This window comes from Paenibacillus sp. J31R120 (assembly GCF_056269225.1).
Genome location: NZ_JBWDNN010000001.1, coordinates 115,344 through 173,014, shown reverse-complemented (window position 1 = coordinate 173,014; position 57,671 = coordinate 115,344). Strand labels below are relative to the sequence as shown.

Sequence of the window (57,671 nt, the reverse complement as noted above, 5' to 3'; positions counted from 1 at the left end):
GCTCATCAGTAGCTATTCTCGAACCCAGCTTGACATGAATATGAACAAGCGGTCCGGTCAGCAACTGCTGGTGAGTCTTCTCCAGCTTATATTGCAATTCGGCTAGCAATGCATCGAATTCGCATTGATCGTCGAGAAGGAACAATAGACCTTCCTTGACGCCTTTAATCATGATATGCTGCTTCTCGGTCACAACCGTCCCTCCCCAACCTAATGAATTCTTGCTGGCTATGCCGAATTCCTGCAATTGCAAGCTGGATTATTCATCGTCATTATCAGGCAAAGCCTTGCTGCGGGATTCGAATATGCGTCTGACCGGAATATAGCAAGCAAGCGCGAACGCGAGTTGAAGAAACAAGCTTGGCAATATATGATTCAGCAGCGCCCATGCGTAGGCAGCATCGGTAATTCGGAATACTTTGTAGATATAGAACAATGCCGTGTCGTATACGATACAAGCAAAGCCGATGACCGTCAGCGCCATCATCACCGTCACGCGCTTGCGCTCCAGCAGCACGCCGGTAAAATAGCCGATCAGACCCATCATGAAGAAATGTCCGCCGATCAAATGCCCATAATAGATCAAATCCTGCAGCAAGCCAAAGCCCGCACCCAGCATTAATGCCTGGTGGCGATTGCCATAGAGAGCCGAATAAAGCACAATGACAAAAATAAAGTGCGGAATGATCCGATCCCCGAACCCGGCTGGAATAATCCACGGCATAATGGCGCCCTCAAGTAGGAATAGAAGCAGCATGAGGCCAACTATCCGATTCATGCTCATTCCTGCTCCTCCGGTGTCTCCGGCGGCTGAACGACGAATACCTCCGTCAAGTGATCGAAGCTGGCAGACAGCTTAACTGAGGCGGTATACGTCAGGCCAAAATCGCCGACCTGCTTCGTCTCCACAGTACCGACGCGGAGTCCGCGTGGATAGATGCCGCCAAGACCTGATGTAATGACGGTATCGCCGATCTCCATCTTGTCAGTCTCGGCAATCTTCGTCATGACCAGCATGCCGGTATCGCGGTTGTAGCTGCTTAAGATACCGAACGATTCATTCTCCCGTCCCTCAATCGTAGCGGCAATGGAGTTAAACGTAATGGATACTTCATTCAGCTCGGTAATCGGCGTAATAGCAGCCGTATAAGGCGTGACAGAGCTGACCAAGCCGATCAGTCCGTCGACTGTCGTCACCGCCATATTCGGCTTAATGCCGTTTTTCGAGCCCAGATTAATGTTCATCGTGCGATTGTTCGCATCGTTGTTAACCGATATAACCTGCGCGATCAAGTAATTATAGTTGTGCATCTGCTTCTGCTGCTCGGTGAAATTAAGCTCCCGTTGCAGCCGCTCATTATCCTTCTGAATGAAATTATATTTCACCTTGTCGCGGGCGTAAGCCGCCGCAGTCAGGCGAAGCTGTTCGTTCTCTTCATAGACTTGACGCAGTTTTGCGATATCCTCAAAGAAGCCCGCTATATAACCAGCGGGCTTGTAGAACCATTGCTGCACGTAACCGGTTGTATCTTTTAGAAACTTCTCCGGCCAGGTCAGCTCCTTGCGATCACTTAATGAGAAGCCGATGATCGCAATGAACAATATCAATCCGATCATAAGCATGAATACTCGCTTATTCCTCATTAGATTAAACAGCCCGATCACCTGCCCATCCCTTATCCATTCCTGTTAATTGTAAACCGGCTTAGCGCTTGGAACGTCCCGAAGAGCCTCTGTTCTTGAACAAATGGATGTTATCGAGCGAACGACCCGTTCCGATTGCCACGCAGTCCAGCGGATTCTCAGCTACGATAACCGGCATCCCCGTCTCACGCTGCAGCAGCTTGTCCATATTCCGTAGCAGAGCTCCGCCGCCTGTTAGCACAATCCCTCTATCCATAATGTCGGCGGACAGTTCCGGCGGACACTTCTCTAGCGTAATCTTGACCGCATCGACGATTGCATTAATCGTATCCGTCAGCGCATCCGTAATTTCATCCGATGTAATCGCGAGTGTTTTCGGAAGGCCCGATACCAGATCGCGGCCGCGAATCTCAAGCGTCTCCGGTTTGTCCAGCTGAAGCGCCGATCCGATCTCCATCTTGAGCTGCTCCGACGTTCTCTCGCCGATCATCAAATTATAGAGTCGCTTGATGTATTGAATAATCGCCTCATCCATCTCATCGCCCGCTACGCGGATCGAACGGCTAGTTACAATGCCGCCCAGCGAGATAACGGCAACCTCAGTCGTACCGCCGCCGATATCGACAACCATGCTGCCAGTCGGCTCCCATACCGGAAGATCGGCTCCGATAGCCGCTGCGAACGGCTCCTCGATGATAAACGCTTCGCGCGCGCCTGCTTGCTTGGCTGCATCCTCTACCGCTCTCTGCTCGACAGCTGTAATACCGGAAGGCACACAGACCATCACGTTCGGATGACGGGGGAACAACGACCGCTGCTTCTGAGCGGAACGGATGAAATACTTGATCATCGTCGCCGTTGTATCGAAGTCTGCGATAACGCCGTCCTTCATCGGTCTGATCGCGCGGATGTTGCCCGGTGTTCTGCCGATCATTTTTTTGGCTTGTTCGCCAACCGCTTCGATTGTTTTTGTATCAGTACGCAGAGCCACCACCGATGGTTCTCTTACGACAATGCCTTTTCCTTTTACATAAACAAGAGTGTTTGCCGTACCCAAATCAATACCCAAATCTTTCGAAAAGCTTCCAAACATGTTCTTGCTCCCTTCTCATTACGACAATCCCTTATATTATATTACAGATGGCCTAGCTCCTTCAAACTGACGAATCTGCCGTCTCCGATAACCAGGTGATCGAGCAGTTCAATTCCGACCAACTGCCCCGCTTCCGCCAATCTCCCCGTCAAGGAGATATCCTCCGGACTTGGCGCAGGGTCGCCGCTAGGATGATTATGTGCGCATATAATAGATGCGCTGTTATATTTGATCGCTGCCCGAAACACTTCTCTTGGATGCACAAGCGATGCGTTAAGCGTTCCTACTGACAATGTTTCCCGGGCAATAATGTGGTTTTTGGTGTTGAGAAACATACATACAAAATGCTCTTTCTTGAGGTAACGAAGCTCTTCCATAATATAGTCGGCAGCATCCTTCGGCCTTCTCACCGTCGTGACATCGCCAAGCCTGCTCCTTGTAATACGCCGCCCAAGCTCGATCCCAGCACGCAGCTGGAGCGCCTTGGCCGGACCAACTCCGGATATGGCCGTCAACTCTTCCATGCTCATGTCCATCAAATTGCGCAGACTTCCGCATTGCTTCAGAATCGTGCCTGCTACATGTACAGCAGACTGATTCCGGGTGCCTGTCCGCAATAATATTGCCAGCAGCTCCGCATGGCTTAAAGCTTCAGCCCCATATGTCATCATGCGCTCTCTTGGACGTTCTTCATGGGGGACATTCCGCAAACCTGATGTATGCGCAACCATGTCCCTAACCTGCTTTCTTGTTCAAAATAATGATACTTCATCCCTCTTCAAGACGCGGTCATACATTCCCTTAAACAGTGCGTATGCCGTAATGCTCCAGCATATCGGATAATAACGACAATGGAAGGCCGACGACGTTGAAATAACAACCTTCGATTTCTTCCACAAATGTAGATCCAAGTCCCTGAATGCCATATGAGCCTGCCTTGTCCCGAGGCTCGCCAGTCGCCACATAGCGCCTGATTCGCTCGATGCCAAGCTCCTTCATTTTCACTTTGGTTCTCCGGCTAGCGACCAGCGTCTTGCCGGAATCCGCAGCGATGCAAGCAATACCTGTAAAGACGTCATGGTGTTGTCCCGACAGCCTCTCCAGCATGCTTGCCGCCTCATCGTCGTTCCGCGGCTTGCCCAGAATATCTCCATCCAGCGCCACGATCGTATCTGCAGCAATAATTAGATCGGAGGTTCCGGCGATCTTGTCCTCCCGCTTGCGAAGCATCGCCAGCGCCGCTGTCGCTTTGCGCAGACTGAGCTCCTCTACGGTCATCTGCGGTGTCCAGTGGTCAAGGACCGTCTCATCCGCATCCGTAGACAAAATATAAACCGGCAAGGAAAGGTCTAAAGATGCGACCAGTTCCTTCCGGCGCGGTGACGATGAAGCCAGTACGATCCGGCTTATCGATTCGATTACATTTTGATTGGTTGTCATGCTTCGTATTCTCCTTAGATTGCCTATCCAATCGCGATAATGGTCCAATCGCCGGACCGCATCCTACATCTTGCGATACAGCCAAATAGCGAGCGCCGCCCCAACGATGCTGAACAGGCTCAGTTGCAATTTCAGCGTGAAATCAAAGCTGAGCACATACAAGTCAAGCGCAGGCGACCAGGTTGTCACGATCGGCTTGGTCAAAAAAGACAGCCCTTGAACGGGCTCCAGCCAGCGGGCTACAAGAGCGCCGGCTACAAGTCCAAGCACGATAAACAAGAAAAGGATCCAGCCATTTTTCTTCATCGTTCAATCCCTTTCGCCACGAAATGACACCTAACTCTATTATACGCAGGTTGCCCGCTCTTTACAATGCGCTCATAGACTCGAACCATTCTTTTTGGGCCAGTACAGCGCGCATCAAGGCTTCCTGAGCCTTCCACAGATTCGCTTTGCTCGTCGCCTTGTCATAAGCGAGCATCGCGTCGCCGACATCGCTGATCGCATCCGTCAGCTTCACTAGATGATCACCTTCCTTGCCGTTGCCAACCCCTTTTTTCATCGTCTCGGCAGAGGTCTTCCATTCACTGAGCTTGTCTTGCCACGCCTTGGATGCAGCTCCTCCGATTGGGGACAGCTCGGCCTGCTCCAATTGCGTCACAATCAGCGACGACCACGCAGCAACCAGTCCATGCGTGCGGTCAAAGAACAGCCTGGCGTCATCTTCGCTGCCTGTGAAGGCAAGCTGATCCGGGAGAGCAAGCTTCAGCTCTTTTTTGTAAATAAGCATATCTGGCATCTGGGCAGCCAGCACCCCGGCTTCCTTCTGGTTCATCGCTAGACCCGCATACACATAATAGGAATCTCCCGAATGAATCGTGGCGCCTGGCAATCCTTTTGCCGCAAGCTGCTTAAGAGCTTCATCGCGTCCCTCCGTTCCTTTGAACACGCCGTATTGCAGCACTGAATACGCTTGTTCTCCGCCCAGACTTACCGTTGCAGCGGAAGGCTTATCCGGCTGCGCGGCAGGCGGAGTCTTTGTACCGGTATTCTCCTTGCCTTCTTCCCCGATGGCTCCGGTGACTGGAAGATTCACAACATCGTCCAACGTGACACCATTCCCTTCTACCGACTCGCCATTCTGGGCGCTTCCAGGCCAGATGATACCGCCCGTGAACAAGGTCAGAATAAAGTAACCGAACAGAGCGCCCGTCGCCAGCGCACCTGCAACCGACAGGAAGACGTTGAACCATGATGGTCCGCCTGATTTGCGAACAATCGGCCCTTCTTCCTCCAGCATCGGCTGATGGTCACGATCGCCGCCCCAATCAGATGCAGACTTTCTCTCCTTCACTTCCGGCATGGAAATATCATGCTGCAGGGAAGACCACGGATCAGCCAACTCAAGCTTCTGGTGTTCCTCAGACTCCCGATCTGCGCTATGGTTCCGTTTTGGGCCTCGGAACCCCGCTTGCGCCGCATGATTTTGCTCCTCTGAACCATCGGCAGAATCACGGATCATCTTCTCCAGTGCGCCGACATCCTCATGGAAGGCGCCCTCCCATGGATGAGTGTCATCTATAACATTCGAAGCCAACGGCTGATATAAGGGGATTACATTGCCAGTTGGCGATTGTTTCCTCCGCTGCTCGTCCATTCGCGGCTGCTTGTCTTCCTTGTTGCCGATCTGCTGGCCTTGCTGATCAAAACGATAGGTTATCCGGTTGTTTGGCTTCATGTCCATCTCTCCTCGTCCCATTGTCTGCTATTAGTCTATGAAATGAAAAAGAGAGTTATGACGGGATAATGAGAGATTCAAAAAAAGAAGCGAGGCCGTCTAAAGACAGCCTCGCTTCATATATTATTCGTTTAAAGAATCAAGATGATACGGAAGTCAAATATTTGGCCAAAGCGTCAGCCGCTTTCCAAATATCGCCTGCACCCATCGTGATCACCAGATCTCCTGGAGCGACCCGCTCCTTAAGCACGCTGAGCACTTCTTCCTTGGTTGCGATATACTCCGCTTTGGCATGACTGTTCTTGCGAATCAGCTCAACCAGCTTGCCGGAGGTCACGCCTTCGATCTGCTTCTCGCCAGCCGGAGAGTAAATATCCGTAATGATAACCTCATCCGCTTCCGAGAACGATCTGCTGAATTGCTCGAACAGGAAAAACGTTCGCGTATAGCGCTGCGGCTGGAATACGGCAATGATGCGTTTCCCTGTTGCCTTGGCCGCGCTGATGGTCGCTTGAATCTCAGTCGGGTGATGAGCATAATCGTCAATAACGAGAATGTCATTCACTTCCCCGAGTACCTGGAACCGGCGCTTAGCTCCGCGGAAGGAGCTGATCGCCGCTTTGATCGCGTCGAAATCAAGGCCCGCTTCCAGACAGGTTATGACGGTCGCCATCGCGTTCGACACATTGTGAAGTCCGGGAACAGACAGCTCGATATTGCCTAGCAGCACGCCGTGCTTTAACATATCGAAGGATACCTTGCGGTCGCCAAGAATGACATTGTCTGCCTTGTACATCGCGTCCTCATGAATGCCGAACGTAACGAGCTGGGACGCTTCACGGTCCGCGTCATCCTTATAGATATGAGGCAGAAGCTCCCTTACCGTCTCACTGTCGGCGCAGACGATTGCTTTGCCGCCATCCTTCACCTGCTGAAGAAACTGCACGTAGGCAGCTTTCAGCTTTTCGAAGTCGCCATCATAATTTTCCAGATGATCCGGCTCGATGTTCGTAACTATCCCGATGGAGGGATGATACTGCAGGAAGGAGCCGTCGCTCTCATCCGCTTCCGCCACCACATATTCACCTTTTCCGGCTTTCGCGTTGGTGCCAACGTTAACGATTTCTCCGCCGATGATGTAAGTAGGATCGGCTTTGCATGCTTCCATGACAAGTGCGATCATGGAGGAAGTAGTCGTCTTGCCATGCGCTCCCGCTACGGCAACGCCCTTCCCCGCATTCATTAGCCTTGCCAGCATTTGGGCGCGATGCAGCACCGGAATATTAAGTTCTTCCGCCGCTCTGCGCTCCACATTGTCGCTCGTCAGAGCTGTCGAGTACACGACCAGATCGGCGCCTCGCACATGCTCCGGCTGATGGCCGATATAAATATCAGCCCCTTTTGCAGCAAGCTTCTCCGTAAGCTCCTGCCGCGCGACATCGGAACCGGTTACCTTATAGCCCATCTCCAGCATGACGCGTGCAATCGCGCTCATGCCGTAACCGCCGATCCCGATGAAATGAACGTGTTCTGCCGTATTCAAAGACGGTTCACCAACCTTTTTCAGAATCCGAGTTGTACAGCAAGCGGGCGCGAGCGTCCGCTATCAAATAAAGCGTCCCTGTCACGACCCCAAGATCCGAAGACCCGGTAACCTGTTGTAATGTTTGCAATGCCTGCTTCCAATCCTTCTCGATGACAAGCTCGAACGGCTTCCCGCCTTGCAGCTCCTGGCGCAGCTCCTGTACGATAGCAGCCAAGTCCTGCGCTTCCATCTTCATCCGATAATCGGGCTCGGTTAAGATAAGCGTATCCACTATTGGTAGTATATGCTTAAATGTCTCCCGATGATTCTTATTCTCCAGCATCCCCATCACAACATGAAGACGCTCGTACTTATAAGTCTCTTTCAAGGCCTTCACCAGCATCTCCGCACCTTCTGGATTATGGGCGCCGTCAAGCAAAATGCGAGGATCGCGCTTCACCATCTCCAGTCTGCCCGGCCATGCCGCTTTGAGCAATCCCTCTTCCAGGGCGTCGTCATCGACGACAAGCGCCTGATATTGCCGCAGCACCTCTAATGTCATAACAGCCACAGCCGCATTCGTCCGCTGATGCGCCCCATTAAGGGAGATGCGAAGCGGATCGATCGTCCGGAACATGCCCTGGAAGCGGAACTGCTGCTCATCCTCCCTCACATCGAGAGCCGATTCACTGAACTGTTCGCCGAGCATATACAGCGTGCTGCTCTTCTCGCTGGCTACCCGCCGAATCACGTCGACCACTTCCGGCTGTGTTACTGCGCTGACGACAGGAATGCCTGGCTTAATGATGCCCGCTTTCTCCTCCGCCACTTGCGCAAGCGTGTCGCCAAGACGGTCCATATGATCATGTCCGACATTGGTAATAACAGATATAACCGGATAGACAATATTGGTCACATCCAGCCGACCGCCAAGACCGGTCTCCCAAACAACATAATCGGGGAAAGTCACCTTGGCAAAATAAAGAATAGCGAGCGCTGTTGATACTTCGAACATCGTCGGCGAACCGAGCTCCGTCTCCGCGATTGCCTCGACATGCGGCTTCAGCTCATTAGCCAGAGCCAGCAGATCCTTCTCTTCAATGTCCTTGCCGTTATATTGAAACCGGTTAGTGAACTTCGTGATATAAGGCGATGTGAACGTACCGACATCATATCCGCTCTGGAACAGCACGCTAGTCAAATACGCGCATACCGATCCCTTGCCGTTCGTTCCAGCAACGTGAATGAACTTCAATCGGCGGTGCGGATTGCCAAGACGCTCCATGAGCGCCTCAATCCGGTCAAGTCCGGGACGGATGCCGAACGGCACAAGGCCCGTGATCCAATCCGTCGCCGCCTGATAGGTAGGGAGAGCTTCGCTCTCCCTATGCTGTTGCATCGTTGTATCTGTCATGTCTATCCCTTCTTCCGCTTTAGGACTAACCTCGCAATTCTGTGATGCGTGCCAGCACTTTGTCTCTCTTCTCGGCGTAGTCCGCCATCTTGGCGCGTTCTTCCTCGATAACCTTGGCAGGCGCCTTCGCTACGAAGCCTTCATTGCCAAGCTTCTTCTCCACCCGCTCTACCTCAGAGATCAGCGTCTTCAGTTCTTTCTCCAGCCGGGCGATTTCTTGCGAGATGTCAATCAGGCCTGCAAGCGGCAAGTATAGCTCCGCTCCCGTAATAATGGCGGTCATCGCCTTATCCGGCGCGGCAATGGAGATTCCGCTCTCCAGCAAGGACGTGCCGCAGAAGCGCTTGATGAACTCTTCGTTGCGGGATAGAATTGCAGCTTCGAACTCTCCAGCCGGCTTGATCAGCAGTTCGACCTTCTTGCTCATCGGCACGTTCACTTCAGCCCGAATATTGCGCACCGCACGAATCATCTCCATGAGGAGCTCCATCTCTTTCACCGCGTCAGGAGCTTCCAGCGCCGTCTCGTATGTCGGCCAAGGAGCCAGCGTAATCGTCTCGCCCTCATGCGGCAGATGCTGCCAAATCTCTTCGCTGATAAACGGCATGAACGGATGAATCAGGCGCTGTGTCCGGTCCAGCACGTAAGCCAGCACTGATTGCGTGGCGCGCTTCGCCGCTTCATCCCCGCCATTCAAGCTGAGCTTCGAGAATTCAATGTACCAGTCGCATAGATCGTCCCAAATAAAGTTGTACAGTACGCGGCCGGTCTCGCCGAACTCATAGCTGTCGATCATTCTTGTCACATCGCGTACAGTCTCGTTCAGGCGATGCAGAATCCAGCGGTCCGCTGTGCCCAGCTTCACGTTAATATCAATATCGCTTGCGCTGAACCCTTCCAGGTTCATCAGCGCAAAACGAGAAGCGTTCCAAATCTTGTTCGCGAAGTTGCGCGCCTGCTCTACTTTCTCATAGCGGAAGCGCAAGTCCTGGCCAGGCGTGCTTCCCGTCGAAATCATAAAGCGCATCGCATCAGCGCCATATTGCTCGATGACGTCAAGCGGATCTACGCCGTTGCCAAGCGACTTGGACATCTTCTGTCCGTCCTTGTCGCGTACAAGGCCATGCAGCAGCACGTCCTTGAACGGCATCTCGTCGGTAAATTCGAGCGCAGTGAAGATCATGCGGGCTACCCAGAAATAAATAATGTCGTAGCCGGTAACTAGAACATTCGTTGGGTAGTACCGTTTTAAGTCCTCGGTCTGATCCGGCCAGCCCAGCGTGGAGAACGGCCACAATGCGGAGCTGAACCAAGTGTCCAGCACGTCGTTGTCCTGACGGAGATGGTCGCCCTTCATATCCTCGCGGGATACATGCATCTCGCCAGTCGCATCGTCGTACCATGCCGGAATCCGGTGGCCCCACCATAGCTGTCTGGAGATACACCAATCGCGGACGTTTTCGATCCAGTTCAGATAGATTTTCTCGAATCTCTCTGGCACGAATTGTACGCCTTTGCCTGCTTTCTGAGCAGCAATTGCCGCTTCCGCCAGCGGCTTCATCGCAACAAACCATTGCGTGGACAAATAAGGCTCAACGACTGCGCCGCTGCGCTCGCTATGGCCGACTTGATGCACATGGTCTTCAATGCGCACGCAGACGCCTTGCTCCTGCAAGTCCTTCACCAGCTGTTTGCGGCATTCGAAGCGGTCCATGCCCTGGTAAGGGCCCGCTTCAGCGTTCATCGTGCCTGTCTCGTCCATCACGATGATTTGCGGCAGGCTATGGCGCTCGCCTACCTCGAAGTCGTTCGGGTCATGAGCTGGTGTAATCTTCACCGCGCCGGAGCCGAATTCCTTCTCGACGTATTCGTCGGCGATGATCGGAATCTCTCTGCCGACTACCGGCAGCACGATCATGGAGCCGATCAGATGCTTGTATCGATCATCCTCCGGATGAACGGCAACCGCCGTATCGCCCAGCATCGTCTCTGGACGCGTCGTCGCCACCGTGATGTGGCCGGAGCCGTCCTTAAGCGGATACTGCAAATGATACAGGTGGCCGTTCAGCTCCTTGTATTCCACTTCAATATCCGACAGTGCCGTGCGTGCCGCAGGGTCCCAGTTAATAATCTTTTTGCCGCGGTAGATCAGGCCCTTCTCATAGAGACGAACGAACACTTCGCGAACCGCCTTGGACAAGCCCTCATCGAGCGTAAACCGTTCCCTGGAGTAATCCAGGGACAGACCCATCTTCGCCCATTGCTCGCGGATTGTATTCGCATATTGGTCCTTCCACTCCCATACCTTCTCCAGGAACGCCTCGCGTCCCAGATCGTGGCGGGAAGTGCCTTGCTCGCGGAGCTTCTGCTCTACCTTAGTCTGAGTTGCAATGCCGGCGTGATCCGTTCCCGGAAGCCACAGCGCGTCATAGCCTTGCATCCGCTTCGTGCGGATCAATATATCCTGCAGCGTGAAGTCGAGCGCATGGCCAATATGCAGCATGCCCGTAACGTTCGGAGGCGGAATAACGATAGTGTATGGTTCCGCATCAGGACGCTTGCCCGCTTCGAAATAATTGCCTTTTACCCAGTATTCATACCACTTCTGTTCTGCCGATTTGGGATCGTAAGTCGTTGGCATTGCCGGTTTGAATTGGTCATCTGACATTGATTTCATCCTCCACTTATTCTTCTACACATGCAAAAAGACCTCTCGTCCTGTCAATAAAGGACGAAAGGTCATGCTTCCGTGGTACCACCTTTGTTCCGCTGAGAATCCTATCTCACGGCACTCGAACAGATAACGGCTGCTACCGGCCCACATTAGCGCGAGATGATCCCGCGGTTCGTATAGGCAACTCCGGGGCGACCCGTATGCAGTCTCATCCTGCAGAACCTCTCAGCGTAACGGTTCCGCTCTCTGAAGGCTCGCTGCGTACTAATCCCCTTCAACGTTGTTGTCACACATATATGTTTTATCATACCTTTGTTGAGGTTCGGAGTCAACCTGATCCTATCACGATATAGGCAAAAGCTATAAAGGACCGTTCCTTATCTTCATTCCAGACATATAAGCATAAAAAAAGATCATTCCTGGCTAAACACACAAACTGCGCAAGATATATTCGTCTAGATACCAGGCGAACGCTATCGCTTCTCCAGAACATATCTTGCTTCGTTTGTTGCCGCCTGTGTAGTGGTGTGTGGCACAACTAAATATGCTGATTCGGAGATTGGAGTGAAATAGTGGCGTGTGACACAACTAAATGTGCTAATTCGACAATTGGAGCGAAATAGTGGTGTGTGACACAACTAACCGTGCAAATTCGGCGATTGGAGCGAAATAGTAGTGTGTGATACAACTAACCGTGCAAATTCGGTGATTGGAGCGAAATAGTGGTGTGTTACACAACTAAATGTGCTGATTCGGCGGTTGGAGCGAAATAGTGGTTTGCGGCACAACTAACTGTCCTGATTCGGAGATTGGTGCGAATTAGTGGCGTGTGTCACAACTAAATGTGCTGATTCGGAGATTGGAGAGAAATAGTGGTGTGTTGCACCACGCTTCGCTTCTCTAAAGTATTTCTTACTCCGTTTTTTCGGCTATGCAGTGATATTCTTCAAAAACGCTTATTCTTAAAAAGCCTGGTCTGGACACAAAAAATGGCTATGCCAGGAATGATACCCCTGAGCACGCCATTAATTGTAATCCACTTATCCAATCAGGGATGGCTATCCTTGTGTGAAAGACTTCACCTTTTAGACAGCCTGCCTGCCATGGCATTATGGAATATATAACAGCTGACCTTCGGCAACCGAAGATTCATGCAAGCCGTTATGAACAAGCAGTTCGCGCGGATTCAGGCTGTAACGGAGCGCAATCTGCTCCAGCGTTTCTTCGCGCTGCACGATGCATACCCGGATTTTGCGGAACTCATTCTCCTCGGCCTGCTTGCTGAGGAACAGCTTTTTCCACTCGATCTCTTCCTCGGATGTTGTCTGGGCTCTTGCAGCCTCCGCTTGCTCCGTAAGCGTCTGCTCGGCAGCTTCCCGGGCGGCTTGCTCGCGTTTGCTGGACTGAAGCAGCGTACGGAAGCCGAGATCCCCTTGCGCCTCATTCGCCCCGGCCGGCGGTTTGCCGGTGAATGCGATCTGCACCTCTTGCGGCTTGCGAGGCTCCGCCTCCGCTTCGAGCTCCTGGAATACCGGCGCCTCTTCCTCAGGTTGGATGGACAGCTCTCCCTCATGCTGCGCGAATACAGGCTCCTCCGCGGCTTCTGTCTCCTCTTCCGGGCGATAAGCCTGGCTTGCGCTCCACTCCGCTTCTTCCCTGCTGCTCACTTGCGCAGACTGTGGGGGCTGCGGCGTATATGCAGGCTGCTGGAATTGCTGGTACAGCGATGCCAGCTGCGAGATGCCCTGCTGCTGGTATGGCTGCTGAGGCGCGGCCTGCTGATAGGACTGGCTCTGCTCCATTTGCTGCTGCTGTGCATTCCACTGCAGCCAGCTTTCCTCAGAAACCTCTTCCCTTGGCGCCAACGGTATCTCCTGCTCTTCTGCCGCCTCCTGCCACTCGGCGGCCTGCGCGCTTTGTTCCGCTATGTAGGTTTCGTCAGCGCCCTGCTCTTCGTTGTCCCTCGCTGCCTGGTATTCCGATTCGGCCTCATTCGATAACAGCCCTTGGTATACCTTTGTATCCGAGTCGTCCTCGAATTCATTGGGCTCCTGCAGCGCCCTCTGATGGATTGCCGTAAAAGACTCATCCTCCCACTGCAATCCCTCTTCCTCCACCGGCTCAACGGATATGCCGCGAAGCGAGAGTACCCCCGTAATGTTCAAGGTGCGGGCTGACAGCAGGTCCACATCAAAGTTATCGATTTCGATTGAAATGTCATCCAGCCGGGACACCCGGTTCATTGGCAAAGAAATTTCTACCGGTATCCAATGCTCCAGCGCAAGCGGTCCTGCCGCGCTATCTTGTCCGCGATAGACACCGCTTAGCAGCAGCTGACCCTTCAATATTGCCTGGTCCCCCTGATCAATAACCTGTATACGGGGAACAAGCTCGATCTCCTCCAGCTCGTCAATTCCTGCGACGTCATCGGGCAGATGAACCCGTTCATATACGTCAAATCGCAATCCGTTCGACCCTGTTGACATGACATATTCCTCCCTTCGTACTGAATGCTTGGGCTAACTGTACATTCACTACTTATCTATATGGTAGATAGGTCAGGAGCATGACTGTCATTTTATTCAGGAACGAGTTTCTAGAGACAAGCGCTTTAGCCAGTCCGGCCAAGGCGACTGCACGTCCAGCAGCTTGCCTGTCAGCGGATGAGGGAAGACCAGTCTCTCACCATGCAAAGCCTGATGGCCAAGCAATCTGCTAGAGCCGCCATAGAGGGTGTCCCCGACAAGCGGATGGCCGATATGGCTCATATGGACGCGTATTTGATGCGTCCTTCCCGTCTCCAGCCGGAGACGGACAATCGTCATGCCGTCCAGCTGCCGTATCTTCTCGTACGTCGTCAAAGCCGCATCGCCCGACGGCGTGACGCGCCTGCGGGAAGCATGATGGCGGTCTTTGCCAATGGGCCCGTCTATCTTCCCCTTGTCCTGCCTTAGCGCACCTTGCACGGCGGCAACGTAGATACGGTCGATCTCCTTCTCCCTCATCGCCTCATCGAGCTTCCATTGCGCAAGATCGTTTTTGGCATAAAGGACCGGTCCGGAGGTCTCATCGTCCAGGCGGTGGATATGCCGCATCGGCAGAGGGTCGTTCTTCTCCATCATGAGCCTGCATGCAGCTTCATCCAGTGTACCGGTATGCCCCTCATAAGCGGCATGAACCGGCATGCCTGCCGGCTTATTCAGCACAAGACAATAATCGTCCTCGTACAACATAGCAGGAACGGCTGTGGACTGGGACGGCGGACCGCTTGCCAAATTGCGATATGACTTGTCTTTGGCTGGGTCCAATGCGGGAAAGGCCAGCAGTCCGATGCTATCGCCGACCCACTTGATTCCTCCTACAGAAAATAACCGGTTGACCCATTTGGCCGGGAACAAGGAAGAGGCCAGCAGCCATTGCCGCACATGATGCGGATGACTGCCGGCCTGTAGCCCTGGCATCTCGGCTTTATCAGGGAATAGCTGTGAGGCATGATTCTGCAGCGCAGCTGCATCCAGCAACAGCCATTCCCCGCTTCTGCGTGTATAGTGATCCAGCTCCAACATGCCATGAGCCTCCTCTACCTTAATTACAGACGGCTCAGCACTTGATCCTGAATAGCGATTGTCTCGTCGATATCCGCATCGCTGTGGACGGCGGAGATGAACATGCCCTCAAATTGGGAAGGCGCAATGCTGACACCCTGATCAAGCATAGCCGCAAAATAAGTCTTGAATCGTTCCAGATCGGCTGTCTTCGCCGTCTCATAGTTAATAACGGTCTTCTCCGTGAAGAACGGGCAGACCATAGAACCTACACGGTTGATCGTCGAGGCAATGCCATGCTTGCTCGCATTCGCTTCGAAACCAAGCTGCAGACGGACGGCTTGTCTCTCCAGCAGCTCATACGTCTCCGGCGTCAACAGCTTCAATGTCGTATAGCCGGCTGCCATCGCAAGCGGATTGCCTGAGAGGGTGCCCGCCTGATAGATTGGACCGCTTGGCGCAATCATCTCCATAATCTCCCGTTTGCCGCCGTAAGCGCCGACAGGAAGTCCGCCGCCGATGACCTTGCCGAAGCAAGTCAAATCCGGCGTAACGCCGAACAGCCCTTGCGCGCACTGGTAACCTACACGGAATCCTGTCATGACTTCGTCGAAGATCAGCAGGCTGCCGTATTGCGTGGTCACATCGCGTAAGCCTTCCAAAAAGCCCGGAAGCGGCGGCACGACCCCCATATTGCCGGCTACCGGCTCAACGATAATGCACGCGATTTCTTCTCCGAACTTCTCAAAGGCAAGCTTAACGGACTCGATATCGTTGTAAGGCACCGTAATCGTATGGGAAGCTACATGCTCCGGAACGCCAGGGCTGTCAGGCAAGCCCAGCGTTGCCACGCCGGAGCCCGCTTTAATCAGCAAGCTGTCCGCATGGCCATGATAGGAGCCTTCGAATTTCATAATTTTGCTTCTCTTCGTATAACCCCGGGCAAGTCGCAGGGCGCTCATCGTCGCTTCCGTACCGGAGTTCACCATCCGTACGACGTCTACGGAAGGCACGCGCTCGCATACGAGCTCGGCCATAAGCGTTTCCAGCTCAGTAGGCGCGCCGAAGCTCGTCCCGCGCTCTGCCGTCTTACGAAGCGCTTCAATTACCTCAGGATGGGCATGACCCATAATAAGCGGTCCCCACGAAGCCACATAATCAATATAGACATTGCCGTCGATGTCATAAACGCGGCTGCCTTCGCCGCGCTCCATGTAGACAGGCGTGAGCCCTACCGACTTGAACGCGCGAACAGGGGAGTTGACGCCCCCCGGAATCACTTTCTTCGCTCTGGCGAACGCCTCGGCGGAACGTGTATCATTGCGTCTTCTGTTGCTCTCAGTCATCGCTTTATTCTCCCTTCAGCCAGCGGACAGCGTCTTTGGCATGATACGTAATAATGATATCGGCTCCCGCTCTCTTCATGCTTGTCAGTTTCTCCAGCACGATAGCACGCTCATCGACCCATCCGTTTGCTGCTGCAGCCTTAACCATCGAATATTCGGCGCTAACGTTATACGCCACGACAGGAAGATCGAATTGCTCCTTGAGCGTCTTGACAATATCCAAATAAGACAACGCTGGCTTGACCATCAGCATGTCCGCGCCTTCGGCCACGTCAGATTCCGCTTCGCGCAGCGCTTCCTGCGAATTGGCCGGATCCATCTGATACGTCTTGCGGTCCCCGAATTGCGGAGCCGAATGTGCCGCGTCGCGGAACGGTCCGTAGAAGGCCGACGCATATTTGACCGAATAAGACAAGATGGCAATATCGCTGTAGCCCGCTTCATCCAGGCCCGCGCGAATCGCATGTACGAAGCCATCCATCATATTGGATGGCGCAATGATGTCTGCGCCTGCCTCGGCTTGCGAGACAGCCGTACGGACTAGCAGCTCCAACGAGCGGTCATTATCAACGACCGCCACACCGGTAGCTTCATCCTGATGAACGATTCCGCAATGTCCGTGATCTGTGAACTGGCATAGGCAAGTATCAGCCACGACAACTAGCTCAGGCGCCCAGCCCTTCACTGCGCGGATCGCTTCCTGCACGATGCCGTTGGGATCATAGGCCGACGATCCGTGCGCATCCTTATGATCCGGCACGCCGAACAGCAGAACGGACTTGATGCCAAGTGCGACGATCTCACGAATCTCCGCCTCCAGCAAATCCATGGACAGGTGATACACCCCCGGCATGGATGGAATTTCTTCCTTAACCTCCTTGCCATGGGTGACGAACAATGGATATATAAAATCATCTGCGCTTAGCACGTTCTCGCGAACCAGACTGCGAAGCCCGGCCGTCCTGCGCAGTCGGCGATGTCTTACGATTGGAAAACTCATCATAAACCTCTCCTTCCCTGATTATAGACAGTGATCGCTTCAAGCAAGCTGTCCAGTGTCGAAGCCTCTGCTTCGACAGCTGCATGCAGTCCAGCCTCTTGGATTGTCTTGGTTGTAATCGGCCCGATGCTCGCAATCGGAATGTCCTTGAGAAGCTTCACAGGCTCCTCGACGCCTCTGCGCCGCAATACTTCAAGCAGGTTCGTCACCGTGGACGAACTGGTGAATGTTATCATATGAATGCCGCCTTCACGAAGCCATTCCAGCGCCAAATCATCCTGCGTATCGGCCAGCGTCGTCTCGTACACGTCGATCTCGACAGCCTCAACACCTCTTGCCCTAAGCTCCTTCGGGAGAACCTCGCGCGCCAGATCGCCGCGCGGCAGAAGCGCCTTGTCTCCGGGCCTCAGCCACTCGCTTACCCGATCAAGCAAAGACTCCGCATAGAATTGAACGGGCAGCTCCTCGACGGTTAGTCCCTTTGCGGCGAGTGCCTCTGCTGTTTTGGGACCTACAGCAACAATGCGGGCGGCATGGAATCTCCTCATGTCGATGCCGAAGCGACGCAGATACCGGAAGAAATAATCAACGCCGTTCACGCTTGTGAACATGAGCCATTGGTAGCTCTCGGCCTGCTCCAGACTCGTCCGGATTGTTTCTATAACTTGCTCGTCCTGAGGCTCCCGGATGTCGATTACGGGAAATTCGCACGGTTCTCCGCCAAGCGACTCAATCGCATCCGCAAGCTCGCTCGCCTGCGGTCTTGCGCGGGTGACCATCACTCTCATCCCGAACAAGGGCTTGCTCTCGTACCATTTCAGCTTCTCCCGCTGAAGGACTACCTCGCCGACGATAATGACGGCTGGAGGCTGGAAGTTCGCTTCCTTCACAATGGCCTCAATGGTCTCAAGCGTACCGACAATCGTTTCCTGCTCCACCCTTGTGCCCCAACGAACAAGAGCGACAGGCGTTTGCGGAGGTTTGCCGTGCTTGATCAGTTGATCCGCAATATATCCGATTTTGGCCACGCCCATTAGAAACAACAGCGTACCTGTCGCATTGGTCACCTTGTCCCAATGAATCGAGCGGTCAAGCTTATCCGGGCTTTCATGCCCTGTCACAATGGACAAGGAGGAGGCCAGATCGCGATGCGTCACCGGTATGCCTGCATAGGCCGGTACAGCAATAGCCGACGTAATGCCCGGCACGATATCAAATGCGATGCCATTCTCTTGCAGCAGCTCCGCTTCCTCGCCAACCCGTCCGAAGATCGTCGGATCGCCGCCTTTCAGACGAGTAACGGTCTTGCCCGCCAGTGCCAAATCCACGAGCAGCCGGTTAATTTCCTCCTGCTTCATCGTGTGGCGATCCGGCAGCTTGCCGACATAGACCATCTCCGCGCCCGGCTTGGCATATCTCAGTAATCTGGGACTAGCCAGCCGGTCATAGACGACCACATCGCTATCCTTCAAGCACTCCAATCCTCGTACGGTGATCAGCTTCGGATCTCCTGGACCCGCGCCAACCAAATAAACCTTCCCCTTGTTCATGGCTTTAGCCCCCGATCTCCGCCAGAATGCGGTCGGCGCCGCTTGCAATAAGCGACTCGGCCACTTCCTTGCCCAGCTTCTCCGGATCCTTTCCTCGCTTGATCTCCTTCAGAAGCGTCTCTCCGTCAGGCGATCCCACCATACCGGTCAGCTCCAGCACTGGGCCGTCTGTCTCCTCTGACACAATCGTTGCATGCGCCCCAATCGGAACCTGGCAGCCGCCGTTAAGCGTTCCAAGGAAGCTTCGCTCAGCAAGAACCGTAATCTCTGTCTCCCGATCATTAAGTAGAGCAAGCAGCTCCCTAACTTGCGAGTCGCTCTCCCTGCACTCGATACCAAGCGCGCCTTGACCGACGGCTGGAATACATACATCCTCCGGAATGAGTGCCGAGATGCGGTCTTCCCATCCCATACGCGTCAAGCCCGCAGCAGCGAGCACGACCGCGTCAAAGCCGTCCGTCTCCAGCTTGCGAATACGGGAGTCGATATTGCCCCTGATCGATTCCAGCTGCAAATCCGGTCTTCTGTTCTTAAGCTGGCTGGCTCGGCGCAGGCTGCTCGTCCCGACCCTAGCTCCCTGAGGCAGCGAATCCAGGTCCTGACCGTCCCGCGTCACGAGGCAATCAAGCGGATTAACCCGCTTTGGCGTAGCGCCGTTCATCAAGCCCTCTTGCAGCTGGAACGGCATATCTTTCATGCTATGTACAGCGATATCAATCTCTCCATCCAGAAGAGCTTGTTCAATCTCTTTGACGAACAATCCTTTGCCGCCAACCTTTGACAGCGTGACATCCAGAATCCGGTCGCCCTTCGTTACAATCTTGCGGATTTCAAACGAATAACCCAAGCCTTGCTGCTCGCTAATGCGTTTCAGCTCGTCAATCACCTGGCCTGACTGCGTCAGCGCAAGCGCGCTTTGGCGGGTTCCTACGACGATTACGCGTTGTCCATTCGAGTTATTGCTCACGATTAAGCCCTCCCTTTAGTCCTTGCGATCAAGCTCTCTAACCATTGCTCCGGGGTTATATTCTCTATTCCTCCGTCAAGCGCTTCCCTCGATGCCATCCGGAGCAGCTCATCCTTCTCCTCGCGAATACCTGCTCTAGTCAACATTAGCTTCCGAAGCTCTCCAAGCCTCGCTGCCGCTTCACCATAGCGTTCCCCATATCTTTCGTCCAGTTCTTTGTTCAGCGCCTTAGCCAGCGCGGGGCTAGCTCCTGATGTGGTAACCGTGATTACCAGCGGTCCCCTTCGCGTAACGGCTGGCGTAATAAAGCTTCCTCTTTCATAATCATCCGCAATATTGGACAGGATGCCCATCCTGTCCGCTTCCATCGCAAGACTTGCATTAAGCGCGCGATCGTCGGTCGCCGCAATCAAGAGCCAAGCTCCCTCTATGTCGCGTGCCGCATATGGACGGCTCCGCCAGATCAACCGGCCGGCAGCCGCCCATGCCTCGATGTCCTCCGTCACACCGGGGCTGATGAGCTCAATCCGGTCAGCTCCCGACTCCAATAGCCCTTTGAGCTTGCGCTCAGCCACCTTGCCTCCGCCAATGATCATGCAGAGCTTGCCGGACAACCTTAATGCTACGGGGTAGAAGCCGCCAGGCGTACAGTCTTCCATGCCGGAGTCCATCCTTTCCTGTTGCCGCTAGTGGAATGAAGAAAATGAGTTCGTCAGCAAATTCAAAAGAAGCATACAAAAGGCAACGATATAAAGCTTGGCCAACTGATGGCCGGGACGATCCTTCACTGCCCGTTGATACACATAGGCAATATACATGACAAGGGACGCAAAGGAGGTCAACACCTTCCAGTCCAGCAGCAGCATCGCCCTGCCCTCTACGATCAGCGACACGGTCGCAATTGCAAGCGACATGGCCAGCAAGGGAACGCCGATAATGACGGCGCGATCGGCGTAACGCTCGATCGTGTCCAGACTGGGATACCTGCGCACAACCTGTGACCAACGCTTGCGCTTAAGCCGGTGATGGAGGAACAGATACATCCCGGCAAGCAGCGCACCAATCGTCAGCGCGACATAGGCGCATAACACCAGGCTGATATGGACGATCAGCAGCTCTCTTGTTGCCTGCCAAGGCTCATAGGATGTGCCGCCCCCCATCCCGCTGTACAAATTAAGGGCCAGAACCGCGAAGCTGACCACATTGACGAAAAACACAATATAATCAATATGAAAAAAACGACTGATAACCAGAGACACCGTGGCGAGCAGCCAAGAGAAGGCCAGCCAATACAAGAAGGTGTTCTGATCGGGGTGTCCCAAGTACAGCTTGGCTACCAGATAGCCAGTCTGCAATATCCATACAAAAACAAGGAGCCCTGTGCCTATCCGCTTCGCTTTCCGACTTGCATGCATAAAGTCGGAAAAGTAAAACAGCAGGCTCAGGGCGTAAATATAAAGTATCGCGTCGTATATCCAGTTAGCCGTTTCCATAGCTCCTCCACTTCACAGCCCTTCACGGATTGACAGGCGAGTACTTCGATATCAAAGTGATGAGCCGGTTATGGGCGGGCAAATACGGGAGCGGCATGGGAATGCACGAGTTTAGGTTGTACGGCAGCAGGCGCTGGCTCCTGGGCCGCAGCCAACTCCTGCTCACGGGATTGTTCCAGCTGATTCTCCAGTGCGAACAGCTTCACGAACATGTCCATCGCTTCATCCGCCCGTTTCTCGCCGGCCATTTCCTTGATACGAAGTATAGGATCCTGCATCATTTGATTGACGATGCTTTTGGTCAGCTTGCGAATGACCTTCAGCTCATGCTCGTCCAGATCAGGCAGCTTGTTTGTCAGGCTGTTCATCGTATCCTCATGAATCTCTGCCGACTTCGTCTGCAAGGCCCGGATAAGCGGCACGACGCCAAGCGTCTTGTACCAATGCTCGAACAGCTTGATTTCTTCTTCGATCATCACTTCAATCTTCGCAGCCTCCTGACGGCGTTGTTCCAGGTTGCTCTGCACAATGCCCTCCAAATCGTCGATGTCGTACAGGAAGACGTTCTCTACAGCTGCAATCGTCGGGTCGAGGTCCCGAGGAACCGCAATATCGATCATAAAGAGCGGCTTTGATTTGCGGCGCTGCATCGCTTGGTGCACTTGTTCACGGTTCAGCACATAACCATTCGCTCCGGTGGAGCTGATGATAATATCGACCTCATGAAGCTTCTTGGCCGCCTCTTCCATCGAGCATGGCACGCCGTTGAACTTGTCAGCCAACGCTGCGGCACGCTCGAACGTACGGTTGACGACGAGCACGCGGTCCGCCCCGTTCGCATACAGATGCTTGGCTGTAAGCTCACCCGTCTCGCCTGCTCCGATCACCATAACGGTCTTCTTGTTGAATTGGCCGAAGATCTGCTTGCCAAGCTCCACTGCTGCATAACTGACCGACACCGCCGTCTCCCCAATCATCGTCTCCGAATGGGCGCGCTTGGCCATTGTCACGGCTTGCTTGAACAGCATGTTGAAGATCGTACCTGTCTTCTTCTCGGCTTGCGCCAGCAAGAAGGCATCCTTCACTTGTCCCAAAATTTGAGTCTCGCCAATCACCATGGAATCCAGTCCGCTTGTTACCCGGAAGAGATGCTCGATCACCTTAACGTCCTCATACATATATAAATGGTTTGTAAACTGCGCACGCGGCAGATTGAACCACTTCTCCATAAAGCTTCGGATATAATGACCACATAGATGATGGCGATCCACTACGGCATAAATCTCCGTCCGGTTGCACGTAGCCACGATAACACATTCCATAATGCTCTTCGTTTCCATGAGGCCCTCAAGCGCAGCCGGCAGCTCATGCTCGGCAAATGCGAATTTCTCCCTCACTTCTACAGGAGCTGTCCTATAATTCAGACCTACTACGATAATGTGCATGTGTGATCTCCTGCCTCCTTCTGATGCTGGTCCAATCCCTTGATGTTATCGAATATTATAGCATAGTTCGACATTCATATTGGGTTCATTTATGAATAATGTTTGAAAAATACATTCACAGTATGCCCTGAATTCACAAAGAAATAACCATGGAATGGCTCCATGGTTATTCCCGTATCTTACAATAATGAGCCTTACACAAGCTCGATTTGTTTCATTTTCGGTTCTTCGACTTGCAGCTCGCCCATGCCGCGAACCAGCTTCTTCGCGTGGGTCGTCTTTGGCTTAAGCACCGTCAGCATGTAATCGATCGCGAGCTGAGGATCAACAGTTTCACCGCAGGTATAGCAGTCAAGCGCAGCAAAGCCTCTCTCAGGGTACGTATGAATCGAGAGGTGACTCTCCGACAGCAGCACGAGTACCGTCGCGCCTTGAGGTTCAAATTGTTTGGATTGTACCGACATTACAGTTGCGCCGCAAGCTTCAGCAGCCTCTACCATGTGAGATTGCAAAAATTCAGCGCTGTTCAGCAATTCAAAGTCTACACCCCAAGCATCAACAGCAACGTGTCTTCCGAAAGTTGAGTATTCCATCTTCCGGTTCCCCCTTCCTAGGAATAAAATGTTTAAAAAATTTCATCCGCTAGGACCTACGTCATTCACTTCCCGAGGGACTAATCTCTCGCAACATAACTATGTCCTGAGTGAATCCTGGTTCCTAATATTGTAGAGCAACAATGTTTTCAACGAGAATAAAAATAACATCTATCCGCGAGAAATGCAATACCTTTTTTTATTTAGGCTCCATTTGGCAGCAGCTCATTCCGTTACGTATCAATCTATGTACGAGCAGATTGTCCTGAAACCGTGCCTATAAAAAAAGAAAGACCGGCTTACCGGCCTTTCCCTTTTCGCTTCGGGCGTTCCCGTGAGCTTCTACGCTTCAAGCACAAACAGCTTGTGAGTAAGCTCCGTCAGCCTCTGGTCAATGGTGGCAATTTCAGCGCGATCGGTTGTCTGGTTGCGCAGATCAAGCAGTTCATTCACCGCGCCCCCAATCAAGCCGATCTCCCGTTCAATCAGTCGACTGCGGAATACACGCTCAAGCTGACCCAGCGTATCCTTGTGTTCGAACACGATACGCTCGCCGGCTTCCGAGCTCTCCACAATCTTCTGGACGGCGCCGTTCCTATAGTGATAGATCATCGTATAATGGCTGTAAATGCGGTTGACGATCGCGTTGCCCCGGAAAGCGGTCACCGCTTTGCGAAGCGCGTTGGTCAGCTTAGGTTCTACAAGACGGCAAGAAAGCTCGCAAACATAATATCCTTGCCTTCGCTCGAAGGTCAATCGGACTTCTTCCCTCCCTGCGATATCGTGAAGAAGGAGTTCCTGGTTGCCGTTATCGAGTACCAATACCTGCATGCGCAGCTGCTGATCCTCCATAAAAGCGATGAACTTTGACATTTCTTCTTGATTTAACTGCAGTTTGGCATTTACATACTCTGTGGCTAGCCGCTTAGCCATAAAAATCTCCTCAATTCTTTGAGACCCCACCGGCTTTTGCGCCAGTAGCAGCCTTTTCAGCATTGCTTATGTTTATTATACGTGATCCATCATTTTTATTCCTGCCGGCCAGCCTTCATTTTTGCGCATATTTCAATAAAAATCGGAGGATTCCAGAAGGAATCGCAACAATTGCACTGTATTCTTTAAATTATACGAGAACTTCCCGTGCTTTCTGCCTTATGTGGCAATCGCTTCGTTAATTACATCCCACAGCTGCTCGCGACCAAGCCCTGTCTCGGAAGAGAATAGCACGACGGAATCGCGCGGGTCTGCTTCCAGTGTAGTTTTGATCATCTTGATATGCTTGTCCCACTTCGACCGCGGAATCTTGTCGGCTTTGGTCGCAACAATGCAGGTCGGAATCTCGTAATGCTTGAGCCAGTGATACATCAGCACGTCGTCCTTGGACGGCTCGTGACGGATATCGATAACGAGAAGCTGCAGCTTGTGCGGCTCGCGACTCTGCAGATAGGTCTCGATCATCTCGCCGAACTTCTCCCGCTGCGTCTTGGATACTTTCGCATATCCATAGCCCGGAAAGTCCACCAGATAGACCGAGTCATTCACCCGGTAGTAGTTGAGCTGCTGCGTCTTGCCCGGCTGCGAGCTCGTTCTAGCCAAGTTTTTGCGCATGATAAGCTTATTAATCAGGGATGATTTCCCGACGTTGGAACGCCCCGCCAGAGCGATCTCTGGCAAGGCATCCTCCGGATATTGATGCGGACTGACCGCGCTTATAATAAATTGTGCGTCTAGTATTTTCATGAAATGATTGTCCCTGCCCTCTCTTCAGTTGCTGCCGGCAGCAAGGCATGCTTAAGCACATCGTCCATGTGGCTTACCGGCACAAAGTCCAGCTCGCTGCGAATGCTGTCCGGTATATCGCGCAGATCGCGCTCATTGTCTTTGGGCAACAGCACTTTTTTAATACCGGCACGATGTGCTGCGAGCGACTTCTCTTTGAGCCCGCCGATCGGAAGCACTCTTCCCCGCAGCGTAATCTCGCCCGTCATAGCCACTTCCTTGTCGACATGCCGGTTCGTCAGCGCCGAGATCAGCGCTGTCGCCATCGTAATGCCCGCAGATGGTCCGTCTTTCGGAATTGCGCCTTCGGGTATATGAATATGAATATCATTCTTCTCATGGAATTGGGGATCGATGCCGAGCTGCTCCGCTTGGGAACGCGTGAAGCTGAAGGCGGCTTGAGCCGACTCCTTCATCACATCTCCCAGCTTGCCTGTCAGCGTAAGCTTGCCACTGCCGGGCATGACCGTCACTTCGATGACAAGCGTATCGCCGCCCACCTCTGTCCATGCCAGCCCCGTAACTGCGCCAATCTGATTCTCGCTCTCGGCAAGGCCATACCTGAACTTCGGCGGACCGATCCATTCCTTGATCCGCTCTTCATCCACCGTAAGCGCTTCGGCAGAATCCTTGTTTTCATCAGCGACAAAATACTTGGCCGCCTTCCGGCACACCGCCGCAATCTGCTGCTCCAGATTACGCACGCCAGACTCTCTCGTATATTCCCGTATAAGAAGCTGCAGCGCCTCTTCCTTAACTTGAAGCTGCTCCTCGCCAAGACCATGCTCCCGCTTCTGCTTAGGCAGCAAATAGCGTACAGCGATCTGGTGCTTCTCAAGCTCGGTATACCCCGGAATGTAGAGCACCTCCATCCGGTCCAGCAGCGGACGCGGAATGTTATGGAGCGCATTAGCCGTCGTAACGAACATGACGTTCGAGAGATCGAACGGCACCTCGATATAGTGATCGCTGAACGTTCCGTTCTGCTCCGGGTCCAGCACCTCCAGCAGAGCGGAAGAAGGATCGCCGCGGAAGTCGGATGCCATCTTGTCGATCTCATCCAGCAAGAATACCGGGTTAAGACTGCCAGCGGTCTTCATGCCTTGCATGATGCGGCCTGGCATCGCGCCTACGTATGTACGGCGATGACCCCGTATTTCCGCTTCGTCTCTGACGCCGCCCAGCGATATGCGAACGAACTTGCGTCCAAGCGATTTGGCAACGGAACGGGCCAATGAAGTTTTGCCGACGCCGGGAGGACCCACCAGACACAGAATCGGGCCTTTCAGCTTCTTGACCAGCTGCTGCACCGCCAGATACTCCAGCACGCGCTCCTTCGGTTTCTCAAGACCATAATGGTCTTCATTCAAAATTTCTTCTGCCTTCGACAAACTAAGATCGTCTTCCGTTAATTTACTCCACGGCAAAGCAAGTAACCAATCGATATAATTCCGGATGACGCCTCCCTCGGCAGAGGATGGCGGCATCTTCTCCAGACGGTCAATCTCTTTATTAACCTTCTCCATCACAGACTCCGGCACGCCCGCTTCTGCCAGCTGCGCGCGAAGCTCTTCCGCTTCGCCGGCGCGACCTTCCTTGTCGCCAAGCTCCTTCTGGATCGCCTTCATCTGCTCGCGCAAATAATATTCCTTCTGCGTCTTCTCCATCTGCTTCTTGACACGCTGGTTGATCTGGCGCTCCAGTTCAAGCACCTCGCGCTCATTGTTCAGCAGGTCGAGCAGCCGCTCCAGCCTTGCCGCAACGTCGATCGTCTCCAGAATATCCTGCTTATCCTTGATCTTAAGCGACAGATGGCTGGTAATGACATCCGCCAGCCTGCCCGGATCATCGATATCCGATACTGCGGCATACGTCTCCGGCGTTACCTTTTTGGATAAGGAGATATAATGCTCGAATTGGCTCAGCACCGTCCGCATCAAAGCATCCACTTCAGGATCATCGGTCTCCTGCTCGGGGAGCTCCTTCGCCAGTACTTCGTAGTACTGGTCATTCTGCACGTAGCTTTGCACTTCCGCGCGCACGACGCCTTCCACAAGGACGCGTATCGTTCCGTTCGGAAGCTTGAGCATTTGCCGCACTTTCGCAATGGTGCCGATTTTATAGATATCCTCTTCGGTCGGATCTTCAATATTCACTTCCGACTGCGAGCAAAGCAGAATCATATGATCTTCTACCATCGCTCTCTCCAGCGCGCGAACCGATTTGTCCCTGCCCACATCCAGGTGGAGCACCATGCTGGGATACACGAGCAGTCCTCTTAGCGGAAGCAAGGGCAGACGACGACCTTTCGATTTGCCAGGTCCCATACCAGCACCTCCATTCATTAACATCTACCTTATATTATCATTCAGCTGAATCCGCCTGCAAATACGGAACGTTTGTCGAGATAAAAGCATCTGTTCCAAATGGTTTCTCGGACTGCTCTTCTGCCCGTGCCGACTGCGGAAATACGAGGTCGAACACTTCTTCTACCTTGTCAACCGGTATGACCTTCAGGCCGTCCAAATTACCAAAAATCGCCTGCCAGTTCTCTTTTGGAATGACAACCTGCACGGCACCGGCCTGGAATGCGGCTTCCACTTTAGCCAGTACGCCGCCAACAGGCTTCACGTTGCCATGGATGCCAACCTCGCCCGTCATCGCCAGCTTATTGTCGATAGGCACGCCTGTAATAGCGGACGCAATGGCCGTTGCCATGGCAATGCCAGCCGATGGACCATCGATCGGCGTACCGCCTGGGAAGTTAATGTGCAGATCGTAATCCTGCGGACGAAGTCCGATGCGTCTGAGCACGGTCAGCACATTTTCGACGGAACCCTTCGCCATACTTTTCCTGCGCAGCGTGCGCGAGCCGCCGCCAAGCTCTTCTTCATCCACAACGCCTGTAATCGTAAACTGTCCTTTGCCTTTCAGTGCTTCTATGGCGCTTACCTCGATCTCCAGCAGCGTTCCCATATTCGGTCCATATACGGCAAGACCGTTCACGAAGCCGATTTGAGGCTCGCTTGGCACCTTACGGTCCGGACGCGGAGGAATCTGGCTGCTATTGACCACCCATTCGATATCGGACGCCGATATTTGATCGCGCTTCTCCGATAAGGCTACGCCTGCCGCCAATTGAATGACATTGACCGCTTCCCTGCCATTGGTTGCATAGCGCTTAACGACATCAATCGCTTCCGGGCACGGACCAAAGCCGATTTTCTTCACAGCGTTCTCTGCTACCAATGCTATCTCATCGGCAAGCAACGGGCGGAAGAATACTTCCATACAGCGTGACCGTATAGCAGGCGGAATCTCCTGCGGCGAACGTGTTGTCGCCCCGACCAGGCGGAAGTCTGCCGGCAAGCCATTCTGGAAGATATCATGGATATAGAGCGGAATATTCGCGTCTTCCGAATTATAATAAGCGCTCTCCAAAAACACTTTCCGGTCTTCCAGCACTTTTAACAGCTTATTCATCTGAACGGGATGCAATTCGCCTATCTCATCGATGAATAGAATACCCCCATGTGCTTTCGTTACAGCACCTGGCTTCGGCTGGGGAATCCCTGCAACCCCCATCGCTCCCGCACCTTGATAGATAGGATCATGCACCGAACCGATAAGCGGATCGGCAATGCCTCTCTCGTCAAAGCGGGCTGTTGTTGCATCAATCTCCGTAAATTTCGCTTCCGGCAAAAACGGTGAAGAAGGGTTTTTCTTCGCCTCCTCCAGCACGACACGGGCTGCCGCTGTCTTGCCTACGCCAGGGGGTCCATAAATGATGACATGCTGAGGATTGGCGCTGCAAAGCGCTGCCTTAAGCGCCCTGAGGCCATCGCGCTGACCGATGATGTCGCCCATCGTCTGCGGTCTTGTTTTCTCAGCCAGCGGCTTGGTCAGCGATACCGATCTCAGCTTCCTGAGCTTATCCATTTCCTTCTTCGACTCGCGATCCACCGCTGAGCGGTTCGTCTTCTGATTCCGAAGCAAATTCCAGAAATACAGACCAATGACAACCGCAAAAAACACTTGAACCAACATTAATACAAGACTTAAATTCATTTCTCACCCGCTCCTTTCAAGCGCAAACATAAGACGGCGGTTATTGGCGTACTGCGAGATTACTGATGTTCGTCCGTCAACTTTATCCGTATTAAGTCAGTATTGCCTCTTGCCATGCGGAATAATCGCCTTCCGACAACGAAAATAGCATTTTCAATTGTCCCCCTCCTTGTCTCCACAACAAAAAGGCTCGCGCCTTCGGACAACTCACCCTGACCTTTCTTGTCCTTCCGACATATCTTATGAATATCAACAGGAAAAGAGGTGATCCACCTGAGTGAGACAAGAAATGAGGCGCATGCGACAGGCCAAGACGGGAAGTCGGGCAATGACAGCGCCAACGGCACGGCAGGCACAGACGAACAAGCATCTCACACCCAAGAGACAGTAACGGGTAAAGTGGCGCAGGGCGCTCCGGGACACGGAGGCGACGACGAGAATGGAGCGGATGGCGCTAAAGGCAAAGACGATTCGCCCAAATTCGGAGACCAGGATGCGCTTGCCTTCTATGTCGCGGGACTGGACTGGCCTAACGGTTTGGCAAGACTGCTAGACGAAATCATCACATCGCACAAAAACAAAAAGAAGCACAAATCATGAAAGCATCACAATGGACGAGCTTGGGAGGACAAGCATTCAATATCACGTATGCAGACAACCTCGCTCTCCCGATTATTCTTTATCTGCTAATCCAGATGTTGAATGCAAGCAACAAGGAAGCCGACGATTAAATTCGAATCCATCCAATCCGTAGTCGAAACGGTTCTGGAGCAGCAGAAGGAGCATCGAAAAGCTTTGCTGGACGCCATCAAAGCAATCAAGAAATCAAGTCCCGGGTAAAGGCGGTGTCTAACTATGCGCGTCGATGATATCAAAAAGCTTCTAGCAGCCACAATCATAGCTGTTGATCAAATCAAGGTCGTCTTGAATGATCAATATGCAGCCTTGGAGAAGCTGGAAGCCGCCATCGGACAAGCCGAGCTATCCAAAGAGGACTTTCTACTACTCATCGAAAAGCTGAAGCAATTACTGCAGCCTTCCTCCCAGCAGCCACCGGCTTAATGCTAACGGAAGCCAAGTGAAAAAGAGGACTCTGCCCTGTAAAGGGTAAAGTCCTCTTCGTTGTTCAGCGATTAAGCGTGTGCATGGTTCTTGCGGCCAGGGATTTCGCCTGTTTCCTCAAATACGCGCACGATCTCATCAATTTCCTTTTTCAATTCGTTAAGCAGCTCCGCCTCTGGCACTTTCCGAATCATCTCTCCGTAACGGAACAGCATGCCCTCGCCGCGAGCGCCGGCAATGCCGATATCCGCTTCGCGTGCTTCGCCCGGGCCGTTCACCGCGCAGCCAAGCACGGATACTTTGATCGGTACTTTGATCTTGGATATATACTCTTCCACCTCGTTGGCAATCGAGAACAAGTCGATGTCGAGGCGTCCGCAAGTCGGACAAGATACAAGCGTTGCCGCATTTGTAATAAGGCCGAATGTCTTCAGCAGCTCTCTGGCTACCTTCACTTCCTCAACAGGGTCTGCGCTTAAGCTGATACGCACCGTATTGCCGATCCCCATCGCCAGCAGGGCGCCAATACCCGCAGAGCTCTTGATTGTGCCGGTATGAAGCGTACCCGCTTCCGTAATCCCCAGATGGAGCGGATATTTGATTTTCTCAGCCGCCATGCTGTATGCCGCAATTGCCATCGGCACATCGGAAGCTTTAAGCGACACGATAATATCGTGGAAGTCCAGCTCCTCCAGAATGCCGATATGGAACAAGGCGCTCTCTACCATTGCCTCTGGTGTCGGATAACCATACTTCTCCAGCAAATGATTCTCAAGCGAGCCCGCATTGACGCCAATACGGATCGGAATGCCTTTTTCCTTACAGGCTTTAACTACGGCTTCCACTTTCTCACGGCGACCGATGTTGCCCGGATTGATTCTGACTTTATCAATACCATTTTCGATGGCGGCAAGTGCGAGCCTGTAATCGAAATGAATGTCCGCAACTAACGGAATATGAATGCGTTTCTTTATTTCTTTAATGGCATCCGCGGCTTCCTTGTTGTTCACGGTTACGCGTACGATCTGGCAGCCCGCTTCCTCCAGTCGCAAAATCTCCGCGACGGTTGCTTCCACGTCGGCCGTCTTGGTTGTGCACATGCTTTGAATAATAACTTCATTGCTGCCGCCGATCGTCAGATCTCCAACCTTCACCGCAACTGTGTCCTGACGCAAATACATAAGTGATCTCTCCCATCAAACGTATAAGACCCATAAGCCTCGGATGTAAATGCCCATACATGCTTACCGAATTGGAAGATGTATGGAATCATGAATCATTTATATTATCTTACATTAAAACACGAAAGTCCACCCCATGGCCGGGTGCGAACGCACTAAGACCATGGGGTGGACTCGTCATCCTATATCAGAGTTAAGCACTTTCTTCCTTCTTCTTGCCTTTTTTGGCGGAGAGCTCAGGCATGATTTTGTCCTGTACCGATTTCTCGGTAATAAGACAAGTGCTGACATCGTCGCGCGATGGCACTTCATACATGACCTCAAGCATAATGCCCTCGATAATCGCCCGGAGTCCGCGTGCGCCTGTATTGCGCTTGATCGCTTCCTTCGCGATAGCGTCGAGTGCCGCCGGCTCGAAGTCGAGCTTCACATTGTCCATCTCCAGCAGCTTCTGGTACTGCTTCACAAGCGCATTCTTCGGCTCGGACAGAATCCGTACAAGCGCATCCTCGTCAAGCGGCTCCAGAGTGGAGATGACCGGAAGACGTCCTACGAATTCCGGAATGAGACCGAATTTAAGCAGATCTTCCGGCAATACCATGGACAAGTATTCGCCCGGCTTCAGGTCTTTTTGCATTTCGCCGGAGGAATTGAACCCGATCACTTTTTTGCCGATACGACGCTTGATCAGCTGCTCCAGGCCGTCGAATGCGCCGCCGCAGATGAACAGAATGTTCGTCGTGTCGATCTGGATGAACTCTTGGTGCGGGTGCTTGCGGCCGCCTTGCGGCGGTACGGATGCAACCGTGCCCTCCAAGATTTTCAGAAGCGCTTGCTGCACGCCTTCGCCGGATACGTCACGCGTAATGGACGGATTCTCCGACTTGCGGGCTACTTTATCGATTTCGTCGATATAGATAATGCCGCGCTCCGCTTTCTCAACGTCGTAATCCGCGGCTTGAATAAGCTTCAACAGGATGTTCTCGACGTCCTCACCGACATAACCCGCTTCTGTAAGCGAAGTGGCGTCCGCGATTGCGAATGGCACGTTCAAAATTTTTGCCATCGTCTGAGCCAGCAAGGTCTTGCCGGAGCCCGTAGGTCCCAGAAGCAAGATATTGCTCTTCTGAAGCTCGACATCTTCAATTTTGCTGCCGGAATTAATCCGCTTATAGTGGTTGTATACCGCTACAGACAGCGATTTCTTCGCGGATTCCTGACCGATAACATAGGAATCGAGAATAGCTCGAATGTCCTTCGGCTTCGGAATGTCCTTCAGATCGAGCTCTTCTTCATTGCCGAGCTCCTCTTCTACGATCTCTGTACACAGCTCGATGCATTCATCGCATATATATACGCCAGGACCGGCTACCAGCTTGCGCACCTGATCCTGGGATTTTCCGCAGAACGAGCATTTCAATTGGCCTTTCTCGTCATTGAACTTAAACATGCACTCACCCCTTCGTATAGGTCATCGTCAATTATACAAGGCCCGGCGAAGTAATGACCTTGTCGATCAAACCATAGGCCAAGGCTTCATCCGCGCTCATGAAATAGTCGCGATCAGTATCACGGTCAATCTTCTCGTACGGCTGTCCGGTACGATCGACATAGATTTCATTCAGCTTCTGCTTCGTTTTCAGAATCCAGTCAGCATGAATTTTAATATCTGTCGCTTGACCACGCACGCCGCCAAGCGGCTGGTGAATCATTACTTCGGCATTAGGCAGCGCAAAGCGCTTGCCTTTGGCGCCCGCCGTAAGCAGGAGCGAGCCCATACTTGCGGCCATGCCCATGCAGATCGTGGATACATCCGGTTTGATGTATTGCATCGTATCGAATATCGCCATGCCCGACGTTACAGAACCGCCAGGAGAGTTAATGTAGAGATGAATGTCCTTCTCCGGATCGTCGGCCGCCAGGAAAAGCAGCTGGGCGATAACAGAGTTCGCGACGTCATCATCAATCGCGCTTCCAAGAAAAATAATGCGATCCTTCAGCAACCGGGAGTAGATATCATAGGATCGTTCTCCGCGATTCGTCTGTTCAACTACGATCGGTACCAGATTCATGCGACCAACCTCTTTTCGTTTTGGAGTGTATATTGCTCACTCATTGTATCACGTACTTGTTTTCATGTCATTTTTCCGAATACTACAGTATACGGCGACGGTCAATCGATATGTACGCGGATTATCCGCATATGCAAAGCTAAAAACCAATATGTAGGGTAAAAATAAGGCACGTATTATACACGCGCCTTATCTTGGGGTACTTCCTATTCTTCTATACCAGCCAAAGCCGGGGATGTCTTAAGCCGTTTTGCTGTTCTCAAGAAGGAACTGAATCGTTTTGCGAAGCAGGATATCTTCTTCCAGGTTGCTGATGTTGCCGTTCTTCTCGAAGATGTCGCGCAGCTCTTCAGCAGGACGGTTGTATTGCGTGGACAGCTTCTCCAGCTCTTCCGTCAGATCAGCATCAGTCGCCTCGAAGCCTTCAGCTTTCGCGATTGCTTCCAGCACCAGGTTGTTGCGAACGCGCTTCTCAGCATCGGAACGCATTTGGCCGCGAAGCACTTCTTCGCTTTGACCGGAGAACTGGTAGTACAGATCAAGGTTCATGCCTTGCATACGCAGGCGGTTTTCGAAATCCTTCACCATGTAATCTGTTTCAGTGTCGATCATCGATTCAGGAATTTCCACTTCAGCCGCTGCAGTCGCTTTGTCCACGACAGCTACTTCGCGAGCTTGCTCCGCTTCTTTTTCCTTATTCACTTTCAACTTGCTTACAAGATCTTGCTTGAACTCTTCAAGCGTATCGAATTCGCTGACGTCTTTTGCGAACTCATCGTCAAGTGCCGGCAAGGATTTGCGTTTCAGCTCATGCAGCTTTACTTTGAAGATCGCTTGCTTGCCTGCCAGGTGCTCAGCGTGGTAGCTCTCTGGGAACGTTACTTCAACGTCCTTGAAGTCGCCAAGCTCCATGCCCACTACTTGCTCTTCGAAGCCTGGGATGAAGGATGCGGAACCCAGCTCAAGGGAGTAGCGCTCGCTGAAGCCGCCTTCGAATTGCTCGCCGTCTACATAGCCGTCGAAGTCGATAACGGAGATGTCGCCGTTTTGAGCAGGACCTTCCTCTACAACTGTCAGCTCGGCATGACGTCCTTGCAGACGCTCCAGCTCAGCCGCGATTTCTTCTTCCGTCACTTCCGCTTGAACCGCTTCAACTTCAAGACCTTTGTACTCGCCAAGCTGAACTTCAGGCTTAACGGTTACTTTAGCGTTGAATTTGAAGGATTGGCCCTTCGCGAATTGCGTTACGTCAATCTCAGGACGGTCAACCGGCTCAAGATTGTTTTCTTTCACAACAGCTGTGTACACTTCAGGCAGCAGGATGTCGATTGCGTCCTGATACAAGCTTTCTACGCCGAAACGGGATTCAAAAATGCCCCGTGGCACTTTGCCTTTGCGGAAGCCAGGTACGTTAACCTTTGCTACCACTTTCTTAAAGGCTTGGTCGAGTGCGACCGTTACTTTCTCAGCGTCTACCTCGACGTCGATCGAGACGAGGTTCTTGTCTATTTTTTCCCAAGTTGCTTTCATTTTATGCCTTCCCCTCCAAAAATGCGCATGCATCACAAGTTTTCACGTTACATAAACCATTCCATTATAAACAAGATGGACAAGCTTTTCAAGGCTAGCCTTCATCGCCGCCAGTTTGGAGCAGCATGGCCACTCCGCGAAGCGTTCTGCACGCCTGCTCGTAGCGGAATCTGAGGCTATCCGTAATCCCATATGTATCGCGTATATCGTCGTCATTCGCCGAACCGTAGACCGTCAAGTTAAGTGTCAAGTGCAGCGCTGCCGCGTAGCAATCGACAGTCTCATCATTGTCGTGCAGCATCCATCTGTATGCGGATGTGCCATACAAATATTCCAGACTTTCCTTCCACAGCTCTCTGGCAAAATGAGGCAGCGTCGGATCATCCGTCTCGGCGATCGTCGCCGTTCGATCCAGAATGCGCCCGATAGGCTGCGGGAATTCATCCAACGTTAGCGGCGTCGCTTCGATCTCCAGCTCTGCGTGCTCGTCCAGCCGCTCAAGCGTCAGCGTACCCGATACTCCGCGCTTGCGCAAGCATTGCAGAGCTTTGAATTGCAGGAGCGGATGAATCGTCTCGCTTCGCAGCCATTCCAATATCGTCTCGGTTACTTGACTGTCATCTATGTATGCCGCTCTCTCCAGCGCGAGCATTTGCTGATCCATCATGGGATGATGCTGCATAATATACATCACTTGATGGATGTAAGCTTCGTCTTGAACGGGCGGCTTCAGCAATTGCTCCCGGAGCGTAGCTTCTTCATTCTCGGCATCGTCCGTCTCGAGGCCAGCGCCTCTTTGCGTATCGTCGGGGAATGCCATCTCCAGCCAGCCAAGCAGACTGTCCCATTCCTCGTAATGCCGCTTCTCCTGACCTTGGCACTGCAGAAGAAAGGTTAACAGCTCTTTGGCTTCGCCATATTGCTCCGCCTCCAGCATTCGGGTCAACTGAATTTGATATTGATCCAGCATGCTGGGAAATAAATAAACATTGTCTTTACCCTCTGTATGAGGGTCTTGAGGAGTTGTAATGATAACACCGCCTTCGAGTAACTCCCGTCTTGCTTAAGGAATCAGCCTGTAATCTTGGGTACGATTATAACACGCCGAGTCGCAAGAAAAAAATGCCGAAGTTTTTTTGAGAATATCTAAAAAATGGCTTGCAATACCTCTACGTCGCATGCTATATTATTACTCACGCGTCCCAGTAGCTCAGTCGGATAGAGCACTCGCCTTCTAAGCGAGTTGTCGGGGGTTCGAATCCCTCCTGGGACGCCATAGCATCGCATATACAGCTGCTCGTTGAAGCCGATATCCGGCTTTGGGAGCGGCTTTTTTGTTGTTTGGCGATGCGTTTTGTTATACGGATGCATGCGTGTTGTGTGTATTTGTGTACACATTTTTTTATATACTTGTAAGCATGTGATTGTTTGCTCATGCTGTAAGCCGATTTTCTCGGCTTGCAGACTGCTTTCAGCTCGGCTTGGGCGCTGTAAGCCGATTTTCTCAGCTTGCAGACTGCTTCCAGCCGGGCTTGGGCGCTGTAAGCCGATTTTCTCGGCTTGCAGACTGCTTTCAGCCGGGCTTGGGATGCTGTAGGCTTCTGCCGCTTGCATGACTCGTATCCTACATACCCAGTTTTCGTTCGTCCGAAACGGAAACGAAAAAGCTCCCCGCGCGAATCTTGCGGGGAAGCTCGAATAAATCCGGTCACTATATAATGCTGCTAGAAATTTCAATCGAAAACCGGCCTCATCCACATCACACTGTCAGCTGCCCATTGATGAAACTCCCCTCCAAAACAGCTGCATACTACCAAAGCTCCACCGCACCGCCTATATAACCACAGGCACGCCCATATCGTTCACCTGGACGAATTACAAGCTAGTTACAAAGACCTGCGCACGATTAAGGCTAGTTTGCCGGAGAGACAGACATACACACTACATCTACTCACCATCCGTGCAGTTGCTCTACCTTCTCTTCGTGCTACTCGCCAAGCGCAAACTTGCGCAGTTGCTCTACCTTCGCCTCTGTCAGCTCGCCGCTGTTGTCGAAGATCAGGATGCTGCTCTCAGGGATGTCCCAGTTGATCGCAGGCACAAAATCAACCCGCTTCTGGAAATCGCCCCAATTCTCCAGCTTCCACGTATCGCGCTCCGTTCCTCTAGCGACGATCCGGCTATGCTGCAATTCCATATCCTGCAGCGTAACGACAATGACCTTCACATCTACCTGCTCTTTCGTCAGCTTCGCTGCTGCAAGTACGTCTTCGATCCACTCACGGTTTTTCAGCTCTGCTGTAAACGGGGAGATCATAAAGACGTTTTGGCCCGCAGCTAAGTTCTCGATACAAACATCCTTAGCCGTGTCGTATTCCAGATCACGCAGGTTTTTCTTATAGAAATCAGAATCGCGGTCCTTCGGGTCCAGCCCCTTCATCTCCAGGATCGCTTCCACAAATCGCCCGCCAATCGTATCCCGGTCGAGAAACGCTGCCGGAATAAACTCGCTCAGCTTAAGCGCCACCGTCGTTTTTCCTGTTCCTGCTACTCCTACAAAAAACACCAGTTTTTGCATCCTGTACGCCCCCAAAACATTTTAGGACAAATTATATCATGGATGCCGATCAAAGAGTATCTGCAAGCGCCGCTTCCACATCACGCCTGATATGCTCGTCCGCCAGCACGCCCTCCTGAAACGAATTGCGCCCTGTCTCATCATCCGAATAGAGCGCGGACGACGTCATGTCTTTAAAGGCTTGATGCAAATTGTTGTCGAACCAGTCCGTCTCTCGGTCCGCATCATTGCGAAGCACCGACCGCAGAACGGCTTTCCCGCCCTCATTCGCAAAATAAGCCAGCACGACCGGTGCGGATTCGGAATCCGTCTCCACCTCAACCTCAGCGCATGGTTCTTCTCCGCGGCGAACGATTCCTCTTACCCGAGCACTTCTAACGTTCACTGTCTCTATCTCCTCTCACTCGTTAAAATAGTTCCATCGATTCAATATGATGCTTCGTATCGCTAGTGCCGCATTCATGCAGCAGCTTATAAATGCGGCTAATAATGTCGTCATATGCGCCATTCAGTGACTCGTCGTTATTGGGCGAGTAGGGACTGCCTGCGAAGTGGAACGTCTGCGCTTCATCCATGGATGACAGCTCCTCAAACAGCTCTCTGAGCAGATTGACCTGATCTTCGTTCGCATGAATCTCCAGCTCGTAAGCCGCCGCCCCTTGGTCCTCTAATATTTGTCCGGCTTGTACGGACACATAAAAGGTTTTATTGCCTTCAAATCTTTCTTCATGACGATGCTCATCCACCATTTTATACCCATTCCTTCCATTTTCAAATTGCCTTTCAACGTCATGCTATCTAGCTTAGCTTCCCCCGTTGGACAGACATTTTATCCCTTTTTTCAGCATATAACTGTTATTATCGCAACTGGAGTCCAGCATAGAGAGGAATGAGAAGGATGTGCGGAATAACCGGCTGGATTGATTGGAACAGCGACTTGACTAGAGAAAGCGACAATCTGGAGCGCATGACGGATACGCTTGCCCCGCGCGGCCCCGATGCGGCGGGCACCTGGATTACGACCCATTGCGCGCTTGGACATCGCCGCCTCTCCGTTATGGACCCGGAGAATGGCGCCCAGCCCATGATTCGGTATACGGGAGACGATCAGTACGTGGTCGTCTATAACGGAGAGCTATATAACGCTCCAGAGCTCAAGAGGGAGCTTGCGAGCCGCGGACGCTCCTTCACGACAACCTGCGACACGGAAGTGCTGCTTGTCGCCTTTATGGAGTGGGGAAGAGCTTGCGTGGAGCGATTCAACGGCATATTCGCCTTTGCCATTTGGGACATGACCGCCCAAGAGCTGTTCCTCGCCAGAGACCGGCTAGGCGTCAAACCGTTGTTTTTCAGCCAACGGGATAGCTTGTTTATTTTTGGATCAGAGCCAAAATGCATTCTGGAGCACTCAGCCTTCAAGGCGGAGGTTGGAGCGGAAGGACTGGCCGAAATCTTTGTCATCGGTCCTGCGCGAACGCCGGGCCACGGCGTGTATAAAGACTTGAGCGAAGTAAAGCCCGGGCAGTGCATGGTCGTAAACCGGGCGGGAGTGAAGACGATCACATATTGGCAGCTAAGAAGCACGCCGCATGAGCATGACGTACAGCAAACAGCGGAGCATGTCAGAGAGCTGCTGGAGGATACGGTCATCCGCCAGCTTATTTCCGATGTCCCCGTATGCACACTGCTGTCAGGCGGTCTGGATTCAAGCGCGCTGACGGCGCTGGCGGTCAACTATTATGCCAAGAACGGGCAAGGCAACGTCCATACGTATTCCGTCGATTACCAAGACAACGACAAGCACTTCCAGGCGCATGCCTTCCAGCCCAATAGCGATGCGCCCTGGATTGAACGAATGACCTCGCATCTGGGCACGGTCCATCACCCGATCCAGTTCGATACACCGGAGCTGGTTACAGCGCTGCACAATGCGACGCTCGCCCGCGACTTGCCGGGTATGGCCGATGTGGATGCTTCCTTGCTGCTCTTCTGCCATGAAATTAAGAAGGGGGCGACTGTCGCCATCTCGGGTGAAGCCGCAGACGAAATATTCGGCGGTTATCCGTGGTTCCACCGGGAGGAAGCGCTTCAGGCTGAGACCTTCCCGTGGTCGCTCGCCACAACGATGCGCGCAGACCTGCTCTCGCCCGACATTGCAGCCTGGATCAGACCGCAGGAATACATCGGCGACCGTTACGCTGAAGCGGTAGCGGAGGTGCCTCAGTTGGTGGGTGAGGACGAGACACGCAGACGGATGCGGCGCATGTCTTATTTAAACATCACGCGATTTATGCCCACACTGCTGGATCGGAAGGACCGGATGAGCATGGCTGCCGGGCTCGAAGTCCGCGTCCCCTTCTGCGATCATCGCCTGGTGGAGTACGTGTGGAACATTCCGTGGGAGATCAAGGCAGCGGGCGACCGGGAAAAAGGAATCCTGCGCCAATCGCTGCAAGGCATTCTTCCCGACGACGTCCTGTGGAGAAAGAAAAGCCCCTACCCGAAGACGCATAACCCGAATTATCTTACGGCCGTCAAAGGCTTGCTGCTGGATGTATTAGATGATCCTACCTCCCCCCTGCTTCCCTTAATCAATGTGAAAAAGATTAGGGAGCTTGCGGAATCCGATACAGCCAGCTCGAACCTCCCGTGGTTCGGGCAACTGATGTCCGGACCGCAGCTGTTCGCATATCTCTATCAAGTCAATCTGTGGCTGAAGCACTATAAAGTTTCGATCGGTTAGCATATAGCAAAGAAGGGCTGACATCAAGTCATCGCGACTTGCGGCAGCCCTTTCTGTTACCCTCAATTTCCTTCTTTCCCCTAAGAACGAAACAAAAGAAACCCGGCAGCGCATTCCAGCAGGAATGTCTTCCGGGTTCTTGCTCTACTCATAGGCTTAGCCGTTCGAAATACCGAGCTTCGTCATCAGAACCTTCAGCGCCTCGCCTCGGTGGCTGATCGCGCCCTTCTCCTCTTTGGACAGCTCCGCCATCCCTCTGTCGAGCTGCGGCAGCCAGAACAACGGGTCGTAGCCGAATCCACCGTCGCCATGCGGACGGTCCGTAATGATCCCATCCACGGTGCCTTCCGCTTCGATGAACTCGCCCGTGGCAGGATCGTACAGCGCAAGCGCACATACGAATTGAGCACGGCTGAGCGCCTTGGAGCCATCGCTCAGCGTGTGCCCCGGCAGCTTGGCGCCAATCTGGCCTAGCTCCTGCAGCAGCTTCGCGTTATTAGCGGAATCAGCCGCTCCTTCTCCCGCATATCGTGCGGAATAGACGCCTGGTCTTCCCTCCAGCGCATCCACACATAAGCCGGAGTCGTCCGCAAGCGCCGGCACGCCAAGCGCGTCTCCGGTTGCCTTCGCCTTCAGCCTGGCATTGGCAGCGAATGTATCTCCATCCTCTACGATGTCGGGAATGGAAGGATAGTCGTGCAGGCTGACGACCGCTTTCCCCAGCTTCTGGAGCGCATGGGCGAATTCCTTCACTTTGCCAGCGTTTTTGGTAGCGACGACGACCGTATCATGACCTTCTAGCCAGTTGTTCGCCATCCGCTTAACCTCCAATACGAGCGCCAACCTCGCCCAGAACCTCGCGCTGCTTCTCGATCAGCTCTGCGATTCCCGCTTCACCAAGCGCCAGCAGCTCGTTTAGCTCCTCGCGGGAGAATGGCGCATCCTCGCCCGTGCCTTGCACCTCGACGAATTTGCCTTGTCCAGTCATCACGACGTTCATGTCGACCTTCGCCTTGGAATCCTCCTCGTAGTTCAGGTCCAGCAGGGCTCTCTCCTGAATAACGCCTACACTGACGGAAGCCAGGAAGTCGCGAATTGGATATTTATTGAAGGAAGCCGTCTTCGAAATATGATGCACCGCAAGAGCCAATGCCACGAATGCGCCCGTAATGGACGTCGTACGCGTACCGCCGTCCGCTTGGATGACATCGCAATCCAGCGTAATGGTGCGCTCGCCCAGCGCGCTTAGATCAACGACAGATCTTAGCGCTCTGCCAATGAGGCGCTGAATTTCCATCGTGCGCCCTGTGAGCTTGCCTCTGGCGGACTCGCGTTGGTTGCGCGAATGGGTAGCTCGCGGCAGCATCGAATACTCTGCCGTTATCCAGCCCTTGCCCTGCCCCTTCATAAAAGGCGGCACACGCTCCTCGATGCTGGCTGTACAGATGACCTTCGTATCGCCTACCTCGATCAAGACTGATCCTTCCGCGTGCTTGTTTACATTCGTCGTAATCGATACCGGCCGAAGCTGGTTCGGCTCCCGGCTGTCATTTCTCATTTGATAAGCCTCCTGAATCATTCATCCATTTTTAACCCTTTCTATTTTAACAAAGTCGTGGATGGAATGCATCTAAAGGCGCAAATAAGTGGCCATGATACCACCGATCTTCCAAGGTCATGTCGTATTGAGCAAGGAGATGGATCAAGGAGCAGACCCTTTTAACATGAAGCGCTCGCCGCACGCCGTGTTCGTAACTTCTATTTCAGTAAAATGAGTACTTACCCCGTCTTTTTCGGTGCCGCCCGTTCCTCTAACATTAATGCAAAACGGATCAATCTCCGTGCGAATGCCTTCCCGATTCACATAGTAATAACGATTAATGACGGTGCCGGCTTCATAAGTGGGATTGGACGTATCGTACCTGCCTTGGTCGCCCACAGGAATAACGTCGTATTTCCCTTCTTTTGCGAGAAGTGGTGCATTCGGCACATTGTAGGTCACTCGGATAATGCCCTCATAATGCTCCGGTATCAAAAAAAGGTCATACGTTCCTCTATCATTCGAGCCGCAGCCTGCCAAGAGGATCGCAAACGCGAACAGTGCCAGCTTTTTCATAACAAATCCTCCTTATCTTTTCATTTATGCCTATAATCTAGTTCATTACCCGCTTAGAGAACAGAACGGCAATTAGAGGGGCAAAGTTGCAATATGGTGGATATCCATGATTGCTTTGCTCATAAAAAAACTGACCCTCGGCAGCAACAGCTCCCGCTGGGTCAGTCTTTTTAAGGTCTTGCAACTCTCTTTAAGATTTCAGCGCATTAACATGATGCGGTCTGCCAACAGGCTGACTATAGGAGTTGTTGCTGTCGTCCACCAGGTTGGTCTCACCGTTAATCCGGATTTGAACCTGACTCGCCTCTGTGCTCTCCGTCAGCGACAGCACAACGGCTTGCAGCATCTCGGATGGGACAGGCAGTCCTGTAACATAAGACTCGTCTTGCAGGTCCACGACAAGGACACCATCCTTCTCTTCGATGTTCGTCACTTCCACATCTGGCAAAATAACGCTTGTCAGCTTTTTCTTATCTAGCGGCCCTGCGATTAATTGCTCTAGCGCAGCGTGTGCCGTCGAATCGGAACGTTCAATGAGTCTTGTGACCGGAACATAATATTCCTCTTCATGCAGCGTCTCGGCGGAGAAGTAGAGCGTGACCGGATAGGAGCTGGCGATGCTTACGCCGTCAGCCTGCTCGATATTGATGCCGATCGTGCGCGTCAGCTCGCCTTGAATCGGGAAGCCCGCTACCGGCATCGCCTCGAGCGGCTCGCCTTCCACTTGGAGCTCTACGCCTTCAATGCCGCTCATAGCCGTTAATGTCCACGTGATCGCTTCTACAATCGCGCGCTCGTCCTGCTCCGGATAATTTGTGAAGGACTCGGACAAATTGATTTTCGCGATTTTGCGCTCTTGATCATATTCATACGACAGCACCTGTGTGCCTTGAGGGAGAAGCGCACGGAAGTCTTCAGGCAGAAGCGAAGCGTATGCACCGCTGTCGACCATAATTTCCAGTGCCTTCTGCGGCGCTGATTCCTTGGCGGTCAAAGCCGACGGCACCGTTACCGGAGCCAAATAGCCATTGCCATCCTGCAAATAAACGGTCAGTGTGGAGGCCGTTACGCCATCTGCCGGAGCCTGTCCGGTAGGTTTATTTTCGCCCTCGATGCCGTCGGTTTCCTCCACCTGCTGCTGCGGCGGATCAATTGACTTGCTTGTTTGCTGTGAGAACAATCCGCATCCTGCGGTCAGAACGGGCAGCGCCAGAAGGGCAACGTATGCGGTGCGGCGAATCCATTTTTTCTGAATCATGTAGATAATTCCTCCCCAATTGATTTTAGCCTGTCGGCTTTGTACAACTCCTCATTTGTAGTAATATGTATACGAGCCCTTCCCTGTTTTAGACCAGTTTTGTCCATAAAATCATGAGGGGGAACCATATTGAAAGAGAACGCGAATATCTACAGCCTGAACAGCTCGAAAGTAGCTGCCGCAACGGATGAATGGCTCGCCAAACGCGGAGTGACCAAGGGGGACATCGCAGAGCTTGTGCTCTTCCTGCAGAAGGATTATTTTCCCGGCCTTACTGCCGAAGATTGCCTGGAGCATGTTGACGCCGTATTGTCCAAGCGTGAAGTGCAGAACGCCGTATTGACCGGCATTCAGCTCGATATTCTGGCAGAAGAAGGCAAGCTGCTGCCTCCGCTGCAAGACATGATCAAGCATGATGAGAGCTTGTACGGCTGCGATGAAATCCTGGCTCTGTCGATCGTGAACGTATACGGAAGCATCGGATTTACGAACTTCGGCTATGTCGATAAAGTAAAGCCGGGCATTCTTGTTCGCCTGAACAGCAAAACCGACGGCGAAATACATACCTTCCTCGACGATATCGTTGGCGCGATCGCCGCTTCCGCAGCCAGCCGCATCGCCCACCGCAAGCAAGCCGAGCGCGAAGGCGTCACCACGCCGCCGCTTGACTAGAGCGCAACAACAGAGGCCGTTCCGAAGGTTGCTTAACCTTGCCGGAACGGCCTCTTTTTCTATGCCTATTCTTAGGTCCGCTTTCAGGATGGCTGCAGCAGCGGCTTATTGGGCAAATAATGAATGGAGCGGATGAATCGGACCGTCTTCGTCTTCGCCCGCATCACAATGGAATGCGTCTCCGCACGCTCGTCAGGAAAGTAGCGCACCCCACCCAAAAACTCTCCTGGCGTAACCCCCGTCGCCGCGAATATTACATCCTCCGTACCGACCATATCCTCCATCGTCAGCACACGGTAAGGGTCCTCAATGCCCATCTGGACGCAGCGCTCGTATTCCGAAGCGTCTGCCGGCATGAGACGGCCTTGCAGCTCGCCTCCCATGCACTTCAAGGCCGCAGCCGCCAGCACCCCCTCCGGCGCCCCTCCCGAGCCCACATAGAGGTCTATGCCCGCCTCCGGGAATGCGGGAGCCATTGCCCCTGCCACGTCGCCGTCCGACAGGAATTTGATGCGGACGCCTACCTTACGCAGCACCTTGACGATTGACTCATGACGCACCCGATCCAGAATCATGACGGTCAGATCGGATACCTTTTTATTCAGCGCGTCGGCCGCTTTGTACAAGGTCGTCTCCATGGGGTCGGTAATGCTCAGCTTGCCAACAAGCGCAGGCCCGTACGCCAGTTTCTCCATGTACATATCCGGCGCATGAAGCAATTGGCCTTTGCCCGCTACGGCGATGACCGACAGCGCATTATTCAGCCCCTTGGCTACAATCTCGGTGCCCTCCAGCGGATCGACCGCAACATCAACCTCGGGTCCCTGCAAGCTTCCTACTTCTTCGCCAATATAGAGCATCGGAGCTTCATCCATCTCGCCCTCTCCGATGACGACCGTTCCCCGAATCGATACAGAGTCGAACATCGTTCGCATTGCTGTTGTCGCAGCCCCATCAGCGCTGTTCTTATCGCCCCTTCCCATCCATGGTGCGGAAGCCAGTGCCGCCAGCTCGGTTACACGTACAATCTCCAGTGCCAATTCTCTCTCCATGCGCATTCTCCCCCTTGATTTCATTCGAACTAATCCTCTTGAATCTTTATATATGATGTATTAAATATATATAATGTGTAACATATAATTCATTAATGTGCAATATATCATGCAATGAAAAACCTTGCTTCCAGAAGCTTCACACAAAAAAATCCCCTCTCTTTGCAGCGGGAAGCCGTTCATCAACGGCTTCCCTGCAAATTCGAAGGGATTTAAAATCCGATTATTTTTTCATAATTTCAAGGTTTTCTTTCCACTTTGCGCTCTTCCAGTCCAGCAGCTTCTGGTAGCCAAGACCTTGTGTCTCTTGATCGGCCTTCTGGATCAGCGAGATGACTTCCTCATCGCTCTTCGCGAAGACGATTTGGGAGACAGCTTGCTTATAGTAATCGGTCAGACGCTGCATGATGATGCCTTCCTCCGACGTAGGAACCGGCGTCATATTGGAGAACTCCGTAATGTTTTTGGACGTCTTGAACGATACGGTCGTCTGTCCGACAGTCGTCCAGTCTTGCGCTTCCTCAGGCAGCAATTGCTCGCGCTTGCCTTTCGTTGTATCGATAAACACCGTGTTGCCGTACCAGTTGAATTCGCCGATTTTCAGCTCATCGTATTTTTTCGGATCGCGGTTGATGTAAGCATCGTTGGGAACCGGGACGCCGTCTTGCACATCGTCATAGAACAATCCCGGAGGGCCGAAAAAGAATACGCGCTGGCCCTCTTCGCTCGTAGCCCAGTTCATGTAAGCGAAGATCGCTTCCGGATCAGCAGCTTTGGTCGTAATCACGTTGACGTTCCAGCCGAGTGCGTTGTAGCCGGACGGGAATACCTGATTTTTGTCTACGCCCGTCTTGTGAACCGGCCAGATAACATCATAGCCCGCCTCTGGATCTTTTGCTTTGAGCACGTTATTCGCCTCGCGTCCGATGCCTTCAACTACAGCGTCATAGGCTGCGAATACGGCGATATTGCCCGCTCTAAGCTTCTCGTTGATCTGGTCGCGAGTTTGGGTGAACATATCCTGGGATGTCAGCCCTTGGCGGAACAGACGGCTCGTATACAGCGCCGCTTCCTGGAAGGACGGGTCCTGGAAGATCGAGACGATCTTGTCGCCTTGCGGTACGCCGAATACGCCGCCAGGAGAGATGAAATGAGGGGTGTTGCCGTTCGCCGCGCCGCTGTACAGCATGCCGAGCAATTGCAGCTCGGAGCCGTCGCGCACTTCGCCTGCGTCGAATGGAATAATGTTCGGATATTTGTCTTTCACTTGCTTCAAATAAGCTTCTAGGTCATCCCAAGTCTCAAGCGGAGGGGAGCCCAGGTCTTTATAAATTTTCTTATTAACGATGTACGCTGCGTTGCCGTTTCCTTGGTCGCCGTTAATGTACCAGTTCGGAATCTGATAGAGCTTGCCGTCGGCGCTGCGCAGCATGTTCAACGTCTCTTCGCCGATTGTTGCTACGAACTCAGGGTATTTCTCCAGATATGGATCAAGGGCAACCAGCTTGCCTGCTTCCACCAGACGCTCTACATCCTTGCCTTTGTCCAGTACAAGTGCATCCGGCAGCTCGTTGGATACGATCATGGAGTTGAGGCGCTGCGCTGCCGCGCCGTTGGATTGGATCGGCTCGATCTTCACCCCGAGGTTGTCCGTAATCCATTTGCCATGCGGGCGCTCTTCCCACGAAGGCGCTGTAAACCAGTCATAATGCACGTATTGCGTGAAGGTTACCGGCTTTATCTTGGCACGCGGATCTGTGGAGACTTCGCCGCCTTCCCCTCCTTCGTTGCCGGAACCTTGTTCATTGCCGCTTGGCGATGCTGTCGGGCTTGGCGAAGGCGCCGGTTCATTTTTGCTCGAACAAGCGCTAAGCACGAGGATGACGCTAAGCGCTAGCACGATAAGCGCTTGAAACGATTTTTTTCTGTTCATGGATCATTTGCCCCTCTCTTGATTATGTGCTACATGCTCATTATAAAATTGATAGGGGAGGCAAAAAATCGTCCCAATCAACGAAATGTGTACTAAATCAATGACGCTTTTTGCAAACGTTTACGATCGGGAGCTTCCTTCATTCAATCCCTCTCGCCGCTTGCCTTCTCGACCTCGGCCACAGCAGGAATGCGCAGCCGCACCGCCGTCCCGTGACCGATCATGCTCCGGATAGTAACCCCGTAGGACTGGCCAAAATGAAGCTTGATCCGCTGCTCGACATTACGAATCCCGTACCCGATGCCGTTGCCCGATTCGCTGAAGATTGCCGCAATCGTCTCGTCCTTCATGCCAAGCCCGTTGTCTCGAACCTCCATCACAATTTCCCCGCTGTTCTCGGCGAATACGGCAACGTCAATCTCAATCTGATCATCATACCAGGCATGCTCCAGCACGTTCTCGACGAACGGCTGCAGGACGAACTTGACCGTCTTGAATGCCAGCAGCGAGTCGTCAATCTCGAACCTGACGATGATCCGGCCTGCGTATTTAATGTTCTGGATGCTCAAATAAGATTCAATAATTTCGATTTCCTTGCCGATCGGGATGAACATCTCCCCTCGATTCAGCGTCATGCGGTAGAACTTGGCCAGCGACCGGATGATCTCATGCAGCTTCTCCAGCTCGCCAAGCTTGGCCATTCGGCTGATGGACGAGAATGTATTATAGAGGAAATGCGGATTGATTTGCGCATGCAGAATTTGCAGCTCCGCTTCCTTCTTCTCCAGCTTGCTTATGTAGATCTCATTAATCTGGCTTTGGATCGTGGAGGCCATATCATTGAACGCTTCGGATATTTGCCCGAACTCATCGTTGCCCTTGTATTTGATCCGCCGCTGCAAGTCGCCTTCCTTAAAGGCCTGCAAAGAATGCACCAGCTTGCCGAACCGCAGCGTGAACACCTTGGACGTAAAGATGCTGATGAGTATCGCGACGAGCAAACTGGACAAACAGATCAGAATTACCGTATTTCTCATATGAAACGATTCCTTATGGAGCGAATCCAGCGGAACAAGCACCGCAATTCGAGCGTTTATCATGCCAAGTGGGGACTCCAGCAGCATATCGCCGTTCGTCTCGGCCTGTACAAGCATCGATTCCCTGTACTCCTCTTCCGGCATGGAACTGGTATACAACAGCTTATGGTTCTCATCGACAACCACCAGCTTCATCTCTTCGCCGAAGGCGCTGAAATCGTAATCTTCAAATATATCCTTCAGCTTCACCGTCACTTTGATCAGACCGATCTTGCCGATCCGCTCATAGTCAATTAACGGCCTGACGAGCGAGATGTTCTGAAACTCCTTGTCATTGCCGATCTGCTGCCAGATGATGCTGTCATAAGCGAGGTCCTGCGTATCCCGGTACCACGGCTCATCCTGGATTCGTTCGGTGTACCGAATGCCGAACTGCCGCTGGCCGTCTCGCAGAAACTTCTCCTTCGCTTCATAGTAATATTCATCCACGGACGGTCGGTCCAGATACACATCGAGCATCACCTGCACATTCGGCAGCGCAGTGGCCATATCGAGCTTCGGCAGCACGTATGTCGTCATAATTTGATGGCGCTCGTAACCTAGAATATACCCCGATAGATAGCGGGACAGCACCTGGTCGTCGAAGATGGCGTCGGAGCTCCGGATAATATCGGACATGCGAATCTGCACGCTATTGGAGAATTGGCCAAGCGCTACCTTCAGATTGTCCTTCGTCCGCTCCTCAATGGAGTGCATCGTATAATAGTAGGAATAACTGCCGATGGCCAGTACCGGTATGAGCGCAAGCAGGATATAGGAGACTAGCAGCTTGTACCGAAGCGGGAAAAACCATTTGGAACGGCGGTTCATGAGATCACCCCTGCTTTCTGTAGTCTCCCGGCGTCATGCCCGCGTATTCGCGGAATGCCCGGCTAAAGTACGTCAGGCTTTTGTACCCGACCTGATCGGCTACTTCATACACCTTCAGCTTATGGTTGCGAAGCAGCTCCTTCGCCCTCTCCATGCGGCACATCGCCATATATTCGTTAAAGCTGACGCCCATCGTAACCTTAAACATATGACCGAGATGATTGGGCGAATAGGCAAAGTGGTTCGCCATTTCCTTCAGCGTAATTTCCTCCGAGAGATGATCCTTTACATAACCCGTAATTTCATCAAAGAGACGGTTGTTTCGGCTTTGCTTGCGCGTATAGACCATCTCCGAGATTTCGAAGAGCGTCCGCTGCAGCCAGGACTGAATATCATGGGCTGTCTCGAACTGATTGATCGTATCAAAATAATCATTACTCCAGCCGAGCAAGCTCTGGAAGCTTTCGTTCATTTGCTCCAAATAATGCTCCAGCTTCATCACGATATGCAAGGAGAAATGATAGACCCGGATCGGCTTCTCGAACGTCTTCACCAGCTGGAACAGCTCCTCCATACAGTCGCATATGCGAACAAGCTGATAGTTGACCGTCGCCGTAAACATCTGGTCCAGAATGGAGTTGACATCCCGGACCTCCCTCGCTTCATTCCACTTGGCTTCGCCGGGAAGAATCAGCCTGTCCCGTCCCAAAAACATCTTGAAGCCGATCAGCTCGCGCGCTTGTCCGAAGGAGGACACCAGCGAGCCCCGATCCGTAACGGAGTCGCCGAAGCTGACGGTAGCCGTAAGCGGACCGTACGACCTCACCTGATCGATCATACGGTTCAACTCGTCGATCATCCCGGGTTCCGAGGCGGTATAGATGAGTCCGATACGGGCATCCGACACTTTGCAATACAAGCCGAGACTGCGCTTGTCGATATAATTCATAATCAGCTCCAGCGTATGATCCAGCAGAATGGCATGATCCCGCTCCGAGTACCGGCTCGGCAAGACGCGGTCTACTTCAATAAGCACGGCGGCGGCAGCCGTCTTCGGAATGTTGACGGAATACTTCTGCAGGAACGTATGCAGCGTCTGCTCGTCCATATCGCCCTCCAGCAGATGGAGCACCACATCATTGCGGATGAATTCGAAGGAATCCATGCTGGTTGCCTCTTCTTCCTTCATCGCGTCCAGCTCCGCTACGATTCTTCGCAATATATCGATCAGCTCATCATCATCTACCGGCTTGAGCAGATACGCATCCGCTTTCATATCCAGCGCTTGCTTGGCATAATCGAAATCCTGGTAGCCGCTGATGAATACCTTCTTCACCCGGTTATTTTTTTGCTGGGCCAGCTTGGCCAGCTCCAGACCGCTCATGATTGGCATCTTAATATCGGTAATCAGGATATCCAGATGGTTCTGCTCAATGAACGACCATGCCGCCAGCGGCTTGTTCTCCCAACGCAATACTTCAATGCCCAGCTCCGTCCACGGAATGAGCTGTCTCATGCCTTCCAGATCGAAATTTTCATCGTCCACTACGATTGCTTTATACACGGATGTTCCTCCCTCGAAAACAGAAAAAAGCGAACTGGAATATACTGATACCAGTATATCCCCGTTGCTCTCAATTGTTAATGCGGTATTGCAGATGAATCGGGCAGTTTCTGAGCCCTCATAACCTATTCCTTGAGCGACCCGATGAGCACGCCTTTGACAAAGTAACGCTGAAGGAATGGATACACCATCAGAATCGGCAGCGTCGCCACCATCATCGTCGCCATCTGGAGCGCCTTGACCGTTACGGTCTGAGACACGGCGCTTTGCGCGTAACTATTCAGATTGTTCAGCAGATTGGCCGTTGTGCCGGCGTTTATGATCTGGACAAGCAGCGTCTGCAGCGGCACCAGATTCTGATCATTGATGAAGACCGCAGGAATGAACCAATCGTTCCACAGGAATACGGCCGTGAACAAGCCTAGCGTTGCCAGTACCGGTCCCGATACCGGAAGCACGATCCGGAAGAAGACGCCGAAGTTCGAGCATCCGTCGATCCGGGCCGATTCCTCGATGCCGTCCGGCAGCTGAGTGAAGAACGTCCGGAAAATAATCATGTTATATACGCTGACCATCCCGTGCAGAATCAGGAAGAAAAACGTGTTGTACAGGTTCAAGCTATACACGATGATGAAGTACGGGATAAGTCCGCCGTTGAAAAACATCGTAAAGATGGCGAACAGCGTGTAGAACTTTTTGAGCAAAATGCCTTTTTTCGATAACCCGTAAGCGAACAATGCCGTAAAAAACATGGATAGCGCTGTGCCAAGCACGGTTCTCATGATGGTAATAAAGTAGGCGCTGAAAATTTGTTTGTCCTTGAACACGATCTCGTAGTTCTGGAGCGTAAAGTCCCTCGGCCAGAACGTGATGCCGCCAAGCGCCGTATCCGAGCCGCTGTTGAATGAGATGACAAACGAGTTCCAGAACGGATAAAACGTAATAAATGCCAAAATCGTGAGCAGTGCGTAAATCGTGCCGCGCAATGCCTTATCTGTAAATGACAGCTTCAATGTCGCCACTCCTCATGATAGTTTCATCGTGATCATACATACCGCTTACCATAGACTCTCCCGTCCCAATTTTCGTGCGATCGCATTGGCACCGACCAGAAGTACGATGCTAAGGAATGATTTGAACAAGCCCGCCGCAGTCGCATAGGAATATCGCTGGTTCATGATGCCCATCTGGTACACGTACGTATCGAGCACATCCGCGACCGACATCACAATTCCGTTGTTCAGGTTGCGGGTAAGCATCATGATGTCCTCGAATCCGGCGTTCAGAACGTTGCCGACGCCAAGAATCAGGAAGATGATAATGACAGGCGCAATGCCGGGAATCGTAATCGTAAAGATCTGCTTCCATCGGCTGGCGCCGTCAATAGCCGCAGCCTCATACAGTGAGGGGTCGATGCCGACGATGGCCGCCAGGTAGACGATGGAGCCGAAGCCGATTTCCTTCCATACATTCGTGCCTACCAGAATCGACCAGAAGTAATTGGGCGACGACATCCAGTTAATGGGGGCGTCGATCAGCCCGATGGCGAGCAGCAGGTTGTTCACTGCCCCGTCATCCACCGCGAACATGGAGAATACAAAACCGGAAATGACCACCCACGAAATAAAATGGGGAATATACGTAATCGTCTGGACAAAGCGCTTGAACAATACGCCGCCAATTTCGTTCAGCATTAACGCAAGAATGATTGGAGCCGGGAAGCCGATTGCCAGCTTCAACAAGCTGATGACGAACGTATTGCGCATAATGCGCCAAAACTCCGGCGATTCAAAAAACATCTCAAAATGGCGGAAGCCTACCCACTCGCTTTCCCAGAAGCCCTTGAACAAATTGAATTCCTGGAACGACATTAGCACGCCCCACATCGGGCCGTAACTGAATATCAGCAGAAACAAGATAGCCGGCAAAATCATGAGTTGATAGTCCCATTGCCTCGCAAACCTCACCCAGAACGAGGCTTTGTCCAAAGAAACGTTAGGCTGCATGCTTGCTGAATCTTTCCTCTTAGCTACTCGATCTAACACTTCTAACCACCTACTCATTCGTAATCTTGTGTATGGAATAGTACTATCTTAATCCGGGTGCCCGCCCCATTCCAGAACACTAACTAACGATTGTTGTACAAAATCAACGGTGATCGCAATACAGCTTTTTTTTCAGGTAAATAAACGCCCAGACGACGGGTTCGCGCATAAAAAAAAGCCCCTCACACCGTTTCCGGCATAAAGGACTTCGCGTTCAGAACGACTCATAGATTAGTGCAGCAGCGGCTTCCCGGCTCCGAATTCGGCCTTCCCGCTCCAGGTAATAGAGATGCGCCAGCGTCTCGGACATCGCAAATCTGAGGTTATGCGGATTGTCCCGCAGACGGGCGCCGAACAGCGTCTCGCATAGCGCGAAGGCGGTACATGGCTCCTCCTTCAGCAGCTCAGCCATCCGATCCAGCCTTCTGGCGTGATGACCGATCAATTCTTCAATACGGCCTCCGAAATCGGTAAAGGGATCGCGGTGCCCTGGCAAAGCGAAGGCAACGTCGTACGACTTCAGCCCTTTCAGACTGTCAAGAAAGGCTTCCAGAGGGTCCAGCTCCTCTCCCGGCACTACGCTGACATTAGGCGTAATATGAGGCAGCACCTGATCACCGCATATCATCCAGCGGATTTCCGGCTGATAGAAGCATAAGGCGCCATATGCATGGCCCGGCGCATCGATCAGCTCCCACTCCCACTCGCCAAGCTGAAGCCTCTGGCCCGCTGATATGTACTGTACCTGAGGCTGCGGCGATACAAGCTCAATAAACCCGTCCAGGTTGTGTTCAATGCGATCCATGATCTCCCCCGGCATGCCATGGCGGATGTACAGCTCGCGCAGCGCCCCTGGGAAGCGACTTCCTTCCCCCCACAGCCGCTGCGCATAAGCATGCGACCTCTCGCTCATATAGGCGGGTGCTCCGGATCGTTCCTGCATATACCCCGCAAGCCCGTAATGGTCGGGATGCTGATGCGTAAGTATGATTCGTTTGATGTCCTTCCACTCAAGCCCTGTTTCCGCCAGCGTACTCTCCCATAGCTTCTTGGCTTCAGGTGTGCCCAGACCAGGATCAATAACGGTTACGCCCTCCCGCTCCGGGATGATATAGCTGTTGACCCATTTCAATGAGAAAGGCAGCGGAACCTTCACCTGCAGCCATCCATGTTCTAATGTGGATATCGTCGTATTCATAATGCACTCCCTGCCATAATCATTCGCGGCGATTCTTCCTTATCATACGGACTGCTGTCATAATTGCCATACAGCTGCTCCAATCGGAGTCCGCATTCCTCGTAGCTCCGCTCGAACCACTCCAGAGGATACAGCCGCACTCTCTCCAAATATTGTCTCACCCGTTCAGGCTCATCCGGCTTGAACACGGATATCTCCTTCTGTACCCATCCGCATGAGATTGAACGTTCCTCAACAATCTGCAGTCCGCATAGGTCGTCGAACCGCTTGGACCACGCAACGAGATTCCGTTCAACATAATCGGGATTCAGAAAGTCGATCAAGAAGGAGCCACCCTTGCGCAATACACGCCGAATCTCCCGCAGAACGCTCCTATTATCCTCTTCAAACGAAAAATAGCCAAATGAGGTAAAGAGATTGAACGTCGCGTCGAATGTTCCGTCGGCAAATGGCAGCTCCCTCATATCGCCATGCTTCCATGCCACCCGGCCTTCGCGATCATGCTCCCTTGCTTCTTGCAGCAGAGCTTCGGACAGATCCACCCCCGTCACGTGAAAGCCCGCTTCTGACAAAGCTAGCGAATGCCTGCCCATGCCGCAGCCGATATCCAGCACGCAGGCTTGCTCAGGCAGTGCCAGCCACTTCGCCATCCTCTTGGCCTCCTGATTAGCTTGTCCTGAGTCCCGGTGTCGATAAACGATCATATAATCCTTGCCAAAGCTTTGTTCATACCACGGTTTCATCACGTTAAGTCTGCTTCCTTTCGTCAGCCTGAAATGAATAGCGGCCATGATGATACCTTATCTTAGCATAAGTTTTGCCACGCGGCGCAAACTATGGAAGCTTGCCGCGTCCTGCGTGTAAGACATTCGTTGATCCGGAGGCGAGCGTCATGAACGAACGAATTCGCTTATTATTCGCCGAAGCGGCGGATCTGAAAACCTATACACTAACCAACAATGCCATGAGCATCGACATTGCGTATATCGCTCCGCTATGCGACGAGAAGATGGTCAGCGATTTTATTACCGTTCCCTTTACCAAGGAAGAAATCCCTTACCGCAAACAGCTTCAGACCATACCGGAGTACCTCAAGGTTGAGGACCCTGCAAGATGGCAGGACCTTTTACTGCGCGGCAATGTCTTGATCCGAGATAACGAAACGGGGGAAATCTATTCTTTCTTTACAGGAGACGTCATCTGTAATGAAAGCCCGCAGACACAAGTTGAGAGCGCCATCCAAGGGCCGCAGATTGCCCTGAGCGAGGACTTGAACAAATCGATTAATCTGATTCGGACAATGTATCCGGTACCCGAGCTTGGCATCGAGGAATATTCCGTAGGCTATATCTCGAAGACGCCTTTGCTTGTCGTATTCGATCAGCGGCATGTCGATCCGTCCGTTCTGGACAACGTCCGCTCAAAGCTGAGCAGCATCAGCGTAGATATGGTGCATGCCGCCGGAGAACTGGAGAAGCTGCTGATCGGCAAGCGCCGGCATCTCTTCCCGACCGTCCTCATTACCGAGCGCCCGGATCGCATAGCAAAAGCGCTAAGCAAAGGCAAAGTGGTCGTACTTATTAAAGGCAGCATGTTCGCCCTGATCATGCCCGTCTCCTTCTTCGACTTCATGCATGCCATTGAAGATAATTATGAGGCCTATTGGATGACTAGGGCTCTTATCTTGATCCGATACATGTCAATCGTCTTGACGATCTCGCTTCCGGCGCTGTATATCGCCATTGTTTCGTACAATCCAGAGCTGTTCCGGGTACAGCTTGCCTTCTCGATTGCGGCAAGCCGATCTGCCGTGCCTTATCCGTCCTATATTGAGGTGTTTATTATGTTGTTCATGATTGAGACGCTGATCGAGGCGAGTATCCGCCTGCCCCGATATATCGGGTCAACGGCGACAACGGTCGGCGGTCTGATCCTGGGGCAAGCTGCCCAACAAGCGGGCCTGGTCAGCAGCATTATGATCATTGTAACGTCGGTAGTGGCGATTTCCAACTTCGTGATTCCGATCAACTCGTTATCGTTTTCCGTGCGATTTCTGAAGTATCCCTTAATCGCCGCCTCTATCTTTTTCGGCATCTCCGGTGTGGCGATAGGGCTGTTTCTCTACGTATGTTATCTATGCAATCTTAGAAGCTTCGGCAAACCTTACTTCCGACTGCACGGCAAGATTAATCCGGCAGAGGGAGACGTTGGGCAGGTGAGAACCAAATGAACCGTTATTTCTTCTACAACTTCATGCTGGTCAGCCTCATGAATTTGATGCTGTTCGTGCCGCATATTTTGGTAAAAAACCGTTATTCAGGCGGAGTGTCTTCTCTGCTCGTTGCGCCTCTCATCGGGGCCATACTCATCTATATGTTCACGAACGCAATGGCTCGCTACCCCGGACTCGGCTTTGCGGAAATCATGAAGCTTCATCACCCCAGGTGGCTGGTATCGATTACGTCCATTTTTTTCGCGGTCATGTGGTGGTTCTCCTCTACGATTGTTGTGGTCGCCTATGCGGTGCTTATTAACCGTTTTTTCAACCCGGACGCCAACACAACCGTTATTCTGATTATGATGGTCATCGCTGCCGCTTACGCCGCGTCCCGCTCCACCTTGACGATAGCCTTCATCATTGAAATCGGAATCATCGTGAACGCTCCGATCATTCTGTTTATTTTGTTCAAGATGGTGCGGAGCCCTCAGCTTAATTTCGATGCGATCCGGGTGGTCGCCAATCATGTCATGGAGATGCCAACCATTATTACCATAGCTGCGGCGACGCTCATTTTTACAGGCTATATCCACTTGGCGCTGTTCAACAGGCTGTTCCCGCCCAATTTCCGCTTCAAGCATCTCTATATCTATCCCATTCTGGGATTTGTCATTTTGCTCATTACGTTTTTCGTTCCGATCGGCTTTCACGGGACGGAAGGGGTGGACCGCTATATCTATCTATGGGCGGTGACCTCCGACTCGCTAAGCATGCAGTACGGTTTTATCGAGCGCGTCATGTTCCTGTTCCTGATCGTCTTCCTGAATCTGACGCTGGTCTATACGATGTCCGGCTGGCATCTCGGCATGGAATATATCAAGAGCTGCTTCAAAGGCAGCAAGCCCGAGATCGACAGTCCAAAAGCACCGAAATCCAACTACATCATTCTTGGAGTGTTCGCAACGGCAACCGTGCTGTATCTCATCTTCACGAATGAGAAAATCAACTATCTCATCACCTCCTATTGGCTTGTGCTTCGTATGTTCACAGAGGTGGTAAGCGTGCTCTGGGTGTTCATTCTGAGCAGAAGGAGGCTGAAGCCGGAATGATACGGTATACGGCAGTCCTCTCTCTTCTTCTAGCCCTGCTTACTCTAAGCGGCTGCGGCTTCAAGGACATTGACAAGCGATTTTTTGTGGTGGGCACCGGTATCGACTGGTCCGGCAAT

General features: G+C 52.5%; 54 protein-coding genes and 1 tRNA gene (2 of these 55 cut by a window edge). 10 read left to right on the top strand and 45 right to left on the bottom strand.

What is annotated here, in order from left to right:
• The 25 genes from minC to lonB form a co-directional block, all read right to left on the bottom strand.
• Positions 1-172: the 5' end (the start) of a septum site-determining protein MinC gene (gene minC, locus AC0YNW_RS00785; RefSeq protein WP_387472881.1), read on the bottom strand. Its footprint begins 473 nt before the window's first position; only the first 172 of its 645 coding nucleotides appear in the window; its start codon is at positions 170-172; its stop codon lies beyond the left edge, outside the window.
• Positions 173-259: 87 nt separating this feature from the next.
• On the bottom strand, positions 260-784 hold the full coding sequence (mreD, locus tag AC0YNW_RS00780; protein WP_475830384.1) for a rod shape-determining protein MreD: 525 nt from the start codon (positions 782-784) through the stop codon (positions 260-262).
• Entirely contained in the window at positions 781-1,644 is an 864-nt protein-coding gene (gene mreC / locus AC0YNW_RS00775; RefSeq protein WP_387472727.1) for a rod shape-determining protein MreC, read from the bottom strand. Before mreC ends, mreD begins: the two co-directional genes overlap by 4 nt.
• A gap of 61 nt (positions 1,645-1,705) precedes the next feature.
• Positions 1,706-2,737 (bottom strand): rod shape-determining protein, encoded by a 1,032-nt coding sequence (locus tag AC0YNW_RS00770; RefSeq protein ID WP_387472729.1) that lies wholly within the window; start codon positions 2,735-2,737, stop codon positions 1,706-1,708.
• A gap of 41 nt (positions 2,738-2,778) precedes the next feature.
• Complete coding sequence (radC, locus tag AC0YNW_RS00765) at positions 2,779-3,468, bottom strand: RadC family protein (protein ID WP_387472731.1); 690 nt, start codon at positions 3,466-3,468, stop codon at positions 2,779-2,781.
• Positions 3,469-3,538: 70 nt separating this feature from the next.
• Positions 3,539-4,177 (bottom strand): Maf family protein, encoded by a 639-nt coding sequence (locus AC0YNW_RS00760; RefSeq protein WP_475830383.1) that lies wholly within the window; start codon positions 4,175-4,177, stop codon positions 3,539-3,541.
• A gap of 63 nt (positions 4,178-4,240) precedes the next feature.
• Complete coding sequence (locus tag AC0YNW_RS00755; RefSeq protein WP_387472735.1) at positions 4,241-4,483, bottom strand: DUF4321 domain-containing protein; 243 nt, start codon at positions 4,481-4,483, stop codon at positions 4,241-4,243.
• 61 nt (positions 4,484-4,544) lie between these two features.
• Positions 4,545-5,915, bottom strand: coding sequence for a hypothetical protein (locus AC0YNW_RS00750; RefSeq protein ID WP_475830382.1), 1,371 nt, complete (start codon positions 5,913-5,915; stop codon positions 4,545-4,547).
• A 139-nt stretch (positions 5,916-6,054) separates the two neighbouring features.
• Positions 6,055-7,458: a UDP-N-acetylmuramate--L-alanine ligase gene (gene murC / locus AC0YNW_RS00745; protein WP_387472739.1), complete on the bottom strand. Its 1,404-nt coding sequence runs from the start codon at positions 7,456-7,458 to the stop codon at positions 6,055-6,057.
• 7 nt (positions 7,459-7,465) lie between these two features.
• The gene (locus tag AC0YNW_RS00740) at positions 7,466-8,854 is read right to left on the bottom strand and encodes a bifunctional folylpolyglutamate synthase/dihydrofolate synthase (RefSeq protein ID WP_475830381.1); all 1,389 of its coding nucleotides are present in this window, start codon (positions 8,852-8,854) and stop codon (positions 7,466-7,468) included.
• 25 nt (positions 8,855-8,879) lie between these two features.
• Entirely contained in the window at positions 8,880-11,522 is a 2,643-nt protein-coding gene (locus AC0YNW_RS00735; RefSeq protein WP_475830380.1) for a valine--tRNA ligase, read from the bottom strand.
• 1,115 nt (positions 11,523-12,637) lie between these two features.
• Positions 12,638-14,014, bottom strand: coding sequence for a LysM peptidoglycan-binding domain-containing protein (locus tag AC0YNW_RS00730; RefSeq protein WP_475830379.1), 1,377 nt, complete (start codon positions 14,012-14,014; stop codon positions 12,638-12,640).
• A gap of 96 nt (positions 14,015-14,110) precedes the next feature.
• A complete protein-coding gene (locus AC0YNW_RS00725) occupies positions 14,111-15,094 on the bottom strand; it encodes an RluA family pseudouridine synthase (protein WP_475830378.1) in 984 nt (327 codons plus the stop codon).
• A 23-nt stretch (positions 15,095-15,117) separates the two neighbouring features.
• Positions 15,118-16,419, bottom strand: coding sequence for a glutamate-1-semialdehyde 2,1-aminomutase (gene hemL / locus AC0YNW_RS00720; RefSeq protein ID WP_475830377.1), 1,302 nt, complete (start codon positions 16,417-16,419; stop codon positions 15,118-15,120).
• A gap of 4 nt (positions 16,420-16,423) precedes the next feature.
• The gene (gene hemB, locus AC0YNW_RS00715) at positions 16,424-17,419 is read right to left on the bottom strand and encodes a porphobilinogen synthase (RefSeq protein WP_387472883.1); all 996 of its coding nucleotides are present in this window, start codon (positions 17,417-17,419) and stop codon (positions 16,424-16,426) included.
• A complete protein-coding gene (cobA, locus tag AC0YNW_RS00710) occupies positions 17,419-18,969 on the bottom strand; it encodes a uroporphyrinogen-III C-methyltransferase (protein ID WP_475830376.1) in 1,551 nt (516 codons plus the stop codon). Before cobA ends, hemB begins: the two co-directional genes overlap by 1 nt.
• Before the next feature lie 4 nt (positions 18,970-18,973).
• A complete protein-coding gene (hemC, locus tag AC0YNW_RS00705; RefSeq protein ID WP_475830375.1) occupies positions 18,974-19,936 on the bottom strand; it encodes a hydroxymethylbilane synthase in 963 nt (320 codons plus the stop codon).
• A gap of 2 nt (positions 19,937-19,938) precedes the next feature.
• Positions 19,939-20,595, bottom strand: a complete 657-nt coding sequence (locus tag AC0YNW_RS00700; protein WP_475830374.1) for a precorrin-2 dehydrogenase/sirohydrochlorin ferrochelatase family protein — start codon at positions 20,593-20,595, stop codon at positions 19,939-19,941.
• 27 nt (positions 20,596-20,622) lie between these two features.
• Positions 20,623-21,429: a cytochrome c biogenesis protein CcsA gene (gene ccsA, locus AC0YNW_RS00695; RefSeq protein ID WP_475830373.1), complete on the bottom strand. Its 807-nt coding sequence runs from the start codon at positions 21,427-21,429 to the stop codon at positions 20,623-20,625.
• Positions 21,430-21,497: 68 nt separating this feature from the next.
• Entirely contained in the window at positions 21,498-22,874 is a 1,377-nt protein-coding gene (gene hemA / locus AC0YNW_RS00690) for a glutamyl-tRNA reductase (RefSeq protein ID WP_475830372.1), read from the bottom strand.
• 194 nt (positions 22,875-23,068) lie between these two features.
• Complete coding sequence (gene speD, locus AC0YNW_RS00685; RefSeq protein WP_387472762.1) at positions 23,069-23,467, bottom strand: adenosylmethionine decarboxylase; 399 nt, start codon at positions 23,465-23,467, stop codon at positions 23,069-23,071.
• Positions 23,468-23,809: 342 nt separating this feature from the next.
• Positions 23,810-24,400: a non-ribosomal peptide synthetase module gene (locus AC0YNW_RS00680; protein WP_475830371.1), complete on the bottom strand. Its 591-nt coding sequence runs from the start codon at positions 24,398-24,400 to the stop codon at positions 23,810-23,812.
• A gap of 219 nt (positions 24,401-24,619) precedes the next feature.
• A complete protein-coding gene (gene yihA / locus AC0YNW_RS00675; RefSeq protein ID WP_387472766.1) occupies positions 24,620-25,207 on the bottom strand; it encodes a ribosome biogenesis GTP-binding protein YihA/YsxC in 588 nt (195 codons plus the stop codon).
• Positions 25,204-27,573, bottom strand: a complete 2,370-nt coding sequence (lon, locus tag AC0YNW_RS00670) for an endopeptidase La (protein WP_475830370.1) — start codon at positions 27,571-27,573, stop codon at positions 25,204-25,206. The genes yihA and lon overlap by 4 nt, the downstream gene beginning before the upstream one ends.
• A 37-nt stretch (positions 27,574-27,610) precedes the next feature.
• A complete protein-coding gene (gene lonB, locus AC0YNW_RS00665; RefSeq protein ID WP_387472770.1) occupies positions 27,611-29,314 on the bottom strand; it encodes an ATP-dependent protease LonB in 1,704 nt (567 codons plus the stop codon).
• Between the two features lie 264 nt (positions 29,315-29,578).
• Here lonB and AC0YNW_RS00660 point away from each other — a divergent pair, with 264 nt between their 5' ends.
• From AC0YNW_RS00660 to AC0YNW_RS00645, 4 genes are read left to right on the top strand one after another with little or no spacing between them, the layout of a single operon-like run.
• Entirely contained in the window at positions 29,579-29,914 is a 336-nt protein-coding gene (locus tag AC0YNW_RS00660) for a hypothetical protein (protein WP_475830369.1), read from the top strand.
• Positions 29,911-30,045: a hypothetical protein gene (locus tag AC0YNW_RS00655; RefSeq protein WP_475830368.1), complete on the top strand. Its 135-nt coding sequence runs from the start codon at positions 29,911-29,913 to the stop codon at positions 30,043-30,045. Before AC0YNW_RS00660 ends, AC0YNW_RS00655 begins: the two co-directional genes overlap by 4 nt.
• On the top strand, positions 30,017-30,154 hold the full coding sequence (locus AC0YNW_RS00650; protein WP_475830367.1) for a hypothetical protein: 138 nt from the start codon (positions 30,017-30,019) through the stop codon (positions 30,152-30,154). The genes AC0YNW_RS00655 and AC0YNW_RS00650 overlap by 29 nt, the downstream gene beginning before the upstream one ends.
• 15 nt (positions 30,155-30,169) lie before the next feature.
• The gene (locus AC0YNW_RS00645) at positions 30,170-30,376 is read left to right on the top strand and encodes a hypothetical protein (RefSeq protein ID WP_387472778.1); all 207 of its coding nucleotides are present in this window, start codon (positions 30,170-30,172) and stop codon (positions 30,374-30,376) included.
• A 71-nt stretch (positions 30,377-30,447) separates the two neighbouring features.
• Here the strand turns inward: AC0YNW_RS00645 and ispG are convergent, their stop codons facing one another.
• The 5 genes from ispG to AC0YNW_RS00620 all read right to left on the bottom strand — a co-directional run bounded on the left by ispG (position 30,448) and on the right by AC0YNW_RS00620 (position 36,129).
• A complete protein-coding gene (gene ispG / locus AC0YNW_RS00640; RefSeq protein ID WP_387472781.1) occupies positions 30,448-31,557 on the bottom strand; it encodes a flavodoxin-dependent (E)-4-hydroxy-3-methylbut-2-enyl-diphosphate synthase in 1,110 nt (369 codons plus the stop codon).
• A gap of 193 nt (positions 31,558-31,750) precedes the next feature.
• A complete protein-coding gene (gene clpX, locus AC0YNW_RS00635; RefSeq protein WP_119798596.1) occupies positions 31,751-33,007 on the bottom strand; it encodes an ATP-dependent protease ATP-binding subunit ClpX in 1,257 nt (418 codons plus the stop codon).
• A gap of 31 nt (positions 33,008-33,038) precedes the next feature.
• Positions 33,039-33,629 carry an ATP-dependent Clp endopeptidase proteolytic subunit ClpP gene (gene clpP, locus AC0YNW_RS00630; protein WP_387472784.1) on the bottom strand — a complete coding sequence of 197 codons (591 nt, stop codon included), beginning with the start codon at positions 33,627-33,629 and terminating at the stop codon, positions 33,039-33,041.
• A gap of 240 nt (positions 33,630-33,869) precedes the next feature.
• Positions 33,870-35,159 carry a trigger factor gene (gene tig, locus AC0YNW_RS00625; protein ID WP_475830366.1) on the bottom strand — a complete coding sequence of 430 codons (1,290 nt, stop codon included), beginning with the start codon at positions 35,157-35,159 and terminating at the stop codon, positions 33,870-33,872.
• A gap of 94 nt (positions 35,160-35,253) precedes the next feature.
• A complete protein-coding gene (locus AC0YNW_RS00620; protein WP_387472788.1) occupies positions 35,254-36,129 on the bottom strand; it encodes a hypothetical protein in 876 nt (291 codons plus the stop codon).
• Positions 36,130-36,358: 229 nt separating this feature from the next.
• Between AC0YNW_RS00620 and AC0YNW_RS00615 the strand changes: the two genes are divergently transcribed.
• Positions 36,359-36,435 (top strand) — tRNA-Arg (locus AC0YNW_RS00615).
• A gap of 711 nt (positions 36,436-37,146) precedes the next feature.
• Here AC0YNW_RS00615 and AC0YNW_RS00610 read toward each other — a convergent pair.
• From AC0YNW_RS00610 to AC0YNW_RS00600, 3 genes are read right to left on the bottom strand one after another with little or no spacing between them, the layout of a single operon-like run.
• Positions 37,147-37,737 carry a P-loop nucleotide/nucleoside kinase family protein gene (locus AC0YNW_RS00610; RefSeq protein WP_475830365.1) on the bottom strand — a complete coding sequence of 197 codons (591 nt, stop codon included), beginning with the start codon at positions 37,735-37,737 and terminating at the stop codon, positions 37,147-37,149.
• Positions 37,738-37,786: 49 nt separating this feature from the next.
• Positions 37,787-38,122, bottom strand: a complete 336-nt coding sequence (locus AC0YNW_RS00605) for a hypothetical protein (RefSeq protein ID WP_475830364.1) — start codon at positions 38,120-38,122, stop codon at positions 37,787-37,789.
• Between the two features lie 22 nt (positions 38,123-38,144).
• Positions 38,145-38,486: a hypothetical protein gene (locus tag AC0YNW_RS00600; protein WP_475830363.1), complete on the bottom strand. Its 342-nt coding sequence runs from the start codon at positions 38,484-38,486 to the stop codon at positions 38,145-38,147.
• Between the two features lie 149 nt (positions 38,487-38,635).
• Here AC0YNW_RS00600 and asnB point away from each other — a divergent pair, with 149 nt between their 5' ends.
• Entirely contained in the window at positions 38,636-40,480 is a 1,845-nt protein-coding gene (gene asnB, locus AC0YNW_RS00595; RefSeq protein WP_475830362.1) for an asparagine synthase (glutamine-hydrolyzing), read from the top strand.
• Between the two features lie 156 nt (positions 40,481-40,636).
• Here the strand turns inward: asnB and rdgB are convergent, their stop codons facing one another.
• The 4 genes from rdgB to AC0YNW_RS00575 all read right to left on the bottom strand — a co-directional run bounded on the left by rdgB (position 40,637) and on the right by AC0YNW_RS00575 (position 43,854).
• Positions 40,637-41,296 (bottom strand): RdgB/HAM1 family non-canonical purine NTP pyrophosphatase, encoded by a 660-nt coding sequence (rdgB, locus tag AC0YNW_RS00590; protein ID WP_475830361.1) that lies wholly within the window; start codon positions 41,294-41,296, stop codon positions 40,637-40,639.
• Between the two features lie 4 nt (positions 41,297-41,300).
• The gene (gene rph, locus AC0YNW_RS00585; RefSeq protein ID WP_387472802.1) at positions 41,301-42,038 is read right to left on the bottom strand and encodes a ribonuclease PH; all 738 of its coding nucleotides are present in this window, start codon (positions 42,036-42,038) and stop codon (positions 41,301-41,303) included.
• A gap of 144 nt (positions 42,039-42,182) precedes the next feature.
• Positions 42,183-42,596, bottom strand: a complete 414-nt coding sequence (locus AC0YNW_RS00580) for a DUF6843 domain-containing protein (RefSeq protein ID WP_475830360.1) — start codon at positions 42,594-42,596, stop codon at positions 42,183-42,185.
• Positions 42,597-42,786: 190 nt separating this feature from the next.
• On the bottom strand, positions 42,787-43,854 hold the full coding sequence (locus AC0YNW_RS00575) for a GerMN domain-containing protein (protein WP_475830359.1): 1,068 nt from the start codon (positions 43,852-43,854) through the stop codon (positions 42,787-42,789).
• 129 nt (positions 43,855-43,983) lie between these two features.
• Here AC0YNW_RS00575 and AC0YNW_RS00570 point away from each other — a divergent pair, with 129 nt between their 5' ends.
• Positions 43,984-44,526, top strand: coding sequence for a phosphatidylglycerophosphatase A family protein (locus AC0YNW_RS00570; protein ID WP_387472808.1), 543 nt, complete (start codon positions 43,984-43,986; stop codon positions 44,524-44,526).
• 83 nt (positions 44,527-44,609) lie between these two features.
• Here AC0YNW_RS00570 and glpX read toward each other — a convergent pair whose 3' ends face one another.
• The 8 genes from glpX to AC0YNW_RS00530 all read right to left on the bottom strand — a co-directional run bounded on the left by glpX (position 44,610) and on the right by AC0YNW_RS00530 (position 54,968).
• Positions 44,610-45,578, bottom strand: a complete 969-nt coding sequence (glpX, locus tag AC0YNW_RS00565; RefSeq protein ID WP_387472810.1) for a class II fructose-bisphosphatase — start codon at positions 45,576-45,578, stop codon at positions 44,610-44,612.
• A gap of 223 nt (positions 45,579-45,801) precedes the next feature.
• Entirely contained in the window at positions 45,802-47,511 is a 1,710-nt protein-coding gene (locus tag AC0YNW_RS00560; RefSeq protein ID WP_475830358.1) for an extracellular solute-binding protein, read from the bottom strand.
• A gap of 143 nt (positions 47,512-47,654) precedes the next feature.
• A complete protein-coding gene (locus tag AC0YNW_RS00555) occupies positions 47,655-49,418 on the bottom strand; it encodes a sensor histidine kinase (RefSeq protein WP_475830357.1) in 1,764 nt (587 codons plus the stop codon).
• Positions 49,419-49,422: 4 nt separating this feature from the next.
• Positions 49,423-50,982: a helix-turn-helix domain-containing protein gene (locus AC0YNW_RS00550; RefSeq protein WP_475830356.1), complete on the bottom strand. Its 1,560-nt coding sequence runs from the start codon at positions 50,980-50,982 to the stop codon at positions 49,423-49,425.
• Between the two features lie 125 nt (positions 50,983-51,107).
• The gene (locus AC0YNW_RS00545; protein ID WP_475830355.1) at positions 51,108-51,995 is read right to left on the bottom strand and encodes a carbohydrate ABC transporter permease; all 888 of its coding nucleotides are present in this window, start codon (positions 51,993-51,995) and stop codon (positions 51,108-51,110) included.
• Positions 51,996-52,040: 45 nt separating this feature from the next.
• Positions 52,041-52,988 (bottom strand): ABC transporter permease, encoded by a 948-nt coding sequence (locus AC0YNW_RS00540; RefSeq protein ID WP_387472885.1) that lies wholly within the window; start codon positions 52,986-52,988, stop codon positions 52,041-52,043.
• A 253-nt stretch (positions 52,989-53,241) separates the two neighbouring features.
• Positions 53,242-54,225, bottom strand: a complete 984-nt coding sequence (locus AC0YNW_RS00535) for an MBL fold metallo-hydrolase (RefSeq protein WP_475830354.1) — start codon at positions 54,223-54,225, stop codon at positions 53,242-53,244.
• The gene (locus tag AC0YNW_RS00530; protein ID WP_475831243.1) at positions 54,222-54,968 is read right to left on the bottom strand and encodes a class I SAM-dependent methyltransferase; all 747 of its coding nucleotides are present in this window, start codon (positions 54,966-54,968) and stop codon (positions 54,222-54,224) included. The genes AC0YNW_RS00535 and AC0YNW_RS00530 overlap by 4 nt, the downstream gene beginning before the upstream one ends.
• A gap of 149 nt (positions 54,969-55,117) precedes the next feature.
• Here AC0YNW_RS00530 and AC0YNW_RS00525 point away from each other — a divergent pair, with 149 nt between their 5' ends.
• The 3 genes in view from AC0YNW_RS00525 to AC0YNW_RS00515 are tightly spaced (each overlapping or abutting the next) and all read left to right on the top strand, a layout consistent with a single transcriptional unit that may run on beyond the window.
• The gene (locus tag AC0YNW_RS00525; RefSeq protein ID WP_475830353.1) at positions 55,118-56,455 is read left to right on the top strand and encodes a spore germination protein; all 1,338 of its coding nucleotides are present in this window, start codon (positions 55,118-55,120) and stop codon (positions 56,453-56,455) included.
• Positions 56,452-57,552 carry a GerAB/ArcD/ProY family transporter gene (locus AC0YNW_RS00520; protein ID WP_475830352.1) on the top strand — a complete coding sequence of 367 codons (1,101 nt, stop codon included), beginning with the start codon at positions 56,452-56,454 and terminating at the stop codon, positions 57,550-57,552. Before AC0YNW_RS00525 ends, AC0YNW_RS00520 begins: the two co-directional genes overlap by 4 nt.
• On the top strand, positions 57,549-57,671 hold the 5' end (the start) of the coding sequence (locus AC0YNW_RS00515) for a Ger(x)C family spore germination protein (RefSeq protein WP_475830351.1). 969 nt of this gene lie beyond the right edge of the window; only the first 123 of its 1,092 coding nucleotides appear in the window; the start codon lies at positions 57,549-57,551; its stop codon lies beyond the right edge, outside the window. Before AC0YNW_RS00520 ends, AC0YNW_RS00515 begins: the two co-directional genes overlap by 4 nt.

Bases quoted from the DNA above. Each gene is read 5' to 3' on its own strand.
- mreD (WP_475830384.1), bottom strand. From the start codon at position 784: ATGAGCATGAATCGGATAGTTGGCCTCATGCTGCTTCTATTCCTACTT.
- mreC (WP_387472727.1), bottom strand. From the start codon at position 1,644: ATGAGGAATAAGCGAGTATTCATGCTTATGATCGGATTGATATTGTTC.
- AC0YNW_RS00770 (WP_387472729.1), bottom strand. From the start codon at position 2,737: ATGTTTGGAAGCTTTTCGAAAGATTTGGGTATTGATTTGGGTACGGCA.
- radC (WP_387472731.1), bottom strand. From the start codon at position 3,468: ATGGTTGCGCATACATCAGGTTTGCGGAATGTCCCCCATGAAGAACGT.
- AC0YNW_RS00760 (WP_475830383.1), bottom strand. From the start codon at position 4,177: ATGACAACCAATCAAAATGTAATCGAATCGATAAGCCGGATCGTACTG.
- AC0YNW_RS00755 (WP_387472735.1), bottom strand. From the start codon at position 4,483: ATGAAGAAAAATGGCTGGATCCTTTTCTTGTTTATCGTGCTTGGACTT.
- AC0YNW_RS00750 (WP_475830382.1), bottom strand. From the start codon at position 5,915: ATGAAGCCAAACAACCGGATAACCTATCGTTTTGATCAGCAAGGCCAG.
- AC0YNW_RS00740 (WP_475830381.1), bottom strand. From the start codon at position 8,854: ATGACAGATACAACGATGCAACAGCATAGGGAGAGCGAAGCTCTCCCT.
- AC0YNW_RS00735 (WP_475830380.1), bottom strand. From the start codon at position 11,522: ATGTCAGATGACCAATTCAAACCGGCAATGCCAACGACTTACGATCCC.
- AC0YNW_RS00730 (WP_475830379.1), bottom strand. From the start codon at position 14,014: ATGTCAACAGGGTCGAACGGATTGCGATTTGACGTATATGAACGGGTT.
- AC0YNW_RS00725 (WP_475830378.1), bottom strand. From the start codon at position 15,094: ATGTTGGAGCTGGATCACTATACACGCAGAAGCGGGGAATGGCTGTTG.
- hemL (WP_475830377.1), bottom strand. From the start codon at position 16,419: ATGACTGAGAGCAACAGAAGACGCAATGATACACGTTCCGCCGAGGCG.
- hemB (WP_387472883.1), bottom strand. From the start codon at position 17,419: ATGAGTTTTCCAATCGTAAGACATCGCCGACTGCGCAGGACGGCCGGG.
- cobA (WP_475830376.1), bottom strand. From the start codon at position 18,969: ATGAACAAGGGGAAGGTTTATTTGGTTGGCGCGGGTCCAGGAGATCCG.
- AC0YNW_RS00700 (WP_475830374.1), bottom strand. From the start codon at position 20,595: ATGGAAGACTGTACGCCTGGCGGCTTCTACCCCGTAGCATTAAGGTTG.
- ccsA (WP_475830373.1), bottom strand. From the start codon at position 21,429: ATGGAAACGGCTAACTGGATATACGACGCGATACTTTATATTTACGCC.
- hemA (WP_475830372.1), bottom strand. From the start codon at position 22,874: ATGCACATTATCGTAGTAGGTCTGAATTATAGGACAGCTCCTGTAGAA.
- speD (WP_387472762.1), bottom strand. From the start codon at position 23,467: ATGGAATACTCAACTTTCGGAAGACACGTTGCTGTTGATGCTTGGGGT.
- AC0YNW_RS00680 (WP_475830371.1), bottom strand. From the start codon at position 24,400: ATGGCTAAGCGGCTAGCCACAGAGTATGTAAATGCCAAACTGCAGTTA.
- yihA (WP_387472766.1), bottom strand. From the start codon at position 25,207: ATGAAAATACTAGACGCACAATTTATTATAAGCGCGGTCAGTCCGCAT.
- lon (WP_475830370.1), bottom strand. From the start codon at position 27,573: ATGGGACCTGGCAAATCGAAAGGTCGTCGTCTGCCCTTGCTTCCGCTA.
- lonB (WP_387472770.1), bottom strand. From the start codon at position 29,314: ATGAATTTAAGTCTTGTATTAATGTTGGTTCAAGTGTTTTTTGCGGTT.
- AC0YNW_RS00655 (WP_475830368.1), top strand. From the start codon at position 29,911: ATGAAAGCATCACAATGGACGAGCTTGGGAGGACAAGCATTCAATATC.
- AC0YNW_RS00650 (WP_475830367.1), top strand. From the start codon at position 30,017: ATGCAAGCAACAAGGAAGCCGACGATTAAATTCGAATCCATCCAATCC.
- AC0YNW_RS00645 (WP_387472778.1), top strand. From the start codon at position 30,170: ATGCGCGTCGATGATATCAAAAAGCTTCTAGCAGCCACAATCATAGCT.
- ispG (WP_387472781.1), bottom strand. From the start codon at position 31,557: ATGTATTTGCGTCAGGACACAGTTGCGGTGAAGGTTGGAGATCTGACG.
- clpX (WP_119798596.1), bottom strand. From the start codon at position 33,007: ATGTTTAAGTTCAATGACGAGAAAGGCCAATTGAAATGCTCGTTCTGC.
- clpP (WP_387472784.1), bottom strand. From the start codon at position 33,629: ATGAATCTGGTACCGATCGTAGTTGAACAGACGAATCGCGGAGAACGA.
- tig (WP_475830366.1), bottom strand. From the start codon at position 35,159: ATGAAAGCAACTTGGGAAAAAATAGACAAGAACCTCGTCTCGATCGAC.
- AC0YNW_RS00620 (WP_387472788.1), bottom strand. From the start codon at position 36,129: ATGCTGGATCAATATCAAATTCAGTTGACCCGAATGCTGGAGGCGGAG.
- AC0YNW_RS00610 (WP_475830365.1), bottom strand. From the start codon at position 37,737: ATGCAAAAACTGGTGTTTTTTGTAGGAGTAGCAGGAACAGGAAAAACG.
- AC0YNW_RS00600 (WP_475830363.1), bottom strand. From the start codon at position 38,486: ATGGTGGATGAGCATCGTCATGAAGAAAGATTTGAAGGCAATAAAACC.
- asnB (WP_475830362.1), top strand. From the start codon at position 38,636: ATGTGCGGAATAACCGGCTGGATTGATTGGAACAGCGACTTGACTAGA.
- rdgB (WP_475830361.1), bottom strand. From the start codon at position 41,296: ATGGCGAACAACTGGCTAGAAGGTCATGATACGGTCGTCGTCGCTACC.
- rph (WP_387472802.1), bottom strand. From the start codon at position 42,038: ATGAGAAATGACAGCCGGGAGCCGAACCAGCTTCGGCCGGTATCGATT.
- AC0YNW_RS00580 (WP_475830360.1), bottom strand. From the start codon at position 42,596: ATGAAAAAGCTGGCACTGTTCGCGTTTGCGATCCTCTTGGCAGGCTGC.
- AC0YNW_RS00575 (WP_475830359.1), bottom strand. From the start codon at position 43,854: ATGATTCAGAAAAAATGGATTCGCCGCACCGCATACGTTGCCCTTCTG.
- glpX (WP_387472810.1), bottom strand. From the start codon at position 45,578: ATGGAGAGAGAATTGGCACTGGAGATTGTACGTGTAACCGAGCTGGCG.
- AC0YNW_RS00560 (WP_475830358.1), bottom strand. From the start codon at position 47,511: ATGAACAGAAAAAAATCGTTTCAAGCGCTTATCGTGCTAGCGCTTAGC.
- AC0YNW_RS00555 (WP_475830357.1), bottom strand. From the start codon at position 49,418: ATGAACCGCCGTTCCAAATGGTTTTTCCCGCTTCGGTACAAGCTGCTA.
- AC0YNW_RS00540 (WP_387472885.1), bottom strand. From the start codon at position 52,988: ATGCAGCCTAACGTTTCTTTGGACAAAGCCTCGTTCTGGGTGAGGTTT.
- AC0YNW_RS00535 (WP_475830354.1), bottom strand. From the start codon at position 54,225: ATGAATACGACGATATCCACATTAGAACATGGATGGCTGCAGGTGAAG.
- AC0YNW_RS00530 (WP_475831243.1), bottom strand. From the start codon at position 54,968: ATGAAACCGTGGTATGAACAAAGCTTTGGCAAGGATTATATGATCGTT.
- AC0YNW_RS00525 (WP_475830353.1), top strand. From the start codon at position 55,118: ATGAACGAACGAATTCGCTTATTATTCGCCGAAGCGGCGGATCTGAAA.
- AC0YNW_RS00520 (WP_475830352.1), top strand. From the start codon at position 56,452: ATGAACCGTTATTTCTTCTACAACTTCATGCTGGTCAGCCTCATGAAT.